Source organism: Bradyrhizobium sp. (assembly GCF_035570375.1).
In the GTDB taxonomy this organism is placed as follows: domain Bacteria; phylum Pseudomonadota; class Alphaproteobacteria; order Rhizobiales; family Xanthobacteraceae; genus Bradyrhizobium.
Genome location: NZ_DATMLW010000179.1, coordinates 1 through 57,671, shown reverse-complemented (window position 1 = coordinate 57,671; position 57,671 = coordinate 1). Strand labels below are relative to the sequence as shown.

Sequence of the window (57,671 nt, the reverse complement as noted above, 5' to 3'; positions counted from 1 at the left end):
AAGCGTAATACCACCGGCAAGCTCGATCTCGCGCCCAAGGTCGCGGGCAATCGTCACCGGCTTGAACAGGATCTTGTTATCGGACGTCACCGTCGCGACGCGCAGCCCCTTCTGATCAAAGACGAGTGCGCTGGAGGGGATGTGCAGCGGTGCATCCTCGCGTTGCAGGACCAACCGCACGTTCGCAAAGCCGCCCGGCATCAGCGCGCCCGAAATATTGTCGAGCCCAAGCTGCATCTGTGTGGTGCCCGAGTTGACATCGACCGCCTGGGACGAAGCCTCGACCGTCGCTTCAAACGTCCGGGTCGGATATTCAGGCACCGAAATCGTCCCCTTGGCCCCGATCTTCACCGCGGGCACGTAGGTCTGCGGCACGTTGACATAGACGCGCAGTTTCTTGATGTCGGACACGATGAACATCGGCGGGCTGCTGGTGCCGCCCGCATTAATCAGCGCTCCAACGTCGGTGTTGCGCGCCGTCACAATGCCATCGAACGGCACGGTAATCTTCTTGTAACCGGCGAGAGCTTCGAGCCGTTCAACGTTGGCCTGGCTGGAGTTGACGGCCGCGTTCTTGTTGGAGAGGTCGGCGGTGCGTTCGTCGATCTCCTGCATCGAAACGAAATTCGACGCTATCAGCGTCTTGCGGCGGGCCAGTGTGACTTCGGAAAGCTTCGCGCTCGCCTGCTGGTTCGTCAGATCGGCGCGCGCCTGGAGCAATTGCTGATCGAGATCGGGCGCATCGATTTCGGCGATCACCTCGCCGGCCTTCACCCGAGCGCCGATGTCGGCGCTCCAGCTCTTCACGTAGCCGTTGACGCGAGCGAAGATCGGCGCCCGGTAATAAGCCTCAAGCCGGCCCGGCAGGTCGATCGTCCCGGTCAGCGTGCCTGGATTGGGGTAGATCACCGCAACCGACGGTACAGATTGATCGTCCGTCCATTCCTTCAACTTGACGTCGGCGTCTTCCCGCGCCCGGATACCGGTCACGACCAAGGTCAGCGCACCGGCGACTGCGACTACGCCTACGATGCCCAGTTTCCGGCGGGAACCAGCCGGCTTAGGTTCAGTGGACATTATCTCTCTCCGATAGGACGGCGGCTTTGGCGTCCTGCTTCTTGTGCAGCATACTAAATACCACGGGAACAAACATCAACGTCGCGACGGTTGAGAACATCAGGCCGCCGATCACGGCACGGCCCAGCGGCGCGTTGGCCTCGCCGCCCTCGCCCAGGCCGAGCGACATCGGAAGCATGCCGATGACCATCGCGAGTGCCGTCATGAGCACCGGACGGATACGCACAAAGCCAGCCTCGATAGCCGCAGCGATCGGGTCACCCAGTTCCTCATAACGCTCGCGGGCAAAGCTGATCACCAGCACGCTGTTGGCGGTAGCAACGCCCATGCACATGATGGCGCCGGTCAATGCCGGGACGGATATGGTCGTATGGGTCAGGAACAGCATCCAGACGATGCCCGCCAGCGCAGCCGGCAGTGCGGTGATGATCACAAATGGATCGGACCACGACTGGAAGTTCACGACGATCAGGAAATAAACCAGAACGATCGCCCCCAACAGACCGAAGAGCAGACCGGAGAACGAACTATTCATCGTCGACACTTGGCCGGACAGCACGACGGTCGAGCCCTTCGGCACATCCTTGGCAGTGTCCGCAACGATCTTCTTGACGTCCTTGGCGAGGCCACCCAGATCGCGTCCTTGGGTCGCCGCGAAGATCTGCAGCGTGGGTTGAATGTCATATTGCGAAACAATCGCGCTCGACGTCGTGCGCGTCAGATTGGCAACACCTCCGAGAATCGGCGCGTTGGGGCGCCCGGTCGCCGTGATCGGCAACGTTTCCAGCGCGCTCAACGAATCGAGCTGATATTGCGGCGTCTGCATCACGATCGAGTACGACACGCCGTTATCCGGATTGAGGTAGTAAGTCGGAGCAACCTGCCCGCTACCGGAGAGGTTCACGGTAAGGCTGTTGACGACGTCGCGCTCGGTCAGACCGACATATTGCGCTCGCGTCCGGTCGACGTCGATGTTGAATGTCGGCTCGCTTGTCGACTGCTGGATGCGAACGTCAGCAGCGCCCGGGACCTGGCGAATGCGCTTCATCAACTGGGTAGCGTAGACAATATTTGCGTTCAAGTTGTTGCCCCGGACCTGCAGATCGATCGGCGCGGGTGAGCCGAAGTTCAGGATCTGGTTGACGATATCCGCGGGCAGAAAAGCAAAACTCGTTCCAGGAAACAGGCGCGGAAGCTGCTCGCGCATCGCCTTCACATAGTTTGCGGTCGGAGGATGATCCTCCTTGAGCTTGATCTGGATATCGCCGTCCTGCGGACCCATCACGCCGGTATTGTTGTACGTCAGGTTGATGCCCGAAATCGGCAGCCCGACGTTGTCGGTCATCGTCTCGATCTGGTCAGGCGGAATGATCTTGCGGATCGCCTTTTGAATGTCGGCAAACTGATTGGCGCTTTCCTCAAGCCGCGTGCCTACCTGAACGCGCACATGCATCAGGATCTGGCCGGCATCGACCGCGGGGAAGAAGTTCTCCCCGAGATAGGGCACCATCACGAACGAGGCTCCGACGAAGCCCAGAAAACCGATCACAAAGGTCGGCCGGTGGTGCAGCGCCAGCGTCAGCAGGTCGCGATGTCCGCTGCGAAACTGCTCGAACCGGCGTTCGAAGCCGCGCTGAAACCAGACCAGCGGATTACGTGTCGGCGGCAGCGTTGCGCCATGCTCGTGCTGATGCGGCTTCAACAGATACATCGCCATCGTCGGCACCAGCGTACGCGACAGGATGAACGACCAGATCATCGCGAAGATCACCGCTTCGGCCATCGGCACAAACAGGAAGCGAGGAATGCCCTGCAGGAAGAACATCGGAATGAACACGATGCAGATGCAGAGTAGCGACACGAACGCCGGCACCACGATCTGCTGCGCCCCGTCGAGAATGGCCGGACGAACTTCCTTGCCCTGCTCCAGATGCCAGTTGATGTTCTCGATCGTCACGGTGGCTTCGTCGACGAGAATACCGACCGCGAGCGCCAGACCGCCCAGCGTCATGATGTTCAGCGTCTCGCCGATCGCTGCCAGCATGATGATCGAGCCGAACACGGCCAGTGGAATTGATGTCGCGATAATGATCGTCGAACGCCAGCTTCCGAGAAACAAGAGGATCATGACGCTGGTGAGCGCGGCCGCGATGATGCCTTCCCGCACCACGCCTTCGATGGAAGCCGCGACGAACACGCCCTGGTCGCCGACATAGCCGATTTTCAGCGCGTCCGGCAGTGAATCCTTGTAGGCAGCGGCCTTTGCCTTGATGCCCGCGATGATATCGAGCGTCGAGGTATAGCCCGACTTCAGCACCATCATCAGAACCGAGCGATTGCCGTTGACGTGGACGACGTTGGTTTGGGGCGGATTACCGTCACGCACAGCCGCAACGTCGCGCACGTAGATGGTTGCGCCATTGACGACCTTGATCGGAAGATCGCCGAGTTCGCCGGACTTCAGCGGCGAGTTGTTGACCTGAATGACATATTCGAAGGTGCCTATCTTCGACGTGCCGGCCGGCTGGATCAGGTTCTGCGCCGCCAACGCGTTGGCGACATCCTGCCCGGATAATCCCAGCGACTGCAGTTTCGACGGGTCGACGTCGATCTGTATCTGACGTTGCTTGCCACCATACGGATACGGGATCGCGGCGCCAGGCACCGTCACCAGCGGCGTACGCAACTGGTTGATCGCGATGTCGCCAAGGATCTGTTCTGTGAGCCCTTCGCCCGACAACGCGAGCTGAATGATCGGAACCGTCGAGGCACTGTAGTTGATGATCAGCGGCGGCGTCGCCCCCGGAGGCATCTGCTTGAGAACCGTCTGCGAGACGGCCGTGACCTGCGCATTGGCGGTGCGGATGTCCGCGTTCGGCTGGAAGAAGATCTTGACGATGCCGACACCGTTATAGGAGTTCGCGGTGATGTGCTCGATATCGTTGACGGTCGTGGTCAGGACCCGCTGATACGGCGTGATGATGCGCCCCGACATCTGGTCCGGCGGCAAGCCGGTATATTGCCAGACCACGCCGATCACCGGGATGCGAATCTCTGGAAAGATATCGGTCGGCGTGCGCAAGGCCGCGAGCGGCCCGATGATCAGGAGCAACAGCGCGAGCACGACGAATGTGTATGGCCGGTTGAGGGCGATACGAACAAGTTCAGTCATGTCACGCGCATTCCGCTTACCAAATTCGGGATGGAGGAATTGGGCCCGCGCCGATGTACCCGAAATGCGGCCAAATGGCTAACTTGCGCGCCTTCACTTCCGCGATACCGTTGCCGTTACGCGTTACCGCTTCGCGTTCGCCAAAGGCGCGGTGACACTTCAGCGCATCAGCTTGAGCGCATCGGAAAAAAATTCGGGCCCGCCGAAATTGCCCGATTTGAGTGCAAGCAGCATTTCGCCGTCCTTCGCGCCGACAGCGCGCAAAACCGGCACGCCTGCGGCAATTTCCGCACCTACCAGAAAACCGGGAATGCCCAAACGATCCACAACCGCGCCTGAAGTTTCACCACCTGCTACCACCAGGCGTCGCACCCCCGACTGCACCAGGCCTTCGGCGAGGTCGGCCATTGCCTGCTCAATGGCATGCCCGGTTGCATTGCGGCCATGACGTGCTTGCAGAGCTGCGACCTGGTCCGGTGTCGAACTAGAGGCGATCAGGATCGGTCCCTCGTTCAGCCTCCCTTTGGCCCATGCCAGCGCACGACTTGCTTCGTCCCCGCCCGCGACCACTCGCTCCGGATCAAGATGCAGCACCGGCATCACCTGTTCGGCTTGTGCGATCTGTTGCAGCGTCGCGTGCGAACAGCTGCCGGCAAGGCACGCCGCCGGGCCGCCGACCGGCGCATCGGAAACCGCGTTTGAGGCGCCCGCCTTCAGCTTGCGTGATGCGACCAGCGCGCGGGCAAGGCCGAGGCCAACTCCGGATGCCCCGACGGACAGGCGATGCTCCAGCGCGACCTCGCCAATCGTTTCCAGATCATGGTCAAAGACGGCGTCGACAATCGCCGCACCAAAACCCCTGGCCGACAATTCGGATAAGCGCGCCCGCACGGCATCCGCTCCGCGAGTCACGGTCTTGAGATCAACGAGATCAACCTTGGTCTTGCTCTGGCGCGCGAGCACCCGCACGAGATTGGAATCGTGCATCGGATTGAGCGGGTGATCCCTAAGCGGGCTTTCGTTCAGCGGCACCGAGCCCACGAACAAATTGCCCTGGTAGACAGTGCGGCCGGTCTCGGGAAAGGCAGGCGTCACCAACACGATCCTGTCACCGCAGTCGTGGCGCAACGCGTCCATCACCGGACCGATATTGCCGGCGTCGGTGGAATCGAAAGTCGAACAGATCTTGAACAGCACATGGGCCGCACCGCGTCCGCGCAGCCATTTGTCCGCGGCGCGCGAGCGCGACACGGCGATAGCTGCTTCGATCGACCGGCTTTTCAGCGACACGACGACCGCGTCGACCTCGGGGAGCTTCAGTTCGTCGGCGGGAACGCCGATCGTCTGCACCGTGCGCAAACCGCAGCGCGTCAGCGTGTTGGCGAGATCGGATGCGCCGGTGTAGTCGTCGGCGATGCAGCCAAGTGCGAGCGTCACGGCGTTCCTCCTAGCGTCCCGCACCAGCATATTGCTTGAACCAGCCGAGGCCGTCGGTGGTCTTGCCCCGCGGGTTATATTCGCAGCCGACGAAGCCGCCATAGCCGAGCCGGTCGAGCTCGGCGAAGATGAAGGGATAGTTCAACTCTTCGCCATCAGGCTCGTGACGCGACGGGATGCTGGCGATCTGGACATGACCAATCACCGGCATCATCTCGCGCAGCCGCATGGTGACATCGCCATGAATGATCTGACAGTGATAGATGTCGAATTGCAGCTTCAGGTTCGCAATCTTCAATTCGTTGATCAGCTCGTGCGCGAACACAAAATCGTTGAGAAAATAGCCGGGCACGTTGCGCGGATTGATCGGCTCGATCACCACATCGAGACCATGGGGCGCGAAGAATTCGCAACTCCACGCTACCGATTTGTAGAACGCCTCGACCGCCTTTGCATCGGTTCGACTGGCAATTCCCGCCATCAGGTGCACGCGCTTGACGCCGGTCGCTTCCGCGTAAGGCAGTGCCGTGTGCAGGCTCTGCTTGAGGTCGGCAAAACGCTCCGGCAGCGCGGCAAAACCCTTTTCGCCGGCATCCCAATTGCCGGGCGGCAGATTGAACAGCGCTTGCGTCAGACCGTTGGCGCGCAGGCGCTTGCCGATCTCTTCGGCGGGAAACGCATACGGAAACAGGAATTCGACCGCCGTAAAACCCGCTTTCGCCGCCGCCTCGAAGCGGTCGAGGAACGGCACTTCGTTGAACATCATGGTGAGATTGGCGGCAAAGCGGGGCATCGCTGTTCCCTTCTTTTTCGAAAATAGCTATTTCGGCTCGCCGGGCAGTTTCGTGCCCGTGACGCGGGCATAGATCCGCGCGACCGATGCATCGTCGTCGCGGCCCATGCCCGCAGCCGCCGTCATCAAAAACATCTGCAGCGCTGCCGCCGCGACCGGAACCGGGAATTTGGCATTGCGCGCCATATCCTGAATGATCCCCAGATCCTTGACGAAAATCTCGACCGCGCTGCGCGGCGCATAGTCGCCGTCGAGCACATGCGGCATGCGGTTTTCGAACATCCAGGAATTGCCGGCGGAAGCCGTGATCACCTCGTAAACCTTGCGGATATCGAGCCCTTGTCTCGCGGCAAAGGCGATGGCCTCGGAAGCCGCCGCGATATGAACGCCCGCCAGCAGCTGGTTGATCATCTTGAACGCGGCGCCCTGCCCCGCTGCATCGCCGAGTTCATAAAGTTTTGCCGCCATCGCATCGAGCGCGGGCCGCGCCCTTGCGAAAGCCGCTGGGCTTCCCGAGGCGAGGATGGTCAATTCGCCCTGGGCTGCGCGCTGCGCGCCGCCAGAAATCGGTGCGTCGAGATAAAGCCTTCCTGTCGCCTCCAGCTGTTGGGCGAGCCGCCGGGCGACGTCGGGGTCCATGGTCGCAGACGAGATAAACACGGCGTCCTTTGCCAGCGTTTCGGCCGCGCCGTGCTGGCCGAACAGAATGGTTTCGGTCTGGCTCGCGTTGACGACGACACTGACAACGATGTCGGCACCGCTTGCGGCCTCTGCCGGCGTCCTGGCGCCCTTGCCGCCTTCGGACACAAACCGGCCAACCGCGTCCACTGAGACGTCGCAACCGGTCACCTCGAAACCGGCGCGGCGGAGCGAGGTCGCCATGCCGAAGCCCATCGAACCGAGTCCGATGACGGCGATGCGGGGTTTTGCGATTGCAGGCTGGGACATGCGGCGTTTCCCTGAGTTCCTCTTTGACCGTCATGGCGGTGCGTTGCCCCCTGCGTATCACGGCTTGGCCGCGCTGCCAAAGCGTGAGACAAGGTTTGAAAAGGATAGGCCATGAGCGAAACAAAGATCCGCGAGGAAATCTGCCGGCTCGGCCGCTCCCTGTTCGAACGCGGGCTGACGCCGGGCTCCTCGGGCAACATTTCCGCAAAACTCGACGATGGCGGCTATATGGTGACGCCGACCAACGCCTCGCTCGGTTTACTCGACCCGGCGCGGCTGTCGCGGCTCGATGCTCTCGGACGGCTCCTCTCCGGCGATGCGCCGACCAAGGAGGTGCCGCTGCACACGGCATTGTACCAGACCCGTGCGGCGGCGCGCGCCGTGGTGCACCTGCACTCGACGCATTCGGTGGCGCTCTCGATGCTGCCGGAGATCGACCCGCGCGCGGCGCTGCCGCCGATGACGGCCTATTACCTGATGAAGTGCGGTGCCACCGCGCTCGTGCCTTACTACCGGCCCGGCGATCCGGCGGTCGCGGACGCGATCAAGGGCCTGGCGGGAAAATATTCGTCCGTGCTGCTCGCCAATCACGGCCCGGTAGTCTCCGGCGATACGCTGGAGGGTGCGGTGTTCGCGATCGAGGAGCTGGAAGAGACGGCACGGCTTTATCTTCTGCTGCGCGGGCTCAACCCGCGTTATCTTTCGCCTGCGCAGGTCGCCGATTTGTTGAAGACGTTCGGGCTGGTGTTGCCGGAGCACGAGCATTGACTCTACGCGTCATGCCCGGCCTTGTGCCGGGCATCCACGTCTTTGGCATGCATTACAAGGAAAGACGTGGATGGCCGGGACGAGCCCGGCCATGACGACAAGACCGATCACAGCCCGAGATACGCCTTGCGGACGTCGGGATTGTCCCTGATTTCGCTCGAGGTGCCCTGCATCTGCAGGCGGCCGGTCTGCAGGATGTAGGCGCGGTCGGCGATGTCGAGGCATTCGGCGATGCGCTGCTCGACGATCAGCACGGTCATGCCGGCGTCGCGGATCCGCTTGACCGACTGAAAGATCTCATCGACGAGTTTTGGCATGATGCCCTGCGAGGGCTCGTCCAGCATCAACAGCCGCGGCCTTGTCATCAGCGCGCGGCCGATCGCGAGCATCTGCTGCTCGCCGCCGGAGAGCGTTTCGGCGCGCTGGTCCAGCCGCTCCGACAGCCTCGGGAACAGCTTGAACACCAGCGACTGCGGTTCGTCGCGACCCGCTTCGCTGCGGTAAAGATAACTGCCGAGCCTCAAGTTGTCCCGCACGGAGAGACGCGGAAACAATCGCCGGTTTTCCGGCACGTAGGCGATGCCGCGCGCGGTGATCAGATGCTGCGCCAGCCCGTCGATGCGCCCTCCGTCGAAGGTGATGGTACCTGCGCGCGGCCGTTCTGCGCCGGCAATCGTCTTCAGGAGCGTCGACTTGCCGGCGCCATTGGCGCCCGCTACGCAGACGATCTCGCCCTTCTCGACCTCGATCGAGACCGAAGAGATCGCGACCAGTCCCTGATAGGCGGTGGTGACTTCATGCACCGACAGCATGACGATCCCCAAGATAGGCAGCGATGACTTTCGGGTCGCGAACGACGTCGGCAGGCTTGCCCTCCACCAGCACCTTGCCGAGATCGAGTACGATGGCGCGATCGACCAGCGGCATCACGATCTCCATGACGTGCTCGACCATCAAAACCGTCACGCCGGTGGCGCGAACTTTCCGCACCAGCTCGACACCTCGTTGCGCCTCGATCGGCGTGAGGCCGGTGAGCACCTCGTCGAGCAGTAAAAGCTTGGGTTCGGTGGCAAGCGCACGAGCGACTTCGAGCCGGCGTTTTTCGGACGGGATCAGCTGGCTTGCCGGCACGTCGGCGCGAGCGGCAAGGCCGCAGAAGTCCAGGACCTCGTGAGCCTTGCGGCGTGCCTCGCGCATCACGGTGGTACGGATCAACGCGCCGACGATGACGTTATCGATCACCGTCATGGTCTCGAAGCTTTTCACGACCTGGAAGGTGCGGGCGATGCCGCGCTGGCAGCGCTCCGCCGCCGGCAGTCGGGTGACATTTTCATCGTCGAAGATGATCGAGCCTTCGGTCGGCGGCAGTACGCCTGCGATCAGGTTGAACAAGGTCGACTTGCCGGCGCCATTGGGACCGATCAGCCCCACGATTTCGCCAGCCTGGACCGAAATCGACACGTCGCTGTTGGCGATCAGGCCGCCGAAGCGCTGCCAGACGCCTCTGGTTTCGAGCAACGCCGTCATCGCGTGGCTGCCTTGCGGTGCCGCGAGAACATTCCGACCAGCCCTTGCGGCCGCGCCAGCGAGATCAGCACGATCAGCGCGCCGTAGACGATCAGGTCGACGCCCCGACCGGAGCCGCCGATGAAGGAGCGCGTCAACTCGGTGAGCGGAATCAGGATCACGGCTCCGAGCATCGGTCCCCAAAGCGTGCCAATGCCGCCCAGCACGGCGGGCAGCGCCATCAGAAGCGAGAACTGAAAGCCCATGACGCTCTCGGGATCGATATAGGAGACGAACTGCGCGTAGAAACTGCCGCCGACGGCAGTGAGAAATGCCGATACCGCTGCCGCGCCCATCTTGGAGTTGAAGACCACCACACCCAGGCTTTCGGCGGCATCCGGATTGTCCTTCACGGCACGCCACCAGTATCCCCATTTGGAATCCTCAAGCCACCACGTCACGAACCAGGCGATGCAGGCAAGCACCAGCGCAAAATAAAAGTAAGGCAGCTTGCTGCGCGTGAACTGGAATTTGAGCCAGCTGTCGCCGCGCACGGGGATATCGATGCCGAGCGCCGCACCCGCCCATTCCCAGTTCTGGAACAGAAGCAGCGCGGTCTCGGCGATGACGATGGTGGCGATGACGAAATAGTGGCCGCGCAGGCGGAAGCAGGGATAGCCGAGAGCGAGCGCAATCGCCGCCGATATCAAGCCGCCGCCGAGCATGCCGAACCAGGGCAGCACGCCGAACTTGGTGAACAAGAGTGCCGTGGTATAGGCGCCGAGCCCGAAATAAAGCGCGTGTCCGAGCGAGATCTGCCCGCAATAGCCGGACAAAATGTTCCAGCTCTGCGACAGCGCCGCATACATTAAGCTCAGCACCATGATGTTCTGGACGTAGACGTCCTTGACGAACAGCGGCACCAGCGCCGCGATCGCGGCAAGGCAGGCGGCGACGATCAGGTTGCGGCGGCGGCGTTCTGCGAAAGCCGTATCCATCACAGCGACCCGAACAGGCCGCGCGGCCTGATGAAAACGACCAGCAGATAAACCGCGTAGATGCCGACCGATTTCAGCGATGGCGGCAGGATCAATGCAGTGGTCGCTTCGACCAGACCGACGAGGAGGCCGCCGGCGAAGGCGCCGAACACACTGCCGAAGCCGCCAAGCGCCACCGTGACATAGGCGATCAGCGCAAACGAGGCGCCGACGTCGGGATAGATGTAGAAGAAGATCGCCATGATCGCGCCGGCAAGCCCGACCAGCGCGGCACCCAGACCCCAGCCGAGCGCAAACACCCGGTTCTTGTCGATGCCGACCAACGCCACCGCGCCGGCATCCTCGCGGGTTGCCTCAAGGGCGCGGCCGAAATCGGTGCGGTTGATGAAGAACCACAGCGCGCCAAAGGCTGCGATCGCGACCAGCGCGCCGAACAATTGCGGGACGGGGAGAAAGATTCCGGCGATCGACACGGTTTTGCCGCCGAGCCATGAATGCGTGATGCTGCGGTAATCCGGCGTGAAGAAAAACTGCGCCAGCCCGCGCATGACGATCGCAAGCCCGAAGGTGGAGAAAATCTGCACCATGCCGGCATTGGCTTTCGCCCGCATCGCAAAGCGCACGACCAGGAGATAGACCACCGCCCCGAACACGAACAGCGCCGCCGCAACCAGCGGCGCCGACAGCAGGGGATCGACGGCAAAGAACGCGAACAGGAAGAAGGTCGCGTACATCGCGATCATCAGGAATTCGCCGTGGGCGAAGTTCACGACGTCCATGAGGCCGAAGATCAGCGCCAATCCCACCGCGATCAGGCCGTAGAGCAGCCCCATCAAAAGACCGCTGGCGAGACTTTGGATGATGGTCTCGGCGGTCATGATATGCACCCCGAGCGCCGCCTGATTGGTAACCCAGTCATTCCGGGATGGTCCGAAGGACCAGACCCGGAATCTCGAGATTCCGGGTTCGGTGCTGCGCACCGCCCCGGAATGACCACGCGCGAAATATCGATCTGCGCTGTCATCGCCCCGCCCCCTCTTGCGGCTCTCGCCTACTTCATCGGCCAGACGGCTTCGGCAACGGCGGCTTGCGCCGGGAAAATGGTGACGAATTTGCTGCCGACATATTGCAGCAACACCGGGTCGGCGTCGTTGTTCTGGCCCATCTCGTCGAACTTGACGCGCTTCCACGGCATGATGGTCTGTTCACCGCCCAAGTCGGTTGAGGCCAGCGCCTCGCGGATCTTTTCGCCATCGGTGGATTTGGCGCGGTTGATCGCGTCCGCCATGATGATGAGGGCCATGAACTGCCGCGACGAATAGTCGTTGAGGTCCTTGCCGGATTTTTGCTTGAACATGTCATTGATCTTTCCGACCATCGGCCGCTTGGCCGCAAGGTCGAGCGAGAAGGTGCCGCGCGAGATCACGCCTTCGAGCTTGTCGCCGACCGCGTCGTACAGCGCCTTTTCGGAGAAACCCGCATCCTGGGCCACGATCGCCGGCGGCTTGTAACCGAGCTCGCCCATGGTCTTCACCAGAAGGATGCCGTCGGTGGTGTAGCTCGAAGGCATCAGCACGTCCGCATTCGCCGCCTTGAGCTGTTGCACCTCGGCCGAGAGCGAGGGCGAATTCGCCCTGTACTTGATGTCGGAAACCACCTTGTAGCCGCGCTCATTGGCGAGCTTGGTCTGGGCATTGCCCGAATCGGTGCCGAAGATCGTGTCTTCGTGGAACAGCGACAGGGTGTCGATCTTGACGCCCTTCTTCCTCATGGCATCGAAGAAGTCGAACATCGCCTTGGAATACATCTCGTCGTGAGGGCTGGCTCGGAAATAGAACTTCAGGCCGCGCCGATGCAGGCTCGGCGAGGAGTTGTCGGCCGAGAGGAACGGAACCTGGTAGCGCTCGCAGATCTGGCTGACGGTGACCGCAACTGCGCTTTGATAGGTGCCGATGACCGCGCAAACCTTTTCCTGGGTAATCAGGCGCTCCGCCTCGGCACGCCCTTTCTGCGGATCGGCCTGGTGGTCGGCGAAAACGAGCCTGATCTTGCCGCCGTTAAGACCCGGCAATCCTTCGCCCCGCGCCAGCGGCAGATCGAAATCGAAGTTCTTGTTGATGATTTCCCCGGCAGTGTCGAAGGCTTTCTGCGCGTCGACGCCGATCTGGGCGCTGGCGCCCGACAGCGGATAGATCACGCCGATCACCACGTCGGAGGTCTGCGCGCGGAGCGGCATCGGCAACAGCGCGGCGCTCGCGGTGGCCCCGAGCAGGATGTTTCGGCGGGAAATGGTCATGGGATCTTCCTCTGATGTCGGCGGGCTATCGATGAAAACGATTGAAGACGACCGCAAAGCCTCAAAGAGCGGCAACAGCTGCCCGTTAAAGCGCAATCGTCCAATCGGATGCGATTAAGTGGAATGGCAGCATGATCTCATCTTTGAGCATGATCTCCGCGCAAACGCGTTCCGAGTTTGTCGCGAGGGAAAACCGGTTTCCACTTTGCACTAGCGTGGCCCTTCGGGTCCGGATCATGCTCTAGAGCACGGCCAGGTCTTTGTTGCGCAGATCGGTCACCAGCATCAAGCCCGGAGCATGCGTGATCGCAAACGGTACCTTGGCTGCCGCAATCACCGCCTGCGGTGTGACGCCGCAGGCCCAGAACACCGGGATCTCGTCCGCCCCGACCGGGACCGCATCGCCATAGTCGGGCCTTGCGATGTCGGAAATCCCGATCGACTGCGGATGGCCGAGGTGAACCGGCGCCCCATGCACCGAAGGAAAGCGCGAGGTGATCTGGATGGCGCGGATCGCTTGCGCCGGCCTGAACGGGCGCATCGACACCACCAACGGACCGGCAAACGGCCCCGAGGGGCTGCAGGCGATATTGGTGCGATACATCGGCACGCGGAGCTTGCCTTCGACGTGACGGAGCGGCAGGCCGCCTTCCATCAGGGCTTCTTCGAACGAATAGGAGCAGCCGAGCACGAACGCCACGAGGTCATCGCGCCAATGGGCCATGATGTCGGTGGGTTCATCGACCACCGCGCCGTCGCGCCACACGCGATAGCGCGGCAAATCGGTGCGGATGTCGAGATCGATCCCGAGCGAAGGAATTCTGGGATCGCCTGGGTCGGACATGCCGATGATGGGACAGGGTTTTGGATTGAGCTGGCAGAAACGGTGAAAGGAGCCTGCGAGCTTTTCCGGCAGGATAGCGAGATTGCCCTGAACAAATCCGCCTGCGACGCCTGCCGTCGTCGTGGCCATTCCGGCGCGGCACGCCAGCCGCGCCTGCCGGCTCACAAGGGAGTCCTGGTCTTCGCAAAACTGCCCTGCCGCCAGAATGGTCATGTCCCGCCCATCAACTCGACAGAAGTGAAGCGCATGCGTACTATAAAGTCTAATCTTGCTTTATAATCAAGTTGAATAAGCCAGATTTATTGCGTGGGGGCACCTTCCGTGGTGGACTTCAAGTCGATCGAGACATTCCTGTGGGTGGTGACGCTCGGCAGTTTTCGCGGGGCCGGCCAGCGACTCAACACCACCCAGCCGGCGATTTCGCAACGGATCGCGCAACTCGAGCGCGAGCTGGGCGTGAAACTTTTGAACCGCGATCACCGCGTCGTGTCGCCAACGCCGAGCGGCCGGCAGCTGATGGTCTATGCGGAAAAGCTGATCGGCCTGCGCGCGGAGATGATGGCGGAGGTCGGCGAGCGCTCGGCGATGCGAGGGGTATTGCGGCTTGGCGTCGCTGAGACCATCGTGCACACCTGGTTGCCGCGGCTGATCAAGAGCGTCAACACGGCCCATCCCAATCTGTCCCTCGAAATCGAGGTCGATATCACGCCGAACCTGACCGCGCGTTTGCTGGAACAGGAGATCGAACTCGCTTTTCTGGTTGGGCCGCTATCGGCCGCGGGCGTCCGCAACCGCGTCCTGTGCGACTATCCGGTCGGCGTGCTCGCCAGTCCCTCGCTCGGCCTCGGCAATGGCGCCCTGAAGATCCAGGATCTCGCCAAATTTCCGATCATCACCTTTCCGCGCAAGTCGCAGCCTTACGAGATCGTGCGCTCGCTGTTCAACCGGCCCGATCTGCCGCCGATCCGGCTGCATGCCAGCGCCTCGCTCGCAACCGTCATCCACATGGCAGTCGAGGGGCTTGGAATCGCCGTGATCCCGACATCGATCGTGGAGAATGAACTGGCGGACGGCCGGCTGCAGCTCTTGGCGACCGAACTGAAAATCCCGCCGCTGACATTTTCCGCAAGCTGGCTGGCTTCACCCGATACGCTCGCTGTCGAGCTGGTCGCCGATCTCGCTGCCCGCATCGCGCAGCAGTCATCCGCCGTTGTTGACGTGCCGCGACGGGCGCGTCATTGAAGCGGCAGCCATTATCCGCCTGGAGTCCCGAATCCGAAGTTCGCCACATTTCGCTGGCGGCCTCTTTCGCGAACTCGGATTCGAAAGGACACTAGAAACCTATGATTCTAGTGTGGTTTCGGTTCAGAAGTTCTCTTGACGGACTCGCGGCGATAATGAAGAGAACTTCTGAACCACCACACCAGCGGGAAAAGGTTCATGACCCAGGTCGCATCCAATCTGCAAATCGATTCCGCAAGGCTTTGGGGCACCATCCACGAAACCGCGAAATTCGGCGCCACGCCGAAGGGAGGCGTTCGGCGGCTGACGCTCGGCGCCGAAGACAAGCAGGTCCGCGACTGGTTCAAAACCGCCTGCGAGGCGGCCGGCCTCGAGGTGCATGTCGACACCCTCGGCTCGATGTTCGCGCTTCGCAGGGGTCGCGACATGTCAAAACCCCCGGTCGGGCTCGGTTCGCATCTGGACACCCAGCCGACCGGCGGCAAGTTCGATGGCGTGCTCGGTACGCTCGCGGCGCTTGAGGTCGTTCGTACGCTGAACGACGCCGGCATCGAGACCGAAATTCCGCTCTGCATCGTCAACTGGACCAACGAGGAAGGTTCGCGCTTTGCGCCTGCGATGATGGCGTCCGCAGCCTATGTCGGCGATTTCACCGTCGACGATATCCTGTCGCGCAAGGATGCCGATGGCGTCACCGTCGCCGACGCACTGGAGATCATCGGCTATCGCGGCGACAGCGCGGTGGGAGCGCAGAAATTTTCAAGCTTCATCGAATTGCACATCGAGCAGGGTCCGATCCTCGAAGCCGAAGGCAAGACCATCGGCGTGGTCGATTCCGGCCAGGGCCTATTGTGGTACGACGGCAGGATCACGGGCTTCGAGAGCCACGCAGGTTCCACACCGATGCGGCTGCGCCGCGATGCGCTCGCAACCCTATCGGAAATCGTGCTCGCGATGGAGACGATCGCAAAAAAACATGGTCCCAACGCGGTCGGCACCATCGGCGAGGCCGTCATCGCAAAGCCGTCGCGCAACGTCATTCCCGGCGAAATCGCCTTCACCGTCGATTGCCGCAGCGCCGACGCCGCGATCATGGATGCGCTCGATGCGGATCTGCGTGCGGCGACTGCCGAAATCTCGGCGCGGCGCAAGGTCGAGGTTGCGCTCGACCTCATCTGGCGCAAGGCGCCCACCCGTTTCGATCCAAAACTGGTCGATGCAGTGGAGGCCGCGGCGAAAAAGCTCGGCTTTTCCCATCGCCGCATCACCTCCGGCGCCGGCCACGATGCCTGTAACCTCAACACCAGGATTCCCGCCGCGATGGTGTTCGTGCCCTGCAAGGACGGCGTCAGCCACAACGAGCTCGAGGATGCCACCCAAGCCGATTGCACGGCCGGTGCCAACGTCCTGATGCACACGGTGCTGGCGCTCGCAGGCGTCGCTTCATGAACACTTAGGGAGATTTCGGTGCGCGGAGTTTTTATCGATGCCAACAAATCGCTGGCGGATATTTTCGATCGGCAGAACAAGCCCGGCGATCCCACCGTGCGCGTCAACCGCGATCCTGACATCACCTCCGACCAGATCCCGGCCCTGCTCGATGGCGCCGAGATCGTCGTCGTCGATCACACCGCATTGCCGACCGACGTCGCGCGGCGCTGCGGTGGCCTGAAACACGTCGTGTTTCTGGGGACCGGTGCGCGCAGCTACATGAACCCGGAGGAACTCTCCGAACTCGGCATAGCGGTTCACCTGATCAAGGGCTATGGCGACACGGCGGTCGCAGAATGCGCGATCGCGCTGATGTGGGCGGCAGCGCGCGGGATTGCGCAAATGGACCGCGAGATGCGCGCCGGCAACTGGCTGCGAGAGGACGGCATGCAGCTTACCGGCAAGATGCTCGGCCTGATCGGCTTTGGCGGCATCGCCGCTGAAGTGGCCCGCATCGCGCTTGGGACCGGCATGAAAGTGATCGCCTGGAATCGCTCGCCGAAGAAATTTGCAGGCGTGGATTTCGTCCCACTCGAGGCGCTGCTGGCACAGAGTGACGTGGTTTCGCTGCATCTGTTGCTCAATGACGAGACCCGCGGCTTCCTTTCACGCGGACGCATCGCCGCAATGAAGCGCGGCGTGATCCTGGTCAACACCGCGCGCGGGGCGATCGTGGACGAGGGCGCGATGATCGAGGCGTTGAAATCGGGCCACATTCGCCATGCCGGGCTCGACGTCTTCAATATCGAGCCGCTGCCTGCGGATCACCCGCTGACCCAATTGCCAAACGTGACCCTTTCGGCACATTCCGCATTCCGCACACCGGAGGCGAGCGAAAATCTGATCCACGCGGCGTGGGAGCACTGCCGAAGGGTGGCGAGGGGCGGGTAATGTTGCACCCTCTCCCCCTGCGGGAGAGGGTGGCGAGATGAGCGAAGCGAAATTGAGCCGGGTGAGGGGTTGAAATCCATCGAGCGCGTGAACCCTCACCCGGTTTCTCGCTTGCGCTCGAAACCACCCTCTCCCGCAAGGGGAGAGGGTAAGAGAGCTACTCCACCATCTCCGCGACCGCCTTGCCGCAGGCAACCGTGTCGGCATTGCCGCCGAGATCGCGGGTGCGCAACGTGCGTTCGCCGAGCGTGCGCTCGATCGCCGTGACGATGGCAGCGGCAGCCTGCCTCTCGCCGAGATGGTCCAGCATCATCGCGCCGGACCAGATCATGCCGATCGGGTTGGCGATCCCCTGCCCTGCGATATCGGGCGCCGAGCCATGTACCGGCTCGAACACGGACGGGAAATCGCCTTCCGGATTGATGTTGCCGGATGGCGCAATGCCGATGGTGCCGGTGCAGGCCGGCCCCAGATCGGAGAGGATGTCGCCGAACAGGTTCGAGCCGACCACGACGTCGAACCAGTCCGGATGCAGCACGAAATTCGCGGTCAGAATATCGATGTGGAACTTGTCCCACTTCACCTTTGGGTAGTTTTTCGCCATCGCCTCCACGCGCTCGTCCCAATAGGGCATGGTGATCGAGATGCCGTTGGATTTGGTCGCCGAGGTCAGATGCTTCTTGGGCCGCGACTGCGCGAGGTCGAAGGCGAATTTCAGGATGCGGTCGACGCCGATGCGCGTCATCACGGTCTGCTGGGTGACGAATTCGCGCTCGGTACCCGGAAACATGCGGCCGCCCACCGAGGAATATTCGCCTTCGGTATTTTCCCGCACCACCCAGAAATCGATATCGCCGGGCTTGCGGTTGGCGAGCGGCGACGGCACGCCCGGCATCAATCGCACCGGGCGAAGGTTGACATACTGATCGAACTCCCTGCGGAATTTGATGAGCGATCCCCACAGGGAGACGTGGTCGGGGATTTTGGCGGGCCAGCCAACGGCGCCGAAATAGATCGCGTCGTGCTTGCCGATCTTCTCCTTCCAGTCGTCTGGCATCATCTCGCCGTGCTTCTCGTAATAGTCGCAGGAAGCAAAGTCGAAATGATCGAAACGCACGGCCACGCCGTGCTTTTTCGCCGCCGCTTCAAGCACGCGAAGCCCTTCCGGCATCACTTCCTTGCCGATGCCGTCGCCGGGAATGACCGCGACCCGATATTGCTCTTTTCCGTTGCTCATCGATCAAATTCCTTGAGTGGCCCTGCTCCCGCTGGGTAAACCCATTTTATGACCGGATTGCAAGAGACCAAGCGCAGTGCCGCCTCTGCAACGCTGCACTGCAATGTTGACCGCCCGGCTGGCCGCGGCCTAACAGTTGAAATCCGCTTTTTTCCCCTCCGGCATTTCCCATCAAGCGAGGTGTTCCATGGATCTTCATCTGCGCGGCAAACGCGTCCTGATCACCGGCGCCTCGAAGGGCATTGGGGCTGCGGCCGCCGAAGCCTTTGCCGAAGAAGGCTGCCACTTGCGCCTTGCGGCCCGCAGCGGCGATCAGCTCAAGGCCGTTGCCGAGCGGCTGCGATCGGCCCACCAGATCGATGCCGCGACCCATGTCGTCGACCTGCGCAAGCCCGACGACATCGCGCGGCTCGTGAAAGAGGCCAACGACATCGACATCCTCGTCAACAATGCCGGCGACATTCCGGGCGGCTCGATCGACAAGATCGAGGAGCCGACATGGCGCCACGCCTGGGAATTGAAGGTGTTCGGCTATATCAACATCACCCGCGCCATCTACGCGCAGATGAAGGCGCGCGGCGGCGGTGTGATCATCAACGATATCGGTGTGGCCGGAGAAAAATTCGACACCAACTACATCTGCGGCTCTACCGGCAATGCCGCGTTGATGTCGTTCACCCGAACGCTCGGCAGCAAGAGCCTTGCCGACAACATCCGCGTGGTCGGGATCAACCCCGGTCCGGTTGGCACCGATCGCCACATCACGCTCCTGAAAACGCGAGCCAGAAACCAGTTCGGTGACGAAAACCGCTACAAGGAATTCCAGAAAGGCCTGCCGCTCGGCCGTCCGGCCCATGCACGCGAGATCGGCGACCTGATGGCATTCCTCGCTTCCGACCGATCGGCCTATACCTCGGGCGTGATCTTCACCGTCGATGGCGGCATCGCGGCGGGTTGGGGGTAGGCTGTCGTTCGGGGATGGTCCGAAGGACCAGACCCGGAACATCGAGATTCCGGGTTCGATGCTTCGCATCGCCCTGACGGCGCGCTCTATATCCGCTCCAACAACTGGCGGATCATCAACGTGATCCGCCCCGTCGGCGCGAGCATCTCGTCCATGATGCTAAAATGGTTGGCGCCTGGAATCTCCTCATAGCTGACGGGAAGCCCGAACCTGGCGCGGTGGCCCGCAAAATCCGCGGTCTGCTTGCGCAATAGCGGCAGCTCGGCGGCTCCGACCGTCAGCGCCATCGGCTTGATCGCGCTTTCGGTCTGCCTGATCGGCGAGTTGCGGTGAGACATCGCCTCATCGAGGCCGAGCTTGACGTTGAGATAGCTGCGGCGGATCGGCTCGAGATCGTAGATGCCGCTGATCCCGACGCCACCCTTGATGCGCCGGTGCGACATCGCCATCGCCGTCAGGTGGCCGCCGGCCGACCAGCCGGAGGCGACGATCCGTTCCGGATCGCCGCCGAGCTCGGGCAGGCGACGGGCGAGAAAATCGATGCCGGCGTGAATCTCGGCGACAATCCCGTCAAGCGTCGCTTCGGGTGCCAGTGTATAGCCGATCAGGGCGACATTGATGCCGTGGGTCATCGGGCCGCCGGCAAACAGCGAGAAGGCTTCCTTGGCCCGCATCTGCCAATAGCCGCCATGAATAAATAAAACCGTCGGCGCATTCGCACCCGCCTTGAAGAAGTCGATGCGATTACGGCCGGCTGCGCCATATCTGAGGTCGAGGTGATCGGATTGGGCCGCGCGGAATTCGGCCGAACGCCGTTCCCAGCCGCCGACCATGTCGCCACTTCCGGCCACGGCCGTGGAGTTGTTCAGGCCGCTGTCGAGGTCTGGCTTGCTCATACTGCGCCAGTCGGGCGCGTCGAACGGCGTCGTCATGCTCGCATCTCCGTGATCGCGTTTCCACTTTGTCGTAAAATGTTTTACTTCGCTGCGCAATCCGCTATCTAGAGCTCCGATTCCGAAGTTCGCAAGCTATCGCGGCGACCTCTGATGCGAACTTCGGAATCAAAGGAGCTCTAGCAGCTTGTTTATTCCAGTGCGGCTTTGAATTTGAAGTTCCTATAACGATCTTGCCGCGATACCGTAGGAACTTCAAATTCGCCGCACTAGTGGAGTGGATTTGACATTCGCTACCCAGCTAGCCGCGTACCGTCGAAGCGAATGTCAAATCCCAAACTCCACTAAAATTTTATCTTGCTAGTGGTCCTTTGATTCTAACATTCGCAAACGTGTCTGCTGCAACGGGAGCGAATGTTAGAATCGGACCACCAGAAGCCAGGATGTGATGGGAGTAAACCGATGTCGTCCGATCAGGCACTGATACGGTCAACGGCATGTGCCGTCGTCGACAAGCTCAACTCCGGCGAAGTCACGCCGCTCGACCTGCTCGACGTGCTGGAGCGGCGGATCGCCGAGGTCGATCGCCAGGTGAACGCCCTGCCGATCCTGTGTTTCGATCGCGCCCGGAAGCAGGCGCAGGCATTGATGCAGAAACCTAAAGGCCATCGCGGCCTGCTCGCCGGCATGCCGATCCCGATCAAGGACCTCACCAATGTCGAAGGCGTGCGGACCACGCAGGGTTCGCCGATTTTCAGGGATACGCTGGCAGCGAACTCCGACATTGTCGTCGAACGTCTCGAGGACAATGGCGCGGTGATCTATGCCAAATCGAACACCCCGGAATTCGGCGCCGGCGCCAACACCTTCAACGAGGTTTTTGGCGCCACGCGCAACCCATGGGACACCTCGCGGTCTGCGTCCGGCTCCTCGGGTGGCGCCGCCGTGTCCCTTGCGACCGGCATGGCCTGGCTCGCGCACGGCACCGACATGGGCGGCTCGCTGCGCAACCCCGCAAGCTTTTGCGGCGTGGTCGGTCTTCGGCCGAGCATCGGCCGGGTCGCGCACACCCCGGCGTTCAAGATCGATCGCAATCTGACCGTGCACGGGCCGATGGCGCGCAATGTCGAGGATCTGGCATTGCTGCTCGATGCCATGAGCGGCGAGCATCCTGCCGACCCGCTCTCCCTCCCCGTGCTGCCATCCTCCTTCCTCTCCACCGCACGCTCGGGCAAAAAGCCCAGGCGTATCGCCTACTCGAGCGATCTCGGCATCACCCCGGTCGATCCGCAAGTTGCCGCCATTACCCGCAAGGCGGCATTTCAGTTCGCCGAGGCTGGCGCCATCGTCGAGGAAGCCCATCCCGATCTGAATGAGGCCCACGAATGTTTCCACGTGCTGCGCGCGTTCGACTTCGCGGTCAGCAAGGTGGCTTTGCTTCGCAAGCACCGCGATCAGCTCAAGCCGGAAGTGATCTGGAACATCGAGGAAGGCCTGAAACTTTCGGTCGAACAGATCGAGCGCGCGGAAGCGCAGCGCCTGGCGATGACTCAGCGCGCGCTCGAGTTCTTCAAGACCTACGATCTGCTGCTTTCGCCCGCGACCATCGTTGCGCCGTTTCCGGTCGAGAACCGCTATGTCGCCGAATGCGCGGGTAAGAAATTCGACAACTACGTCCAGTGGCTCGGCATTGTCTATGCCATCACACTGGCCTGCTGTCCGGCGCTTTCGTTGCCGTGCGGATTTACCACTTCCGGCCTGCCGGTCGGGCTGCAGATGGTAGCCCGGCCCCGCGGCGAGGCACCGCTTCTCGCCGGCGCAAAGGTGCTGGAGGATATTCTGGGCCTGCGCGGCACTATTCCGATCGAGCCAAAATCGGCGCCTTAGCTGTCGACAGAGGCGGCAAGCACCAGCAGCCTTTCGAGCCTTCGATTTGGGCGCTGGTGAATGCTGACTGCCTCGCTATAATTGCGGCGGGAAACATAGACGCAGCGCGCCACCAGCGCTACTAGTGCGGCGAATTTGAAGTTCCTATCGGTATAGCGGCAAGTTCGTGATAGGAACTTCAAATTCAAGGCCGCACTAGAATCAAGAAGTTGCTAGAGCTCCTTTGATTCCGAAGTTCGCATCAGAGGTGCCGCGATAGCTTGCGAACTTCGGAATCGGAGCTCTAATAAGGGTGCCCAAGGATGTCCGGAAAGCTCAAAGTTCATGTCGACCAGGATAGATGCCAGGGACACGCCCGCTGCAAGTCGCTGGCTCCCGAACTGTTCGAACTCGATCGGTTCGGCAACGCGCATGAGATCGGCGACGGCACCGTTCCGGCGGGGCTTGAAGACAAGGCCTGGCTTGCGCAAGCCAACTGCCCTGAAATTGCGATCGAAGTCACGGAGGAATGAGCTCGCTTGCCCCTCTGTTTCAGTAAAGTCGATCCAGATTCGCCTGTGCGAGCCGAACCAAGAGGAAATTGCCTGATGTCCGACCATGCCCCTGTCACCGATTGGGTTCACGATTTCGACCATACCGATCCGCGCTGGACAGAAAACCCCTATCCGATCTGGGACGAACTACGCGCCACGAGCCCGCTAATTCATACCGAACGCTACCTCGGTTGCTACATGCCGACGACCTATGAGGCCGTGAAGCAGATCTCCTACGACACCGAGCATTTCTCCTCGCGGCGCGTCGTGGTGCGCGACGTCAGGCCCGAAGTCTTACCGTCACCACCGATCACGTCCGATCCGCCGGAGCACAAACCGGCAAAGCAGTTGCTGTTGCCGCCGTTCACGCCCGACGCGGTCAAGAAGCTGGAACCTCGCGTTCGTGCCATCTGCAACGAGCTGATCGACGAGTTCATCGAGGATCGGGGATGCGACATCGCCGGCAGCTACAGCAAGCACATTCCGGTCCGCACCATTGCGAACATGCTCGGCATTCCGGAAGCCGACAGCGACCGGTTCATCAAATGGATTCACCAGATACTCGAGCTGGGCATCAAGGACCAGGCCATCCTGATGCAGGCGGTTCAGGAGATGACCCTCTATTTCGTCGACCAAATCGAACATCGCAGGCAGCATCCGACCGACGATCTGATCTCGACGCTGATGAACGCGCGGGACAAGAACGGTCAGCCGTTGTCGGACGCGCATGTGCAAGGCTCGTTGCGGCTTTTGCTGATCGCGGGCATCGACACCACCTGGAGCGCGATCGGCGCCTCCCTGTGGCATCTGGCGAAGACGCCCGAGGACCGCGAACGCCTGGTCGCAGAGCCTGAGCTGCTGCCGACCGCGGTCGAGGAATTCCTGCGTGCCTATTCGCCGGTGACGATGGCGCGCGAGGTCATGAAGGAGACGGCGATCAGCGGCTGCCCGGTCAAGCCCGGCAACATGGTGCTGCTGTCATTTCCTGCTGCAAACCGCGATCCCGCCGTCTTCCCCGACGCTGACAAGGTCGTGATCGACCGCAAGCAAAATCCGCACGCCGCCTTTGGCCTTGGCATTCACCGCTGCGTCGGCTCCAACCTCGCGCGGATGGAGATGACGGTGGCGATCGAGGAATGGCTGAAGCGCATTCCGCATTTCAGGCTGGATCCCGCCGGCAAGGTCATTTGGTCGGAAGGCACGGTACGCGGGCCGCGGCTGCTTCCGGTCCTGTTCGGAAAGCCGAGCTGAATTGTTTATCCATTCGTCCTCCTGCAACGACAAGACCTGAAAAATCGGCGAGGAAACCAATGTGATTGATCATGCTGCAAGCCTGACCGAAGACCGCCTCGATGTCCGTGACGTGCAGCGGCGCATCAAGGCGATCTTTATTGGCTCGGTCGGAAATCTCGTCGAATGGTACGATTTTTACGCCTACACGGCGTTCGCCTTGTATTTCGCGCCAGCTTTCTTTCCGAACAGCAACCCGGTGGTGCAGCAACTCAACGCCGCCGTGATCTTCGCCGCGACCTTCCTGGTGCGGCCGCTCGGCGGCTGGCTGTTCGGCTACATCGCCGACCACCACGGCCGCCGGCTTTCGCTGACGCTGTCGGTGGTCTGCATGTGCTTCGGATCGCTGATCATCGCCGTCACGCCGACCTATGCCTCGATCGGTTTCGCCGCCCCGGCGATCCTGGCGCTGGCGCGTGTCATCGAGGGCTTGAGCCTTGGCGGCGAATATGGTGCCAGCGCGACCTATCTGAGCGAGGTCGCCGACGCCAGGCATCGCGGCTTCTACTCCAGCTTCCAATACGTCACCCTGATCGGCGGCCAGCTCACCGCGATCATCGTGCTGTTGTTGCTGCAAAACCTGTTTTTGACACCCGAGGAGCTGAAATCCTGGGGCTGGCGGATTCCGTTCGTCATCGGCGCCCTGCTGGCGATTTTCGCGGCCGTGATGCGGCGCACGCTGCACGAGACCGAGGCGTTCGTGGAAGCCAAGAAGGCGGTCAATCCGACCGGATCGATTGCCGGCCTCCTGAACTATCCGCGCGAATTGGCTCTTGTCGTCGGCCTTACCGCCGGCGGTACCGCCGCCTTCTACACGTTCACGACCTATATGCAGACCTTCGTCAGGCAGTCGGTCGGCTTCACCGAAAACCAGACCACGTTCATCATTTTCGGCTCACTGGTTTTCGCAACCCTGCTGCAACCGATTTACGGTGCGATATCGGATCGAATCGGCCGCAAGCCGGTGCTGATGTTCTTCGGAATCATGGGGACCATTGCGACGATACCGATCCTGACCACGCTCAAGGAGACGAAGTCGCCGTTCATCGCCTTCCTGTTGATTTGCGCGGCCTGGATTTTCGTCGCCGGATACACCTCGATCAACGCCATCGTGAAGGCCGAATTGTTCCCCACCAAAATTCGCGCGCTCGGGGTCGGCCTGCCCTACGCCATCACGGTCTCCCTGTTCGGCGGCACCGCGCCTGCGGTTGCGCTCTATTTCAAGACGCTCGGCCATGAGGACTGGTTTTACTATTACCTCAGTGGCATGATCTTCCTCTCGCTGATCATCTACACGACCATGCGCGACACCAAGCACGAATCGGCGATGCATCGCCACGAGTAGAAAAGTCGGGGGTGAGCGATGGCTGACGACAGCAACGAGCCCGCAACATCGAAACTCACCCGCACCAAACAGCGCTGGGCACGCGAAGGCCGCTTCCTCACCGGAAAAATCTCGCGCTCCGAGGACCAGCGGCTCCCGCCCGGACAGCATCTGACCAGGGATTGGCCGGTGCTCGATCTCGGGCTGACTCCCCATATTTCCCGCGAGCGCTGGCGGCTCGACGTCTACGGCGCCGTCGAAGCGCCCATCTTCTGGGATTTTGCACAATTCACGGGCAAGCCGCAGACCAGATCCGTCTCCGACATCCATTGCGTGACCACCTGGTCGCGATACGACAACCAATGGGAAGGATTGGCGGTTCGCGATCTCCTGATGGCCTGCCGGCCACGCGAGGACGCACGCTACCTGGTGCTGCATTCTTATGATGGATACACCACAAACCTGGCAATCGAGGATTTTGCCGCCGAGGACGCCCTGCTTGCGCATAGCTGGTCGGAAGCTCCGCTGACGCAAGATCACGGCGGCCCGGTGCGGCTCGTCGTTCCCCATCTTTATTTCTGGAAGAGCGCAAAATGGCTGCAAGCCATCGAATTCCGCACTGAAGATGCGCCCGGCTACTGGGAAGTTCGCGGTTATCACAACCGCGGCGATCCCTGGGCCGAACAGCGTTATTCCGCCGACTAACTTCGTGCCAGCTCTCTTCCCGACCGGAGAGGGAGCGCCAAACGTTATGGAGGATCTCACCATGCCTACCGAACGTTTCCAATTCGAAGGCGAAGGCGGCATCCACCTCGCCGCCACGCTCGATACGCCTGAGGCGCAAATTCGCGCCTACGCGTTGTTTGCGCATTGCTTTACCTGCGGCAAGGATGTGCTGGCGGCAAAACGGATCGCGGTGGCGCTGGCCGCCAAGGGCATCGCGGTGCTGCGTTTCGACTTCACCGGCCTTGGCTCCAGCGAGGGCGATTTCGCCAATTCGACATTTGCTTCCAACGTGGCTGATCTGGTGCGCGCCGCCAACCATCTGCGCGAGACCAAACAAGCGCCGGCACTTCTGATCGGCCACAGCCTCGGCGGCGCCGCGATTTTGGCGGCGGCAGAAAGCATTCCGGAAGCGAGGGCCGTCGTCACCATCGCCGCGCCCTCCGACCCCGCGCATGTCACCGGGCTTTTCGCCGATCGCATCGAGGACATCCGCAAATTGGGCAAGGCCGAAGTCTCGCTCGCGGGTCGGCCGTTCACAGTCAGTCGAGAATTCCTCGACGATATCGCCGAGCACAGCCTGATAGATCGTGTCGCCAGGCTGCACCGGGCGCTCCTGATCATGCACGCCCCGACCGACGATACGGTCGGCATCGACAACGCGACGCGCATTTTTGTAGCGGCCAAGCATCCCAAGAGTTTCGTGTCGCTTGCCGACGCCGATCACCTTTTGAGCAACCGTCGCGATTCCGGCTATGCTGCCGACGTCATCGCCGCCTGGGCCTCGCGCTATATCGAGCCCGCGGTGGCAGAAGCAGCCGTCGATCTCGGCCAATCGCCGCGCCGTGTCGTGGTTCGCGAAACCCGCGACAGCAAGTTTCAGCAAAGCATTTCAGTTGGTCCGCATCGCCTGGTCGCCGACGAGCCAGTCGCGGCGGGCGGCGAAGACACCGGGCCCGGACCTTATGATTTCCTGCTCGCCGGGCTTGGCGCCTGCACCTCGATGACCATGCGGCTTTATGCCGATCGCAAATCGCTGCCGCTCGAGCGCACCACCGTCACGCTGAGGCACAGCAAGATCCACGCACAGGACTGCGCCGAATGCGAAACCAAGGAAGGGATGCTCGACCAGATCGAGCGGGTGATTGCCATGGAGGGTGAGCTCGATGCCGAACAGCGCAAGAAGCTCATGGAGATCGCCGACAAGTGTCCGGTACACCGTACCCTGACCTCGGAGATCCGCATTGTGACCCGCGCGGCGGATTGACGAACCGCCACGCGAGCGTATGATTCAGGTGGAGGAGCGCTCATGCCGGCCGTGTCGCGCATCGATCCCAGATCAGTCTTCTCGCCCGAGGAGTGGAATTGTCTGACCTCGCGCAGTTCGCTGCGGAGCCTGTGGCTGGTGGCGCATGCCCGGGGCACGATCGCTGCGGCCATCGCGCTCGCGACGTTGTGGCCCAATCCCCTGACATGGCTGGTCGCGGTGATGATCGTCGGCACGCGCCAGCTTGGACTTGCGATCCTGATGCATGAGGCCGCTCATGGCGGGCTTCATCCGAACCGGGCGATCAACGAATGGATCGGACAATGGCTTTGCGCGGTGCCCATCGGGGCCGATCTAGCCAGCTACCGCTCGTACCATCTGCAGCATCACAGATACACGCAACAGATGGAGGATCCCGATCTGTCGCTCTCGGCGCCGTTCCCGATCACGAAAGAGAGTTTTACCCGCAAGGCGATCCGCGATCTCACCGGCCAGACCTTTGTCAAACAGCGGCTTCCGCTGTTTCTGTCGCTGTTCAGGCCGAATTCCGGCGATGAAGAAGTGACGCACGAGAGCTTCGTCTCGAGCGGCGCCGACAAGATGGCGCGTTTTCTTTTCGTCAATGCGCTGATTTTCGGCCTGTTCTGGCTCTTCGGCGCCGGCATCTGGTTTTGCGGCGTGTGGGTTATTGCGATGGCGACCTGGTTGTCGCTGGTGACGCGGATCCGCAACATCGCCGAGCACGCCTGCACCTCGACTGGCGAGGACCCGTTCAGCCATGCCCGCACCACCCTTGCCAATCCGTTCGAGCGGCTCCTGATCGCACCCTATTGGGTCAACTATCACGCCGAGCATCATCTCTTTATGTACTTGCCGTGCTACCGGCTGCCCGAGGCCCACCGGCTTCTGGTCGAAAAGGGATTGATCAAGCGGATGGAAGTCCGTCCCGGCTATCTCGACGTGATGCGGCTGGCGACCTCACGCTAGCGTGGCGGTTCAGAAGTCCGCATCATTGAACGATCCGCCATGGCGCTTGCGTCTTTTGCTTGCAATGGCGCGACGCGGAACGGGCCGCGCAAGCCTGCGGCCGAACCCAAAAGGATTCCGCCTGCCGCCACGAACGATGCCAGCGCCAGCGTCGAAACCCCCGTCAGGCCCTGCCCGATCGAGCAGCCGAGCGCCATCGCGCCGCCCGATCCCATCAGCGCCGCGCCGCCGATCGAGCGAAGCATGTGGCGGGGCGATGTGTAACCCTCCAGGCGGAAGCCGCGCGTGGCGAGCGCGGTCACAAGGCTCCCGGTGAAAACGCCAGCCACCATGGCGATGCCAAAGTTGAGCGTCAGCCCAGTCGACAGCATCACGTATTGCACCGTATCCGCGACCGGGGCGATAAAGGTGAGAGAGGTGACGGGCGCCGGATCGAAATCGTCGGCGCCAAGATAGCCGGTCGCAAACCAGCCCGCGCTCACCAGGAGACCGACCGCAATGCCCGCCGCGATCTGCCCCCTCGCGCGCCGGAACGAGGCATGGGCGAGGGCAAAGATGACCAGCACCGCCGCGATCGCCGATGCTGCAATGACGCGCGCAAGAATTTCGCTGCCGACCAACGCCGAGAGCAGCGCCGGCAACGAAAGGTAAGCCGGTTTGACCTGCGATGCCTGCAAGAGCGCGACCCGTAGAGGCGCGATCAATCCCCGGATCGTCATCTGCGCGGCGATGCCGAGCACGATCACCACGACAAAAGAGCGCAGATTGCCGCGGCCGAGCAGTACCAGGGCGCGCGAGCCGCAACCGTTTGCCAGCACCATGCCGTAACCGAACAGGAGGCCGCCGACAAACATCAGCGGCGCCGAAATCGAGGTGAGAAGATAGACCGACTTGCCGAGATCGACGGCGCCGTATCCGGCCAGAAGCTGGGTCGCCGCGACCGCTACGCCAAGCGCCAGCGCAAACGTCCGGATCAAACGGCTGTCGCCTTCAACCCACCAGCCGCGCAGGCTGCTCGTCAGGCAAAAGCCGCTCAACAGACCGACCGCGCCATAGGCGAGCCCGATCAGCAGTCCGGCGAAGACGACGATGTTGGCGCCTGATGGCACGCGCTGTCCTTACTCAGGATGGCCGCAGGATGACGCGGTCACGCGAAGAACCGGCCACTGCCAGAAAGGCCGTCTTTGCTTGCTCGAGAGAAAAGATCGCATGAGGCAGAATCGGAAACGGCTTGAGATGCCCGCTGGCAAAGCCCGGGCCGAGTTCTGCGAGCACGGCTCCCGTCGCACTGGACGACAGACCGAGTGTATCGATGCCGACATAGCTGTGCTGGCCGCGATAAAATTCGAGAATGTTGAAGGGCACGACCGGGTTGATCGCCGCGATCAGGATCTGCCGCCCGCGGAGCGCGAGCGATTGGTTCGCGGTGAGGAAATAGGGATCGCCGACGGTGTTGAATACGATGTCGGCGCCCTTTCCGCCCGTAAGCTCGCGCACACGCGTCGCTACATCGGTTGTCGATGCATCGACGATCTCGACGGGAGAATTGCTATGGCCCGCGTAAGACTCGCTCCTGCGCACCACGCCGATCACGCGCGCGCCAGCCCATGTGGCGATCTGCACCACGGCTTGGCCGACCTTGCCGTTGACGCCCATCACCAGCACCGTCTCGCCGCTCTTGGGCATGCCGGCACGCCGAAAGCCTTCGATCGCGGTGACAAAGGGAACGCCTATGCCTGCGGCCTCCTCAAAGGAAATGTTTTTGGGCTTCTCGACGATCGCCTCGGCTTCGACGGCGAGATGGGTGGCGTGCGTGCCGTCCCGGCGGATACCGAGATCGCCGGATGAGCCGAATACTTCGCGCCCCACCGTGCCCGGTGGCCCGTCGATCACGATCCCGGCGTAGTCGCGGCCGGGGGTCCGCGGAAACACCGCGTAGGCCATCAGCCCGGTCGCGGCCTTGACGTCGGACGGGTTTACCGCCGCGGCCCTGACCTCGATCAGCACCTGGTTTTCGTTGCGCGCCAGCGGTCGCCGCTCGATGTCAGGTGCAAGCGAGGCCGGCGTCTCGGCTTTCGCCGACAGCCGCACGCAGCGCGCCTCGACCCCAACCGATCGACCAACTCTTTCAACTTCGCCCGGCATCAGACCTTCCCGATTTTCTTGCCCGATTTTCTTGCGGCCCCATCACGGTCGGAATCGTTGACAGCGCCGTCGCCTAGTGCTCCGATTCCGAAGTTCGCAAATATTCGCGGCGACCTCTGATGCGAACTTCGGAATCAAAGGAGCACTAGCAAGTTAATGTTTCCAGTGCGGTTTTTGAATTTGAAGTTCCTGTGATGAGATTGCAGCAACACTGATAGGAACTTCAAATTCACCGCACTAGTGCTCCGATTCCGACGTTCGCAAATATTCGCGGCGACCTCTGATGCGAACTTCGGAATCAAAGGAGCATTAGCAAGTTAATGTTTCCAGTGCGGTTTTTGAATTTGAAGTTCCTGTGATGCAGCAACACTGATAGGAACTTCAAATTCACCGCGCTAGTGCTCCGATTCCGAAGTTCGCAAATATTCGCGGCGACCTCTGATGCGAACTTCGGAATCAAAGGAGCACTAGCAAGTTAATGTTTCCAGTGCGGTTTTTGAATTTGAAGTTCCTGTGATGAGATGGCAGCAACACTGATAGGAACTTCAAATTCACCGCGCTAGTCCCATGACTAACCGACTGACGCCGCTATACAAGAGACTTGTTACAATGGCCCGGCGCGACCGGGGAGGTAAAAGGTGAATTTCAAGGCCGCACTTTCGCCCAACGAGCTGGCGCGGGCCTGCGCGGAAGCGATGTGGAAGGAAGACGGCGCCAGCCAGGGCCTCGGCATGGAGATGGTGGAGGTGAAAGCGGGTCAGGCCGTGCTGGCAATGACCATCCAGCCGCACATGGTCAACGGGCATGGTATCGCCCATGGCGGCTTCATTTTCACGCTCGCGGATTCGGCGTTTGCTTTCGCCTGCAACTCCCACAACCAGCGCACGGTCGCCGCGCAATGCAACATATCCTTCATCCGGCCGGGTAAGCTCGGCGACCACCTGGTGGCCAGCGCGCGGGAAATCTCGCGGACGGGCCGTTCCGGGATTTACGACGTACGCGTCACGGTGAATGATACGGTCATCGCCGAGTTGCGCGGTCATTCGCGGACCATCGGCGGCGCCTTGGTGCCGATGGCCGAGGCCGCCGCCGGACGGAAATGACGGGACATTAGAGGAAACGCGCGATGGCTTCGACCGGCAAGAAAATCAGCACCCGCAACTATCGCGCCGAGATCGATGAGATCGAAAAAGCGTCGCGGGACGAGATCATCGCGCTGCAGGAAAAGCGTCTCGCCTGGTCGCTCGCCCATGCCTACGACCATGTCACGCATTACAGGAAAGCCTTCGATCAGGCCGGAGTCCATCCGAAGGACTTCAAACAGCTTTCCGATCTCGCCGAATTCCCGTTCACGACAAAAGTCGATTTGCGCGACAACTATCCGTTCAACATGTTCGCGGTGCCGCGCGAAAGACTGGTCCGCGTCCACGCTTCCTCCGGCACCACCGGCAAACCGATCGTGGTCGGATATACCAGGGCCGACATCGAGACCTGGTCGGAAGTGATGGCGCGCTCGCTCCGTGCCGCCGGCGGCCGCACCGGCATGATCATCCATAACGCCTATGGTTATGGTCTTTTCACCGGGGGTCTGGGCGTGCATTACGGCGCCGAAAAGCTCGGCTGCACCGTGGTGCCGGTTTCCGGCGGCATGACCGAGCGGCAGGTGCAGCTTATCAACGATTTCAAGCCTGACATCATCACGGTGACGCCGAGCTACATGCTGGCGATCCTCGACGAGTTCAAGCGCCAGCGCCTCGATCCGCGCCGATCCTCGCTGAAAATCGGCATCTTCGGCGCCGAGCCCTGGACCAACGCGATGCGCGGTGAAATCGAGGCGGCCTTCGACATGGACGCCACCGACATCTATGGCCTGTCGGAGGTGATCGGTCCGGGCGTCGCGCAGGAGTGCATCGAGACCAAGGACGGGCTGCACATCTGGGAGGATCATTTCTACCCCGAGGTGATCGATCCCGATACCGGCGCGGTGCTGCCGGACGGCGAAAAGGGCGAGCTGGTCTTTACCTCGCTGACCAAGGAAGCCTTCCCGGTGATTCGCTATCGCACGCGCGACCTCACGCGACTGTTGCCAGGCACGGCGCGAGTGGGCATGCGGCGGATGGAGAAGGTCACCGGCCGTTCCGATGACATGATCATCCTGCGTGGCGTCAATGTGTTTCCGACCCAGATCGAGGAAGCGCTGCTGGCGACCGATTGGTGCGGCGGCCATTTCGTCATTGAACTGACGCGCGAGGGCAGGATGGACGAGATGACGGTGCTGGCCGAAGCGCGGGCCGAGCACTGGGACGGTCAGGGGCTTTTCGAGCACGCCGAGCGCATCACCCATCACATCAAGAGCACCATTGGAATTACGGCGCGGATCAGGGCGGTGGCGCCGGAAACGCTGGAGCGGTCGCTCGGCAAGGCCAAGCGCGTGATCGACAAGCGACCGAAGGGGTAGCTGTCGTCATTCCGGGGTAGCCCGTCAGGGCTGAACCCGGAATCTCGCGCATGCTTCTTGTGGATTCCGGGTTCGCGCTGACGCCCGCCCCAGAATGACGGCCGCCGACGACGCCCTCGCACCTCACACGTGATCGTAATCTACCACGACCCTGTCGGTCACAGGCCGGGCCTGGCAGGTGAGAATGAAACCCTTCTCCAACTCCCACGGCTCGAGCGAGTAGTTCACTTCCATTTGCGCCTTGCCCTCGACGAGCCTGGCACGGCAGGTCGAACACATGCCGCCCTTGCAGGCGAAGGGCAGATCGACGCCGGCACGCAAGGCCGCATCGAGAATGGCTTCGCCTTCGGCGATCGGCACTTCGCGGCGCTTGCCGTCAATGATGAGGGCCGCAAACGCCTTTGGCGGCGCGGTCGGCGGAACCACCATCTTCGGGCGCGGCTTGCCGCCGAATTCGGAGACGAAGCGCTCGACGTGAATCCGGTTCTCCGCGATCCCGATCGCGCGACAGGTCGCCTCGATATCCTCGCTCATGCCCGAAGGGCCGCAGATGAAAACATGATCGACGACTTGCCAGCTCACCAGCGATCGCAGCAGCACCCTCACCTTCTCGCCATCAAGCCGGCCGTGCAGGATCGGAATGTCCTGCTCTTCGCCCGAAATGACGTGAAACACCGACAGCCGTTCGATGAAGCGGTCCTTGAGTTCTTCGAGCGCTTCGCGAAACAGCATACCGCTGGCCGAGCGGTTGCCGTAGAACAGGAAGAAGCGGCTGTCCGGCTGCCGCACCAACACGGCTTTGACGATCGACAGGATCGGCGTGATGCCGGAGCCGGCAGCGAAGCCGACATAAACCCGTGCCTGGTCCGGCGCCGCCGTCACCCCGAAGCGGCCGGTCGGCGTCATGACGTCGAGTTCGTCGCCGCATTTCAGTTCGTCGGCGGCCCAGTTCGAGAACGCGCCGCCATCGATCTTCTTCACCGCAATTCGCAATTCGCCGTCGTCCGGACCGGAGCAGATCGAATAGGAGCGGCGAACCTCCTCGCCATCCATCATGGTTCGCAAGGTCAGATATTGGCCGGGAGAAAAGCGATAGTCTTCGGCAAGCTCTTTCGGGATCGCAAAGGTCAGCGACACCGCATCTGCGGTCTCCCGGCGCAGGTCGCTGACGGCAAGGCGGTGGAAACGTGGTGCCGACATTTTCTAATGACACTTGAAATAGTCGAACGGCTCGCGGCATGTCTTGCAGCGCCACAGCGCCTTGCAGGCGGTCGAGCCGAATTCGGAAATTACCTCGGTATCGAGCGATCCGCATTGCGGGCATGCCACATGGTCCTTGCCGAACAGACCTCGGCGGGAGTTCGCGGCTTGCGGCGGAGCGATACCGTATTCCCGGAGTTTGCGGTGACCCTCTTCGCTCATCCAGTCGGTGGTCCAGGCCGGCGCCAGCACGGTGCGCACCCTTGCGTCGCGAAACCCCTCGCGCTCCAGCGCCAGCTCGATCTCAAGCGTGATCATGTTCATTGCGGGACAACCCGAATAGGTCGGCGTGATCGTCACCTCGACGCGCCCTTCCTCGACCGTGACCTCGCGCAACACGCCGAGGTCGGCGATGGTCAGAACCGGAATCTCGGGATCGACGACGCTCGCCGCGACATCCCAGGCGTGCCGCCGCAACCCGGCATCATCGAACATGGCGATCACCATTTGCTCCCCGGAAACGTTCGCTGCATCGATTGCAATTCACTGAGCAGATGCCCGAGATGTTCGCTGTGCCGCCCGCTGCGGCCTCCCTGCTGCATCCAGTCGCTCCTGGGCAAAGCAAGCGTCGCTTCGCCCACGACATCGGAAACGGTCTTGAGCCATTTCACCTGCAACGCCGTTGCATCGATGGCGATACCGGCATCGATCAGAGCGCGCTCGCTGTCGTCGGTCTCGAACATCTCGCCGGTAAAGGCCCAGAGATCGTCGATCGCGGTTTGTACGCGAGCGTGGCTCTCCTCGGTGCCATCGCCAAGCCGGACGATCCATTCCGAGCAATGGCGAAGGTGATAAGCGCTTTCCTTCTCCGACTTCGCCGCGATCGCCGCCAGCGTCGCGTCCTTCGACTTCATCATTGCGCGCCAATAGAGGTCGGCGAATGCGGCATAGAAAAACTGCCGCACCATGGTGCGCGCGAAATCGCCATTGGGCTGTTCGACGAGGAGAAGATTGCGGTATTGCCGCACATCGCGAAGATAGGCGAACTTGTCTTCGTCGTTGCCGCAGCCTTCGACCTCCCCTGCATAAGCATAAAGCTCGCGCGCCTGGCCGAGCAGGTCGAGCCCCATATTGGCAAGCGCCATGTCTTCTTCGAGCATCGGCGCGTGTCCACACCATTCCGACAACCGATGGCCGAGAACAAGCGCGTCGTCAGCCCGGCGCAGCGTGTACAGCACCAGCGGGGTTTCGGAGATTTTGATCGACGGCGTGGCCATGGCAACAAGCCTGTTGTCTAACTCGTCATTGCGAGCCAACGGGTCGCGCGAATGCGCGCCCGATGACAAGCTCCGCGAAGCAATCCAGACTGTTCCTTGACAAAACCATGATGGATTGCTTGGTCGCTTTGCCCCTCGCAATGACGTTCGGAAGTTCGTCTCTTCCTCACATATGCCCGACTTCTTCGGGCACGTCGTAAAAGGTCGGATGGCGGTAAATCTTGGATTCCGCGGGTTCGAACATCATGCCCTTTTCAGCCGGTTCCGAGGCGGTGATCGCGCTCGACGGCACGACCCAGATCGACAGGCCTTCGCCGCGGCGGGTGTAGACGTCGCGTGCGGCCTGCAGCGCAAGCGTGGCATCGGGTGCGTGCAGCGAGCCGACATGCTTGTGCGCAAGCCCGTTGCGGCTGCGAATGAAGACTTCCCACAGCGGCGTGTTGGGTGTGGCCATGTGACCTCCTTTACGCAGCGCGCGCCGCGGCGCGTTGCCGGCGCTTCTCCGCATAGGCCGCGGCAGCCTCGCGCACCCAGGCGCCCTCATCATGCGCCTTGCGCCGCGCCGCCAAGCGGTCGCGATTGCAGGGGCCGTTGCCGGCCAGCACCTGCTTGAATTCTTCCCAGTCGATTGCGCTGTATTCCCAATGCCCGGTCGTCGCATTCAGTCTCATGCCGGGATCGGGAATCGTCAGCCCGAGATAGTGAGCCTGCGGCACCGTCGCATCGACGAATTTCTGGCGCAGCTCATCATTGGAAAAACGCTTGATCTTCCATTTGGTGGAAGTGTCGCTGTGCTGGCTTGCCTGGTCCGGCGGCCCGAACATCATCAGCACCGGCCACCACCAGCGATTCAAGGCATCCTGCGCCATCGCCTTCTGCTCTTGCGAGCCGCGCGAAAGCGTCAGCGTGATCTCGTAGCCTTGCCGCTGATGAAACGATTCCTCCTTGCACACCCGGATCATCGCGCGCGCATAAGGGCCATAGGAACAGCGGCACAACGGGATCTGGTTCATGATCGCCGCGCCATCGACCAGCCAGCCGATCACGCCGATATCGGCCCAGGTCAACGTCGGGTAATTGAAGATCGAGGAATATTTTGCCTTCCCCGCCAGCATCTGGTCGACGAGTTCTTCCCGGGAAGAGCCGAGCGTCTCGGCGGCGGCGTAGAGGTAAAGACCGTGGCCGCATTCGTCCTGCACTTTCGCCAGAAGTGCCACCTTGCGGCGCAGCGTCGGCGCGCGGGTGATCCAGTTGCCTTCCGGCAGCATGCCGACGATCTCGGAGTGCGCGTGTTGCGAAATCTGCCGCACCAGCGTCTTTCGATAGGCCGCCGGCATCCAGTCATTCGGCTCGATGCGTTCCTCGGCGTCGATGCGCGCCTGGAACTGCGCAGCACGCGCCGCATCTTCGAGGTTGCGATCTTCGGCTTCCGACGTATTGAGCGCCTGGGTGTACATGCGCCGACCTTTCCGCAATCATTGCCGGCAATATATAACAAAAACTTCAATATGCAATATAATTCTGTAACATATTAATCGACCAAACCTAATCGCCGAAACGCCGCTCCAGTTCCACACCTGCGGGCGGCAATGGCCCGCTTTCGTTCGACCCGTGCCGGTCGAGCCATTGCTCGGATGCCGGTAGCAGCCCGCGGTAGATTTCCCCGCACAGGCCCCGGGCGGCCCGCCCCGGCCAATCCGCAGGCAGCAACACAGCAGGCAACAGCGGATCGCGCAGGACGACGCGACGGTAATGATGGATCAGCAGGACTCGCGCGGTGAAGGCGTCCTCATCGCTGAGCCGGCCGCGGCGGCCGATCCAACCGCGCAATGGCTCGAAACTCCGCATGAATTTCAGATAGGCTTCCGCCGTGCGATCGAGCGGCCAGCTCTCGCGCAAGAGACGACGACCGCTGTCGTCTTCGGCCGATACTTCGAGACGGATCGCGGATGCGGCTTCCTCGGGGATCGGAACACCTGACGGTGCGACCCACACGCCCGGCAACGGGCTTCCGAAGCCTGCGTTCTTGAGCGCATCGCGCGAGATGTCGCGATCCTCGGCTCTGCCGATCAGCAAGAGCTCAAAGCGGCCGGTCCAGTCGGACGGGGGCGAATCGTAGATATGCGTGGTGGCGGCCGCAAACGTGTGCCGGCCGTTGTCGGTCAGACGGTAAAAACTGTTGCGCCCGACCTTCTCGCGTTCGAGCCAGCCATCGGATGCCAAGCGCGACATCGCGGTGCGCACCACGCCGCTGTCGATATCGATCGCCTCGAAGAATTTCAGCAGCGTTCCGAGCCAGACCGAGCCGCCGCGCGGCACGATCGCATCGCCGAATACGGTGATGACGATCGAGCCGGTGCGCGAGGGTTCGCGCTTGAGCTCGTCGATGATGCGTCCAAGCGGCTGCGGCATGACAGACGCATAGCGCGTTTTCCGCCTCTGCGACAATGACGTAACGGTTCTGGGCGCGGCGTTGCGACGCTCGAACTAAATTAATGCTTTCGGAAATCTCGTCATGCCCGGGCTTGTCGGGCATCCACGACAAAACGTTGCCGGCGGAAAAGACGTTGATGGCCGGGACATCTAGCGCGAAGCGCGCTTCGCGCTTTTGCCCGGCCATGACGAACAATGCGAGTCCAACGCGCCAGCGCGCTAATCTTACCGGCTCGGATCGGGATAAACGAGGCTGCGCCAGCCGCTCCGGTCGAACGGCTTCCATTGCCCCTCGGGTTGGGCGAGGCGATCGGCGACCGCGTAGACGACCGCCGGATGATGACCCATGCCGCAATGGCTGCTTTCGACCTCGATGCTTTCCGACATCGCAGAGGTCCTTTCCATGCAGCCTTGCCACGCACAGATGCCGTCCGTGCGGCTGAAGATTGCGGTGGTCGGCACCGGCGGTGCTTCCGACAGCCGTCCGCCAAACCGCGGGTCCTGCTCGTCGGCGCGGCGCCCGCTCGCCATCTCATAGACGCGCCAGGCGTTGGTTGCCCTTGGGTGGCTCGCGAACGGACTGCCAAGCGTGATCACCGAGCGCACGCGATCGGGCAACATCTTGGCGAGCTGGCGCGCATAAAGACCGCCGAGGCTCCAGCCGACCATGCTGATCTTGCGTTTATGGCTGTCGGCGAGTTCGCGCACGAGATCGATCATCGCATGCTGCACGCCCTGGCGCAGGCCGAGATTGCGACCCTGCCGCCAGCCGGTCACCGCATAGCCGCGGTTTTCCAGGAAGCTGCGCAGCGGCCGTGTCGAAACGTCGGATGCGACGAGGCCGGGCAGCACCAGCACCGGATGCCCATCGCCGCCAGGCGCCAGGCTCAATAGCGGCAGCGCGCCGAGAAACGCGCCAAACTCGGAAATCGCGCGTCCTTCCAGAAACATCAGGGTTCTCGACGGCGGGCGCAGCGTCTGGGCGGTGGCGGACATCGTATTCCTCTCCATGACCCGCTTTAAAAAAAGCGGCCAATCAGTCGTTTTCGGAAAACGCGGTTCTCACACGGTCGTTCTGCAGTGCAACAACGTCGATAGAGCTATGATACTGATTCCAACATTCAAGCGGCCGCCAGCCGGCCGGACAATGGCTCCGGGCAGCTTAAATCGCAGCAGTGATCTAAAAGTCACAACAAGCGAAGCAGGAATTCACAGGTGTAGAGCGCAAGCCCTGCCAACCCGCCGATCAACGAGCCGTTGAATCGGATGTATTGCAGGTCGCGGCCGACATTGATCTCGATCAGCGAAATCAATTGTCCCATGTCCCACGCCTTGACCTGATCGGCGATGAAAGTGGATACGCCGCTTTTCTGATCGGCGATGAAACTGCGCAGCACAGTGACGAATCCCTCGTTGATTTCACCGCGCAATTCGGAATCGGCTGCAAGCGCCTCGCCTGCTTTCACGAACATGCCGGCAAGATGCTGTTGCAATACCTGGCTCTCGCCGCTGGCGCTGCGCTCGATGAACGAGCGCGCATTCGCCCACATGGTTCGCGCAAGTTCGCCGAGTTCGGGGCGCGCAAGGAGGTCGCGCTTCAAGCCGTCGATGCGATCGCCATAGCTCTTGTCATTGGAAAGCCGGTCGACGAAGGACAGCACCATGCGGTCGAATTCACCGCGGAACGGATGGTCGGGATCCTTGCGTACCTCCTCGAGGAAGGCCGTTGCCGAGGCGACGATCTTGTTCACCAGAAACTTGTCAGCGCGATAGAGCTTCAAAAGCGTCGGCAGTTCGGCGCGGACTTTCTCGCGGATCATAGCCATGGTCTCGGCCTGCGTTAGCATCTCGTGCACGCCGCGCAGGAAGTCATCAAGCAAGCCCTGATGCCTCCGCTCTGCCACGAACGCCCGCAGCGTTCCGGCGGCGAGCGGCGCAAGATCGATATCCTGCAATTGGCTGGCGATGCGGCGGCTGATGAAATTCATCAACCCGGAAGTTTCGGTCGCGCTCACCGCCTCGGGCAAAAGGCGGAGCGCGAAGCGGGCGAGATCGGCGCTGCGCTTGCGGTCGCGGAGCCAGTCGGCGATGAAGGAGCCGAAATCGATCTGGCGCAACTTGGCCTCGACAGGTCCGGGTTCGAGAAAATGCACTTCGATGAATTCGCCGAGTTTTTCGGCGATCCGGTTCTGATTGGCCTGAATAATCGCCGTATGCGGGATCGGCAGGCCGAGCGGCCGCTTGAACAGCGCCACTACCGCATACCAGTCGGCGAGGCCACCGATGGTCGCAGCTTCCGCAAAGGCGGCGACAAAGCCGAACACGGGGTGGAGGGGCAATAGCAGCTTTGCCGCGACGAAAAGCGCGAGCGTGCCGGTCAGAACGAGCGTCGCCAGCGCCTTGATCCGCCGCAGTTCGGCGGCGCGTGCGGCGTCAGTGGGAGTGTCGAACGAGAATGTCGTGGGAAGGATCATGAGGGTTTCATCGAGGACGAACCAGCTTCGATCCTAGCGCGACGGCCCACCTTCGTCATGGCCGGGCTTGTCCCGGCCATCCACGTCTTGATCGACACAGGAAGGTAAGGCGTGGATGCCCGGGGCAAGCCCGGGCATGACGTGGAGAGCCAAAAAAGAAGGCCCGCGTGAAGCGAGCCTTCGAACTGACGCAACTGATACTTAAGGCAATCAAGCCGTCTTGTTGTAGACCTTGGCAAAGTTGTCCTGAGCGGTCTTCGCACTCTCGGTCACGAGCTTGCTCAGATATTCGCTCGAGGCCTTGGCCCTCGACACGAGCGTTTCACCGCGCGTGCGCAGGAGGTCGGACTGGATCTGCACCGCCTCGTTCAGCGACTTGGCCGACGCCAGCTTGTCGATGCCGGCGAAAAACGCCTCGGCGTCCTGGTACAACGCCTGCTGGATATTGCGGCTGATCTTGGCGGCTTCGCTGACCGAACCGGCAACGGCGGACTCGATCGCATCAGTGGCCTTTTCCGAACCGGCGTAGAAGTCGGCGGTGCGCTCCTTGGCAGTCTCGGCCTGCTTCTTCACGAACTCGCGGGCGGCCTCGGGAACTTCCATGTTCTGGAAATTCTTGAAGGCTTCGGTGACGGGCGCGAAGGCTTCCTTGACGCTGTTCAGCATGGGATTCTCGGTGCTCATTGGGGTCTCTCCATCCTCAGGTTTGAGCTATGGGCTCACCCCGTCCGAATGGCCCGGGGCGTGGCTTATATGGCATCGCCGTTGTTGCAACGCAATATACATGCTGCGTCGCGATATCACAAGTTCGTGATTGTCGGAATTTTGGGCGATTTGCCTCGGGAACCGGGGGATCTAGCCCTCTTCAGCCTTGCGCCACGGCCCCGGGAACCCCGTAGGCCTCCAGCTGTGCCCGAACCTGCGCCACGTTGTGCCCGAGCACGACAATGTCGTGCTTCTTGCCGTCGACGTCGCGGACGTGGTCGTGCAGCAGCGCCTCCGCCTTGAAGCCGAGGCTCTCGAACAGCGCGATCGCCGCCTGCTGGTCGACCGTCATCTGCACCGAAAGCTTTTCCAGCCCCGCGCCAATCGCGATGGCGAATGTCTCCTGCGACAGCGCCCGGCCCACGCCCTGACCGCGGACCTCCAGCGACACCACCATCCGGATTTCGCCGACATGGGGCGACCATGAGTGCGGATCGCGCACCAGCGTGCCGCAGCCGACGACGACGCCCTGCCTGATGGCGAGCAGGCTTGTGATGTCGCCGCGCTCGATCTCGTTGATCCAGGCCGAAAGCACCTTGGACTGGCTGATATTGCGCGGCAGGAACAACAGATCATGGGTCGGCAGTTGTTGCGCGAAGGCAAGCACGGCGGCCTCGTCGGCGCGCGACATCAGGCGGAATTCGATCTCGCCGGCATCGGTTTTGACATGCCGCGGGTAGGTGCGTTTCTCACTCATGTCGATCTCTCGCATAGCCATGAATCGAGTTTGGGCCACAGCCGCCGGATGGCGTTGGCGCCGGCAACCAGGCTGACATGGCCGCCCTTGAGCATCACCTCTTCCTTGTCGGCCGAGCCGACCTTCTGGATCAGGGGCCGGGCGGCATCATAGGGAACGATGTGGTCGTGCTCGGCCACCGCATGCAGGATCGGGACCTTGATGTCGGCGATGTCAGCCTTGCGCCCGCCCACCGTCATGGTGTCGTTATAGAGCTTGTTGTCCCACATCAGGTCCTTGGTGATGGTGCGGAAATATTCGCCTGCCAGCGGCAGCGTATCGGTCGCCCAGCGATCGAACATCCGGTAGGATTTCACGAACTCGTCGTTCCAGATGTTTTCCCAAAGCTGCACCTGGCTTGCGGCGCGCGAGGCCGGCCGCAGCATCTCGAACGAGGACAGGATCATTTCCGGCGGCACGTTGCCGACGCTGTCGATCAGATGATCGACGTCGAAATAGCGGCGGTCGGCGAAACTCTGAAACAGCTTCATTTCACGGAAGTCGATCGGCGTGGTGAAGCAGATCAGGTTCTTCATCGGCCCGTCGGCAAAGATCGAGCCGTAAAGCAGCGACAAGACGCCGCCGAAGCAATAGCCGATCACGGTAACGTCGTTCTCGCCGGAATCCTGTTGCACCCGCCGCACGCAATCCGGAATGAAATCGAGGACGTAATCCTCCATCCGCAGCCGCTTTTCCTCCGGCTTCGGCGCGGTCCAGTCCAGCATGTAGACGTCGTAACCGCGTTTGAGGAGAAACTCGATGAAGCTCTGGCCGGGAACCATGTCGAGGATGTAGCCGCGATTGGTGGTCGCCATCACGATCAGGATCGGCACGCGGTAGATCTCGTCGGCGAGGGGGCGGTAATGATAGAGATTCATCGTGCCGCGAACACTCAATATGTCCTTGGGCGTGGAACCGAGCGACGGTCCCGTGGACGAGATATATTCGACCCCCTTGATGCTGCGTTGAATCGCGCGCTGGACCTCGCTCTGAATCCGCTCCGGGATCGAGGCCAGGTCGAGGCCGAGCGGATTGAGGCCGGCGTCGGCGTTCATTTTTGCTCTCCGCCTTCGCCCGAGGGCGGCGAAGGCGGGCGCTTGGTGCGCGGCGGCCGCGGCGCTGCCGGCGCGTTCGACGTGCCGGCCTGCCCGTGCACTTGCTGCAGGAGCGTCTTGATCTCGTTCAGCTGCCCCTCGATCGAGGCCAGCCGCTCCGCCATGCTGACCATCTGCTCCCGGCTCGGCAGGTTCAGGGATACCAGGTATTTTTCCATGAGGTCGGCAAGCTGCTTTTGCGCTCCCGCCGTGGTGCCGCCTACCTGGTTCATGACCTTGCTGAATTGCGGCGACGCCATGGCCTGATTGGCGAAGGCGTTAAACCCCTTCTCCATCTCGCCGATCATGTTTTGCCACAACGCGACTGGATCGTTGCTCTTGTCTGCCATCGGCGTCCTCCGGCATGATTGCGAAAGTCGAGGCTTGTCGCGGCGTCAAGTGCCCGCGCGGCCGACTTCGGTTATTTCATTCCACACCGTTGTGCTTAGTGGAGTGGATTTGACATTCGCTCCCCACCTGGCCGCGCACTGGCAAAGCGAATGTCAAATCCTAAACTCCACTAAAATCCTATACTTGCTAGTGGTCCTTTGATTCCAACATTCGCAAAAGGTGTCCGCAGCAATGGGATGCGAATGTTAGAATCGGACCACTAGCCGGTCAACCTGAAGAGCCTTCTGTGCCGCGAAAAACCGTGTCATAGAAATCTTTGCAAAGCCATTTCACGAAGGAATGCCCAATTGAACCCGTCACCTCATCAGCCGCCACAGCTCGCTCGCGCCAACGGCATCGACCTTTGTTACGAGATCTTCGGCGATCCGGCCGCCGAGCCCATGCTTTTGATCATGGGGCTCGGTGCCCAGATGATCCATTGGGACGACGATTTTTGCCGCCAGCTCGCCGCGCGCGGCTTTCGCGTCATCCGCTTCGACAATCGCGACATCGGCAAGTCCAGCCGCCTCTCTGGCGGCAAGCGCCTGACCGCGATGGAACTGCTCAAGCTGCGGTTCCTCAGGATCCCGGTCCAGGCGCCTTACAAATTGCGCGACATGGCGGAGGATACGGTTGGCCTGATGGACGCGCTCCGCATCAAGTCGGCGCATCTCGTCGGCGCCTCGATGGGCGGCATGATCGCGCAGGAAATCGCGATCTCGTTTCCGGAGCGCGTGCGCTCGCTCACTTCGATCATGTCGAGCACCGGCAATCCCAAACTGCCGCAGGCGAGCCGTGAAGCGATGGCGATCCTGATGGCGCCGCCGCCCGCCACGAGAGAGGAATACCTCGATCGCTTCGTCAAGACCTGGAAGGTCCTGCGCGTCGGCAGCTTCCCGGAGGACGAGGAACTTGATATCGCGCGGGGGAAACGAACCTATGAACGCGGCCTCAATCCGGCCGGTGTCGGACGCCAGCTTCGCGCCATTCTCGCTTCCGGCAGCCGCAAGGAGCGGCTATCCGCCGTCAAGGCGCCAACGCTGGTGATCCACGGCACGGTCGATCCGCTGGTACGGCCCGAAGGCGGCATGGACACCGCCGCTTCGATTCCCGGCGCAAAACTCCTGATGATCCCGGGCATGGGCCACGCACTGCCGATTCCGTTCTGGCCGCAAATCATCGACGGCATCGCCAGGCATGCGAAGGAAGCATCCGGAAAAGCGGCACATCAGTCAAAAGAGAGGGTCTCATGAAACTGGAAGGCGGCTGCTATTGCGGCAAGGTGCGCTATGTCGCCGAGGGCGAGCCGATGATGAAAGCGCAATGCCACTGCCGGGAATGCCAATATATCAGCGGCGGCTCGCCGAACATGTTCATGCTGATGCCACTCGACGGCTTCAGCTTCACCAAGGGCACGCCCAGGAAGTTTACCCGCAGCGACCTCGAGCGCGCGGTGACGCGGGAATTCTGCGGCGAGTGCGGCACTCATCTTCTTACCCGGCGGCCCGGATTGGCGGCTGCCATTGTCAAAGTCGGCACGCTCGATGATCCCGCGGTGTTCGGCAGTCCGCAAATGGCGATCTACACCTGCGACAAGCAGCCGTTTCATGCAATCCCTGAGGGGACGCCGAGCTTCGAGCGCTTGCCACCGCGGCGGTAAAGCCTACCCGCCCGCCCAGACGTCGAGCACGTAGCGATTTCCGGCGCCGAGATCATCGATCCAGCGCTGAGCGGCGTCCCTGTCGGCGCCGGTGCGCTCGCGGTAGATCGCAACCAGCGCGGCCTTGACGTCCGGCTCCATCTTGCCGCCGTCGCCACAGACATAGATGATTGCGCCGTCCTCGATCAGCTTCCACACGCGATCCTGCTCGGCTGCGACCAGATCCTGCACATAGGTTTTCGGACCCTCGCCACGCGAGAACGCGGTGTAGAGTTCGGTGATGCCGCCTGCGGCATGGGCCTTCAGTTCATCGGCGTAAAGATAGTCCTGCTCGGGATGGCGGCAGCCGAAGAACAGCATCGCCGGGCCGAGGGTCGCTCCGCCTGCTTTCGAGGCGGCGCGCTGCTGCAGGAAGCCACGGAACGGCGCAAGGCCCGTGCCAGGACCGATCATGATGATCGGCACGGCGGGATCATCGGGCAGGCGGAAACCGGCCTTGGTTTCACGCACGGTAGCCTGGATGGTTTCGCCGACACGGCGGCCGGCGAGATAGTTCGAACAAATGCCTTTGTAGATGCCGCGGCCCGAGGCGGCGGGTCCCTCGACGACAGCGACGGTGACGCTACAACGCGACGGATCGACCGAGGGCGAGGACGAAATCGAATAATAGCGCGGCGCGAGCAGCGACAGCATTTCCAGGTAGGCATGCAACGGCAATTCGCAGGCCGGATATTCCTCCAGAAGGTCGAACACCGATTTGCGCCTGGCATGGATCTCCGCGCGATAACGCTCGGCGGAGGCGGCATCATCTCCGACAAAGGCGAGCAGCTTCGGCTTGGTGACCGGGCAGTTGGTGTGCTCGGACATGATCTGGATCTGCTTGCGGGTCGCGACCTGTTGCAATTCGACAAAATCCGCCAGAAGCCTGCCCACCGACACCGCTTCACCGACGGGCAACTGCGCGCGCCGGCCTTCCGCGACCTGCAGGCGAATCTGGTCGGAGGGAAGAAACCCGAACCGGCGGGCAACCGCATCGACCAGCGCCGGATCGTTACGCGGTACGACGCTGAGGTGATCGCCGACCCGGTAGCTGAGGCCGGCGGGCAATTGCACCTCGATGTGCCGGGTCGACCTCTCCGAGGCGTTGGCGCCAGCCTTGTTCTGCAACTCGTTGTTGGTCAGCAGCTTCATGGGCGAAGGGCCGCCGAGCGCGACCACGGCGTTGACCACTGACGGCGCAACCGGCTCGACGCTGTACAGCGGTTCGTCCTCGGCGCTGCGGGCGAAACTGGATTCGATGCCGAATTCCCGGGTCGCAAGCGGGGCGAGCCTGGTAAACCAGCTCTCGAAGTCGCTGTCGAGATCGCCGCGCGCATCGCCCTCGCCGCGCGTAAAGACGCCGCGGCCGCCATGCGCGGCCAATTTCTCGTCGATGAAGCGCGGTACGGCCTGATAGGTCGCGGCCCAGTCGCTGTTGCCGCAGCCGAACACGGCGTAGCGCAGCCTTGCGAACGCATCCTTGCGCAAATCGCCGCCCAGCCATTTGACGAATTGCGTGGCGTTGTCCGGCGGCGCGCCGTTATAGGACGCACAAAAGATCAATGCGCCGCCCTCTTCCGGCAACTTGCCGACGAAATCGTCGAGCGGCGCCAGCCGCGTTGCAAAGCCGTTGACCTCGGCGAGATCGGCCACGCGCGTTGCGAGTTCTTCCGCGGTGCCGAGATTCGATCCGTACAGCACAAGCAGCGGCGTATTGTGTCCGGGACGGGTCCGCCCGCGGGGCGCCGTCGCCGCGCCGGAAACCGCCGCCGTCGCCGACGGGCCTGCATAGGCGCCGCGCTCCTTGTCCTCGCGCGGCCGTACCTTGATCCTGAAACCCTCCGGCTTGATCGTCAGCGTCTCCTTCAGATGCATCTGGTAGCGATGGACGTCGATCAACCTGAAGCGTTGCAGGATCATGCCGATCGCAAGCGCCGCCTCATGCATCGCAAAGCCGCGGCCGATGCAGGCGCGCTGGCCGTTACCGAACGGTTTCCAGGCGTTGACCGGACGCGCAGCTTCCGCCTCGCGGGAAAAATTCTCCGGATCGAACGCATCCGGATTGGGGCCCCACACCGAGGGATCGCGATGCAGCGCCAACACGAGCACGGTGATGAAGATGTTCTTCTTGAGCCTGTAATCGCCGCCGATAACTTCATCGGCAAACGGCGCGATGCCGTAGGCGGGTGCGGGCGGCCACAGCCGCAGCGCTTCCTTCAACACCTGGGTGATGTAGGTAAGTTGCGTCACCTGCTGAAAGGTCGGCTTGGCGTTGACATCGGGCCCGAACACCCGGTCGACCTCCTCGTAAGCCTTTTTCAGAACCTCGGGATGTTTCAACAACGCGTAAAGCGTGCACGACAGCAGTCCGCTGGTCGTTTCGTGGCCCGCGATCAAAAACGTGTTGATCTGGTAGCGGATGTTGACATCGTCGAGTTGCTCGCCGGTGACGCGGTCGACACCCGTCATCATGGCGGCAAGCAAATCCTTCCTGTCATCGCTGCCCGCGGCGCTTCTGCGGCGCTCGGCAACGATTTCGTCGACCATCTTGTTCATGAAAGCGACGTCGGCAGCAAGATCGCGCCGCCGCTTCTGCATCCAGAGATTTTCCAGCGGCAGGCCGCGGATCATCATGATGGTCTCAAGCGAGCGCACCAGCGACTCGACAAAGGGATGGTAGTCGCGCCGGTAGAACGAATTGAAGCGGTAGTCGAACCCGCACAGCCCGATGGTATCCAGCGTCAGCGCAGTCATGTCGTGCACGACGTCGATTTCGTCATCGGCGTTCAACCGCTCCCACTTCTTCACAAGCTGCTCGGCGATGTCGACCATGCTCGGGTGATAGGACTGCATGGCGCGGTTGCCGAACGGCTGCAGCAGGATGTTGTGGGCCTTGCCCCAGTTCGGCTCGGTCGTATCGGCGGTGAACAGACCGTCGCCCGCGATCGCGCGCACCCGCCGCAACGGCCCGCGCACCGCCTTGTCGAACCGCTTCTCGTCGCTGAGTTCATCGACAAGATCGTGGCCGGAGACGATGACGATCGGCGCGCCCATCATATCGAGCCAGAAGATCGGCCCGAGTTCCCTGGCGAGCCGCGCCAGGTTCTGCACCGGTGCGGTCGAATCCAGCGACAGCATGTTGCCGACCACCGGCTTGGTCGGCGGATGCGGGATCGGGCTTAGTCGGTTTGACGACGCCATAACGGTAACATTCCCTGCCTTCTTAGAATTCGTCATTCCGGGATAGTCCGAAGGACCAGATCCGGAATGACGAGATTCCGGGCTCGATGCTACGCATCGCCCCGGAATGACAATTCAAGTCGCTTCGCTCGCAATGACGATACCTAACCAAACCGTTTCCGCCGCCATTCGATCAGCTTGGCGCTGACTTCCTCGGGCTTTTCCTGCTGCGTCCAGTGTCCGCTGTCGCGAACCAGATATTTTTCCAGATCGGGAACAAGTCTTTCCATGCCGTCGGCGGCCGAGGGCGGCAGCACCGCATCGTTCTCCGCCATGATCATCAACGCCGGGACCTTGACCGTGTGATCAAGCTCGACCGCGCGCCGCCAGTTGCGCGACATGTTGCGGTACCAGTTGATGCCACCGGTGAAGCCGGTTCTGGAAAAGGTGCCGACGAAGACCTTCATCTCCTCGCCCGAGAGGATCGGCTTGCGCGGATCGTATTTGGCATCATAGCCGGCGACCATTTGTGGAAACGCCAGATTGAGCTTTGACGACGCACCGACCCCCGCCGTTGCGGGCTCCGCCGGCAAGGCCTCCTTGCGCGGCATCGGCTCGCGCATCAGGAAATCAAAGGTCTGCCCCACACGGCTATCGAAGATCTTGTCGGCCGCGCGCGCGGGGTCCTGAAATTGCACGATATACATGCTGTCGCCGAACCGCTTGCGCAGCAGTTCGATCGGGTCGGCCGGTGCGCGGTCGAAGTGCGGCGTATTGACACCGACGACGCCCGCGACACGGTCGCGATGCGCAAGCGCCATCCGCCAGACAACAAAGCCGCCCCAGTCGTGGCCGACGAAGATCGCCTTGTCGATCTTCAAATGATCGAGCAGCCCGACGAGGTCGCCGGTCAAATGCTCCAAATCGTAGGCCTCGACCGCTTCGGGCCGCTCGGTTGCGCCATAACCGCGCTGGTCCGGCGCGATCACCCGGGTGCCGGCTTCGCCCAGCGCCTTGATCTGGTGACGCCAGGAGAACGCAAGTTCCGGCCAGCCGTGGCAGAGGATGAGCGGCGGCACGTCGGTTTTCGGACCCGCTTCGTAAAAGCCCATCCGAATCCCGTTGACTTGCGCAAATTGCAGCGGCGGCATGTCGATCATCGGCGAAAACCCTTATTCGGCCGCACCCTTCACGTCGGTTTGCGGCGGCGCAAAGGCCGCCTCCAACGCGGCGAATTCCGAAGGCACCAAGTCGCACAGCACCTCGACATGCGGAATGATATTGGCGCCGGCGATGAAGCCGAAGTCGAGCTGATCGCGGTAGCTCTGCACGGTGATGTTGAGGGCCAACCCATGGGTTGAGATCGACACCGGGAAAATGTGCAGGAGTTCGGCGCCGGCTGCATATAGAGTTTGGCGCGGCCCCGGCACGTTCGACACCGTGATATTGGCCGCGGGCGGCAATACGTCCGACAGGCTGGAGCGGCTATAGAGCAGCGCAAGAATCTGGATCAGGATCGGCGCGCCCAGCATCGAGACGTTCGATATTTGCGGCATCAGCGCGCGGAGCGGATGCGACATTTCCTTGGATTTGGTCGATTGCGCAATGATCGTCTCAAGCCGCGTCTTCGGGTCCTCGACATTGGTCGCGATCGAACAGATCATCCCGAACACCTGATTGTTGGCATCCGTATTGCCTTCTTCGCGCAGCGAGATCGGCACTCCCGCGGTCATCGATTTCGAAGGCAGCGCGCCGCGCTCCAGCAGATAGCGGCGAACCACGCCGCTTGAGACCGCCAAGACGACATCGTTGAGTTTGCCGCCAGCCGCCTTCGCAACGGCCTTGGCGCGGGACAACGGAATCGAGACGCCGGCAAAGGAGCGCTCGGACGATATCTGTTTGTTGAGGATGGTCGGCGGCGACATCATGCCGGCAATGCTGTCGCGCGATTTCGGATCGGCGATCTTTGCGACCACGTCGGAGACGCCCTTGAGCATGGCCGGGACGTTGCCGGCGAACTTCACCGCGTTCTCGATCTGGAACATCGCATTGTCGAACAGGATCGATCCGAGATCGCTCTTGCCGGAGCGCGGCAGTTCGATGCCCTTGGCGGCGGCGGAAGCATCGAACGGCTGGCGCCAAAGCTGCTGATAGGAATCAAGAAGGGTGGCGGCGATGTCGCGCGGCTCCTGGTCGACCTTGGCAGGCGCTGTGGGCGGCTCGATTTCCCTGGGGGTCGGCGTCACATCATAGATCATGTTGGTCAGCGCTGCGCCCGCGCCGCCGTCGATGCAGGCATGGTGCATCTTGGAATAGAGCCCGATCTCGTTGTCCTTCATGCCCTCGAAGACGTAGAACTCCCAGAGCGGACGGGCGCGGTTAAGCAGCTTGGCATGCATCCAGCCGACGAGGCGCTCGAGCGTGGCGCGGTCGTGCGGCGCCGGAAGGCTGCCGCGGAAGATATGACGATCGATATCGAATTGATCGTCCTCGACCCAGGACGGATGGTCGATGTCGAGCGGCGCCTTTTCCAGGCGGGCTTTGAGGATCGGCGCAACGTGCAGCCGCGAGGCGATCATCGCCTTGAAGTCTTCGAAGAAGTCTCCCTTGTAGTTCTCAGGCAGACGGAAGATCGCCATGCTCCCGACATGCATCGGCATTTCCGGCGTTTCCAGATACAGAAACGACGCGTCCATGGCGGACAGTTTCCTGGCGTCGCTCATAGGTTCCTCCCGCGAACAGTTACGCTGCACCTTTGGCGGTGCTTTTCAATTTTAATTCTGGCGTTCAGACAGTCCCTTTATTCGGGGATTGTGCCCGTTCTGGCGGCGCATATGCAATGGCAAAGGGCCCCGATCGGTCAAATTGGATGAATTGACCTTCCCGCTGGGCCAGACGGTCGGCGACCGCCCACAATGCCGCCGGATTGACGCCAAGCCCGACATGGCTGGCGAGGTATACTTCGAGGTTCTCGGCCGTAGCGGAAGGCCGCAGCAAGCAGGTCCGCCAGTTTACGACGCCGTCCGCGCGCGAGTAGATCGACGTTGTGGGAACCGGCAGATCGCCCGAGAGCGCCTCGAGAAGCTCGGGGTCGTTGTCGATCGTCTCGCCGGACAGCGCTTCGTAAAGCCGGGTCGCATTCGTCGCCCGCACGTCGTTTGCAAAGGGACTGCCGAGCGTCACCACATAGCGCACCATATGCGGCGCATGCAGCGCGAGATCGCGCGCATAGACGCCGCCCAGACTCCAGCCGACGATACTGACCTTGCGGCCGGTGCTTTCGTGAATTTCGGCAAGGCGCTGCCGCAACGCCGCGCGCACGCGCGAAAGGCCGCCAAGATTGCGGCCCATCTGCCAGGCGTGGGCATCGTATCCGAGTTCCGCCAGATAGCGGCGCATCGGCGACATCGAAAGGTCGCTGGCGAGGAATCCCGGCAATGCCAGCACAGGGTGGCCGTCGCCTCTCGGCGCGCGCAAGAGCAGCGGCGACATCATCAGGCTGGCGTTGAATTCGAAGATGCCCCGCATCTCGGCGAGCAACAGGCCGAGGCCTGGCGGGCGAAGCGGGTGTCTCGCCGGCTTTTCGCTCTCGTCAGGCGGCGTCATTTTTTGTCAGGCGCGCGCGCACCGCCAAGACCGGCACCAAGACCGGTACCAAGCCCTGTCATCGCCGCGAACATGTCGCTAAATCGCTCGGCAAACTTCGGGTCGAACGAGAGCCAGCTTTGCATGAGCGCTTCAGGCGAGACCTTCTGGATATTTTCCATCATCTGATTCTGGAGCTTTTCCATCACGGCCGTCTGCATCGGCTGCACATCCGGAAGCCCGAAAAACTGCCGCGCCTCCAGCGGCGTGCAGTCGATTTCAACGTTAACCTTCATGTGCGCTCCTGGGTGCATTGACCGGACCACTAGTATCGCCGCTACCGCCTGCTGGAAGCAAGCCGTCCAAAGGGCGAAAGCGGAACGCGATCAACCGAAGCGATCGGCGGCAAACGGCAGCGGGTCGGCAAAGGGCGTCACGCCGGTCATCATTTCCGCGAGCAGGCGGCCGGTCACAGGCCCGAGCGTCAGACCGTGATGCTGGTGGCCAAAATCGAACCAGAGCCCGGGGTGGCGAGGCGCCCGGCCTATGACCGGCAGCATATCCGGCAAGCATGGCCGCCTGCCCATCCAGGGCTTCGCCTCGATCGCCTCTCCCAGCGGAAACAAGCTTCGCGCCCGCGGCAATGCCCGATCGATCTGGATCGGCGAAGGTGCCGCATCGCGGCGGGCGAATTCGACGCCGGTAGTCAGACGAATGCCCTGGTTCATCGGCGCCAGCAGAAAACCGAGATCCGAATCCAGAACCGGGTGGTTGAGCACGGCATTGCCGCCCGGCTTCAAATGCAAGTGATAGCCGCGCTTGAAGCCAAGCGGGATCGCGTATCCGAGCGGCCGATACACCAGATCGGACCATGGCCCCAGCGCCACCACGGCCTCGCGCGCGGCCACTCTATCGACCCGCCATCCGCCGGCCTCCTGCGTGAGCGATCGCGCGTCCGCCACGACGAAGCGTCCACCCTTGCGGACGAACAGCGCCGCATAGGCCCTGGCCAGCGCGGCCGGATCGGCAATGAATCCGGGTGCCGGCAAATGGACTGCGCCCGCAAAATCTCCGGTCAGATGGGGCTCGCGGGCGGCGATTGCCTTGCTATCGAGAATTTCGCTCGCGACGCCATATTGCCCGGCGCGTTCAGCCTCACGCACGGCCTTGGCAAGGCTCGTCTCGGAACGAAACAGCTTGAGCCAACCGGTGCGGCGCAACAGCTCCGGAACACCGGCTTCGTCGATCAGCGCCTCGTGTTCGACGAGGCTTTGCTGGATCAGCGGCAGCTCGGCCATCGCGCTGTGTAACGCACGTTGCGGCGAAGACGCGAAGTAATAGCGCACAAGCCACGGCAGAAAGTCGGGCAGATCGGAAATACTGTAGCGCACCTGCGGCGAACGGTTCAGCGCATATTGAAGGATCTGCTTGAAGTCGCGCGGAAACATGTAGGGAAATACCGAGGCGCATTCGATCAGCCCCGCGTTTCCGTAGCTCGTCTCTTCACCGGCGCGCTCGTGCCTGTCGACGAGGATGACATCGCGCCCGAGTTTTTGCAGGTGCAGGGCCGCGCTGACGCCGACCATGCCCGCTCCCAGCACAAGGACGTCCGCCTTCAGTTGCACCATCCAGCACTCCCGTCAGCTTGGCGCGATACACGAAGCCGCCCGCGTTGAACTTAGGTAGGGCACGATGCCCGCAAACCATTGCAGCCGGAGGAAATCGCCTTTGCGTGGCGGCCAAACTCTGGCAACATGGATTGGGTATTCCTCTACACCATCGCGGAGAGCTTCCACCAATGCCGTTACGTCAGATCTTGCTTGCAATGGCCACTGCTTCGATTGTCGCCTTTGCCGCGATGCCGGCCTCAAGCCAGACCTTGCGCTACGCCAACCAGGGAGAGCTCAAATCGCTCGATCCCTATACGCTGAAGGAAACCACGACCATCGCGCATCATGCCCATGTTTATGAGGGCCTGGTCACCCGCGACAAGGAGCTGAAGATCGCTCCGGCGCTCGCCGAGAGCTGGGAAATTCTGGAGCCGACGCACTGGCGTTTCCATCTGCGCAAAGGCGTCAAGTTCCACAACGGCGACCCCTTCACCGCGGACGACGTGCTGTTTTCCGCCGATCGCGTGCGCGCCAAGGGCTCGAACTTCCTGACCAACGTTCCCGCCGACGCCAAATTCGTCAAGGTCGACGACTACACCGTCGATGTGAAACTTGACTCGCCCAACCCCATTCTGATTTCGCAATGGGACGGCTGGTTCATCATGGACAAGAAATGGTGTGAGGAAAATAACTCTGTCGCACCGACGCCGGCTTCCGCGACGACGCCGAGTTATGCCGCGTTGCACGAAAACGGCACCGGCCCGTTCATGATCGAGACCCATCAGCCCGGCGTGAAGACCGTGTTCAAGGTCAATCCGAACTGGTGGGGCAAGCCGGAGCACAATCTCAAGGAAATCGTCTTCACGTCGATCGGATCGGCCGCCACCCGCGTGGCCGCGCTATTGTCAGGCGACGTCGACGTGATCGAGCCGGTTCCGACCCAGGATATCCAACGCGTCAATGCCGGTGGCAACGCCGCAGTTCTGACCGGACCGGAGGTCCGCACCCTCTTCCTCGGCATGGACCAGGAGCGCGACGAACTCCTGTATTCCAACATCAAGGGCAAGAACCCGTTCAAGGATATCCGCGTTCGCGAAGCCTTCTATAAAGCGATCGACGTCGATTTGATCAAGAACCGCGTGATGCGCGGCCTTTCGACACCGTCGGCGCTGATGGTTGCACCACAACTATTCCCTCTCGCGAAAGACTTCACCCGGCCGAAAGCCGATCCCGACGCGGCCAAGAAGCTCATGGTCGAGGCTGGCTATCCCGACGGCTTCGAAGTCACGATGGATTGCCCCAACGACCGCTACGTCAACGACGCGGATATTTGCCAGGCGGTGGTGGGCATGCTCGCGCGGATCGCCGTCAAGGTGAACCTGCTGGCGCAGCCCAAGGCGCAATATTTCGGCAAGGTGCTCAAGCCGGGCGGCTACCAGACCTCGTTCTATCTGTTGGGCTGGACGCCGGCATCGATGGATTCCCACAACGTGCTGTACGATATCATGGGTTGCCACAATCCCAAGGAGTCCACCCGCGGCGAGGCCAATCTCGGCGGCTATTGCAGCAAGGAACTCGATGCGTTGGCCGACAAGGTTCTGGTCGAGCCGGACATTGCCAAGCGCGACCAGATGATCAAGCAGGCCTTCGAAATCGGGATCAAGGATTACGGCTACATCCCAGTGCATCAGCAGGCGCTGGCATGGGGTGTCTCGAAAAAGGTGAAGTTGACCCAGCGCGCGGACAATCAGGTCCTGTTTTATTGGGCAACCAAACAGGAATAGCGTTATACGCTGGCATGCGGTCCCGGAACTTTCCGGGACTTGTCGTTTAAGCGTAGTGATCCGATACGCACCCTTTGGGTAGCCGATGACAACGAAGTAAAAAGATGCTCGCATTCACGCTTCGCCGGGCAATCCAGGCGATCGGTGTCATGATCGCTGTCGGCATCATCGCGTTCTCGATGTTCCGATTTGCCGGCGATCCGGTGAGCCAGATCGTCTCCATCGACACCTCGGCGGCTGAACGGGCCGAGATCAGAAAATCGCTCGGCCTCGACGATCCCGTCCCGCTGCAGTTCGCCCGCTATTTCGCCGATGCCGTGCGATTCAAGTTCGGCGTCTCCTATCAGTTTCGCCTGCCGGTCGCCGATCTCCTGAAGGAGCGGCTTCCGGCGACGCTGGAACTGGCGACCTGCGCCACCATTCTGGCGATGGTCTTCGGCATCCTGATGGGAGTTTATTCGGCGCTGCGACGCGACACGCTGCTCGCCAGGATTTTCCAGGCGGTTTCACTGATCGGCATTTCGTTGCCGACGTTTCTGATCGGCATTCTCCTGATCTACCTGTTCTCGGTGACGCTCGGCTGGCTACCCTCGTTCGGCCGCGGCGAGGTCGTGCGATTCGGCTGGTGGACCACTGGGCTACTGACGGTCTCGGGCCTCAAAGCGCTGATCATGCCCGCGATCACGTTGGGTCTGTTCCAGATGACGCTGATCATGCGGCTGGTGCGGGCCGAGATGCTCGAGGTCCTGCGCACCGACTATATCCGTTTTGCCCGCGCGCGCGGATTGACCACCCGCGCCATCCATTTCGGCCATGCCCTCAAAAATACACTGGTGCCCGTCATCACCGTGGCGGGCCTGCAATTTGGCTCGGTTATTGCATTTGCGATCATCACCGAGACGGTTTTCCAGTGGCCCGGCATGGGGCTTCTGTTTGTGCAGGCCGTACAAAATGTTGATATCCCGATCATGGCGGCCTATTTGCTGATGGTTTCGCTGATCTTCGTCACCATCAACCTCGTGGTGGACATCCTCTATACCGTGGTCGACCCGCGCTTGCGCGCGACCATCGATCGCCCGGCGTGAAGCTTGCGAGGTTTGCAATGTCCGACGCCGCCCTCACCCGCAAGGCCAATTCGAACACCGCGCTGACCCGCGCGCATGCGGCCGGCTGGCTCAAACGCGCCATCGAAAGCGACATCCTCTATTCGTTTCGCCGCTCCAAGCTCACCATGGTGGCCGCCGCGGTGACGCTGCTTTTCTTTCTGCTTGCGATTGCCGCACCGCTTCTAGCGGTCCAAAATCCATTCGATCCGGCGCAGCTCCAGCTGATGAACTCGCGGATCGCGCCGCTTTGGACGGCCGATGGCCAGAGCCCATTTCTGCTGGGCACCGACGAGCAAGGCCGCGATGTCTTTTCCGCCATCCTCTACGGCCTTCGCATTTCGCTTGTTGTCGGCATCCTCGGCGTGCTGTTTTCCGGAGCGCTTGGCATAGCCTTGGGGCTGATCGCCGGTTATTTCGGCGGCGCGATCGACGGTCTGATCATGCGCATCGCCGACGTTCAACTCACCTTCCCCGCCATCCTGATCGCATTATTGGTCAACGGGGTCGCCAAGTCGTTGTTCGGCAACCGGCTGGACGCGATGAGCACGCTCGCGGTGTTAGTCTTCGCGATCGGCCTGAGCTTCTGGGTGCAATATGCGCGCACCGTGCGCAGCTCCGTGATGGTGGAAAAGAGTAAGGATTACGTCGCGGCGGCGCAGCTGATCGGCCTGCCCGCGCCCGTGATCATGCTCCGGCACGTTTTGCCCAATGCGATGGGGCCGATTCTGGTGATTGCGACGATCAATCTCGCGCTTGCGATCATCACGGAAGCGACCCTGTCGTTTCTGGGTGCCGGCATGCCCGACACCATGCCGTCGCTCGGCACCTTGATCCGGATCGGCAACAACTACCTGTTCGCCGGCGAGTGGTGGATCGTGGCCTTCCCCGGCCTTGCGCTCGCGGCGCTGATCCTGTCCATCAACTTGCTCGGCGACTGGCTGCGCGACGCGCTGAACCCGAAACTTCGATGAGCGAACCTGTTCTCTCCGTGCGTAACTTGCGGGTCGAATTTGCCACCCGCCATCAGGCGCTGCGCGCGATCGACGACGTCTCCTTCGATATCGCCAAGGGCGAGGTACTGGGCGTGGTCGGCGAATCCGGCGCGGGAAAATCCGTGACGGGGCTCGCCGTGATCGGCCTGATCGACCGGCCCGGCCGCATCGCGGG

The 57,671-nt window shown here is 61.9% G+C and carries 53 protein-coding genes (1 of these 53 running past the window's edge); 20 read left to right on the top strand and 33 right to left on the bottom strand.

The genetic code is table 11. The features are described from left to right. The 5 genes from VNX23_RS19575 to ltnD form a co-directional block, all read right to left on the bottom strand. Window positions 1-1,077 carry the 5' portion of an efflux RND transporter periplasmic adaptor subunit gene (locus VNX23_RS19575; protein WP_414643034.1) on the bottom strand. It extends 117 nt beyond the left edge of the window, so only the first 1,077 of its 1,194 coding nucleotides appear in the window; the start codon lies at window positions 1,075-1,077; its stop codon lies beyond the left edge, outside the window. Beyond that, a complete protein-coding gene (locus tag VNX23_RS19570) occupies window positions 1,067-4,249 on the bottom strand; it encodes an efflux RND transporter permease subunit (protein WP_325632673.1) in 3,183 nt (1,060 codons plus the stop codon). Before VNX23_RS19570 ends, VNX23_RS19575 begins: the two co-directional genes overlap by 11 nt. Window positions 4,250-4,408: 159 nt before the next feature. Continuing rightward, window positions 4,409-5,686, bottom strand: a complete 1,278-nt coding sequence (gene otnK, locus VNX23_RS19565) for a 3-oxo-tetronate kinase (RefSeq protein WP_325632671.1) — start codon at window positions 5,684-5,686, stop codon at window positions 4,409-4,411. Between the two features lie 10 nt (window positions 5,687-5,696). After that, window positions 5,697-6,479, bottom strand: a complete 783-nt coding sequence (gene otnI / locus VNX23_RS19560) for a 2-oxo-tetronate isomerase (protein WP_325632670.1) — start codon at window positions 6,477-6,479, stop codon at window positions 5,697-5,699. 27 nt (window positions 6,480-6,506) lie between these two features. Beyond that, on the bottom strand, window positions 6,507-7,427 hold the full coding sequence (ltnD, locus tag VNX23_RS19555; protein WP_325632668.1) for an L-threonate dehydrogenase: 921 nt from the start codon (window positions 7,425-7,427) through the stop codon (window positions 6,507-6,509). A gap of 111 nt (window positions 7,428-7,538) precedes the next feature. Between ltnD and VNX23_RS19550 the strand changes: the two genes are divergently transcribed. Further along, entirely contained in the window at window positions 7,539-8,195 is a 657-nt protein-coding gene (locus VNX23_RS19550) for an aldolase (RefSeq protein ID WP_325632667.1), read from the top strand. A gap of 107 nt (window positions 8,196-8,302) precedes the next feature. Here VNX23_RS19550 and VNX23_RS19545 read toward each other — a convergent pair whose 3' ends face one another. The 6 genes from VNX23_RS19545 to VNX23_RS19520 all read right to left on the bottom strand — a co-directional run bounded on the left by VNX23_RS19545 (window position 8,303) and on the right by VNX23_RS19520 (window position 14,052). Then, entirely contained in the window at window positions 8,303-9,007 is a 705-nt protein-coding gene (locus VNX23_RS19545; RefSeq protein WP_325632666.1) for an ABC transporter ATP-binding protein, read from the bottom strand. After that, window positions 8,991-9,722, bottom strand: coding sequence for an ABC transporter ATP-binding protein (locus VNX23_RS19540; protein WP_325632664.1), 732 nt, complete (start codon window positions 9,720-9,722; stop codon window positions 8,991-8,993). Before VNX23_RS19540 ends, VNX23_RS19545 begins: the two co-directional genes overlap by 17 nt. After that, entirely contained in the window at window positions 9,719-10,699 is a 981-nt protein-coding gene (locus VNX23_RS19535; RefSeq protein WP_325632663.1) for a branched-chain amino acid ABC transporter permease, read from the bottom strand. The genes VNX23_RS19540 and VNX23_RS19535 overlap by 4 nt, the downstream gene beginning before the upstream one ends. Next, window positions 10,699-11,577, bottom strand: a complete 879-nt coding sequence (locus VNX23_RS19530; protein WP_325632661.1) for a branched-chain amino acid ABC transporter permease — start codon at window positions 11,575-11,577, stop codon at window positions 10,699-10,701. The genes VNX23_RS19535 and VNX23_RS19530 overlap by 1 nt, the downstream gene beginning before the upstream one ends. A gap of 173 nt (window positions 11,578-11,750) precedes the next feature. Continuing rightward, window positions 11,751-12,995: an ABC transporter substrate-binding protein gene (locus tag VNX23_RS19525; protein WP_325632660.1), complete on the bottom strand. Its 1,245-nt coding sequence runs from the start codon at window positions 12,993-12,995 to the stop codon at window positions 11,751-11,753. Between the two features lie 241 nt (window positions 12,996-13,236). Then, entirely contained in the window at window positions 13,237-14,052 is an 816-nt protein-coding gene (locus VNX23_RS19520; protein ID WP_325632658.1) for a putative hydro-lyase, read from the bottom strand. Between the two features lie 108 nt (window positions 14,053-14,160). Here VNX23_RS19520 and VNX23_RS19515 point away from each other — a divergent pair, with 108 nt between their 5' ends. The 3 genes from VNX23_RS19515 (at window position 14,161) to VNX23_RS19505 (ending at window position 17,463) form a co-directional block, all read left to right on the top strand. Beyond that, window positions 14,161-15,081 (top strand): LysR family transcriptional regulator, encoded by a 921-nt coding sequence (locus VNX23_RS19515; RefSeq protein ID WP_325632657.1) that lies wholly within the window; start codon window positions 14,161-14,163, stop codon window positions 15,079-15,081. Window positions 15,082-15,279: 198 nt separating this feature from the next. Continuing rightward, entirely contained in the window at window positions 15,280-16,530 is a 1,251-nt protein-coding gene (locus VNX23_RS19510) for a Zn-dependent hydrolase (protein WP_325632656.1), read from the top strand. Window positions 16,531-16,548: 18 nt separating this feature from the next. Continuing rightward, window positions 16,549-17,463, top strand: coding sequence for an NAD(P)-dependent oxidoreductase (locus VNX23_RS19505; protein WP_325632655.1), 915 nt, complete (start codon window positions 16,549-16,551; stop codon window positions 17,461-17,463). 157 nt (window positions 17,464-17,620) lie between these two features. On the opposite strand, the gene VNX23_RS19500 is transcribed toward VNX23_RS19505, so the two are convergent. After that, the gene (locus VNX23_RS19500; protein ID WP_325632654.1) at window positions 17,621-18,700 is read right to left on the bottom strand and encodes a tartrate dehydrogenase; all 1,080 of its coding nucleotides are present in this window, start codon (window positions 18,698-18,700) and stop codon (window positions 17,621-17,623) included. A 187-nt stretch (window positions 18,701-18,887) separates the two neighbouring features. On the opposite strand from VNX23_RS19500, the gene VNX23_RS19495 reads away from it, so the two are divergent. Further along, the gene (locus VNX23_RS19495) at window positions 18,888-19,664 is read left to right on the top strand and encodes an SDR family oxidoreductase (RefSeq protein WP_325632652.1); all 777 of its coding nucleotides are present in this window, start codon (window positions 18,888-18,890) and stop codon (window positions 19,662-19,664) included. Between the two features lie 86 nt (window positions 19,665-19,750). Here VNX23_RS19495 and VNX23_RS19490 read toward each other — a convergent pair whose 3' ends face one another. Beyond that, entirely contained in the window at window positions 19,751-20,596 is an 846-nt protein-coding gene (locus tag VNX23_RS19490) for an alpha/beta hydrolase (protein WP_325632650.1), read from the bottom strand. A gap of 423 nt (window positions 20,597-21,019) precedes the next feature. On the opposite strand from VNX23_RS19490, the gene VNX23_RS19485 reads away from it, so the two are divergent. The 7 genes from VNX23_RS19485 (at window position 21,020) to VNX23_RS19455 (ending at window position 28,568) form a co-directional block, all read left to right on the top strand. Beyond that, entirely contained in the window at window positions 21,020-22,444 is a 1,425-nt protein-coding gene (locus VNX23_RS19485; protein ID WP_325632648.1) for an amidase, read from the top strand. A 302-nt stretch (window positions 22,445-22,746) separates the two neighbouring features. Next, complete coding sequence (locus VNX23_RS19480; protein WP_325632647.1) at window positions 22,747-22,956, top strand: ferredoxin; 210 nt, start codon at window positions 22,747-22,749, stop codon at window positions 22,954-22,956. Between the two features lie 75 nt (window positions 22,957-23,031). After that, window positions 23,032-24,228, top strand: a complete 1,197-nt coding sequence (locus VNX23_RS19475; RefSeq protein WP_325632645.1) for a cytochrome P450 — start codon at window positions 23,032-23,034, stop codon at window positions 24,226-24,228. A 61-nt stretch (window positions 24,229-24,289) separates the two neighbouring features. Continuing rightward, window positions 24,290-25,612, top strand: coding sequence for an MFS transporter (locus tag VNX23_RS19470; protein ID WP_325632643.1), 1,323 nt, complete (start codon window positions 24,290-24,292; stop codon window positions 25,610-25,612). A gap of 18 nt (window positions 25,613-25,630) precedes the next feature. Next, window positions 25,631-26,296: a sulfite oxidase-like oxidoreductase gene (locus VNX23_RS19465; RefSeq protein WP_325632642.1), complete on the top strand. Its 666-nt coding sequence runs from the start codon at window positions 25,631-25,633 to the stop codon at window positions 26,294-26,296. Between the two features lie 61 nt (window positions 26,297-26,357). Next, on the top strand, window positions 26,358-27,581 hold the full coding sequence (locus VNX23_RS19460; protein ID WP_325632640.1) for a bifunctional alpha/beta hydrolase/OsmC family protein: 1,224 nt from the start codon (window positions 26,358-26,360) through the stop codon (window positions 27,579-27,581). A 42-nt stretch (window positions 27,582-27,623) separates the two neighbouring features. Further along, window positions 27,624-28,568 (top strand): fatty acid desaturase family protein, encoded by a 945-nt coding sequence (locus VNX23_RS19455; protein WP_325632639.1) that lies wholly within the window; start codon window positions 27,624-27,626, stop codon window positions 28,566-28,568. Here the strand turns inward: VNX23_RS19455 and VNX23_RS19450 are convergent. Continuing rightward, window positions 28,565-29,677: a YeeE/YedE family protein gene (locus tag VNX23_RS19450; RefSeq protein WP_325632638.1), complete on the bottom strand. Its 1,113-nt coding sequence runs from the start codon at window positions 29,675-29,677 to the stop codon at window positions 28,565-28,567. The genes VNX23_RS19455 and VNX23_RS19450 overlap by 4 nt on opposite strands. A 13-nt stretch (window positions 29,678-29,690) precedes the next feature. Beyond that, entirely contained in the window at window positions 29,691-30,713 is a 1,023-nt protein-coding gene (locus VNX23_RS19445; RefSeq protein WP_325632637.1) for a zinc-binding alcohol dehydrogenase family protein, read from the bottom strand. A gap of 638 nt (window positions 30,714-31,351) precedes the next feature. Between VNX23_RS19445 and paaI the strand changes: the two genes are divergently transcribed. Together paaI and paaK are read left to right on the top strand one after the other, a co-directional pair. After that, on the top strand, window positions 31,352-31,816 hold the full coding sequence (paaI, locus tag VNX23_RS19440; protein WP_325632636.1) for a hydroxyphenylacetyl-CoA thioesterase PaaI: 465 nt from the start codon (window positions 31,352-31,354) through the stop codon (window positions 31,814-31,816). Window positions 31,817-31,839: 23 nt separating this feature from the next. After that, window positions 31,840-33,171 (top strand): phenylacetate--CoA ligase PaaK, encoded by a 1,332-nt coding sequence (paaK, locus tag VNX23_RS19435; protein WP_325632635.1) that lies wholly within the window; start codon window positions 31,840-31,842, stop codon window positions 33,169-33,171. Between the two features lie 123 nt (window positions 33,172-33,294). On the opposite strand, the gene paaE is transcribed toward paaK, so the two are convergent. The 12 genes from paaE to VNX23_RS19375 all read right to left on the bottom strand — a co-directional run bounded on the left by paaE (window position 33,295) and on the right by VNX23_RS19375 (window position 43,500). After that, complete coding sequence (gene paaE, locus VNX23_RS19430) at window positions 33,295-34,371, bottom strand: 1,2-phenylacetyl-CoA epoxidase subunit PaaE (RefSeq protein ID WP_325632633.1); 1,077 nt, start codon at window positions 34,369-34,371, stop codon at window positions 33,295-33,297. A 3-nt stretch (window positions 34,372-34,374) separates the two neighbouring features. Continuing rightward, the gene (gene paaD, locus VNX23_RS19425; protein WP_414643033.1) at window positions 34,375-34,866 is read right to left on the bottom strand and encodes a 1,2-phenylacetyl-CoA epoxidase subunit PaaD; all 492 of its coding nucleotides are present in this window, start codon (window positions 34,864-34,866) and stop codon (window positions 34,375-34,377) included. A 5-nt stretch (window positions 34,867-34,871) separates the two neighbouring features. After that, window positions 34,872-35,648, bottom strand: a complete 777-nt coding sequence (gene paaC / locus VNX23_RS19420) for a 1,2-phenylacetyl-CoA epoxidase subunit PaaC (RefSeq protein WP_325632630.1) — start codon at window positions 35,646-35,648, stop codon at window positions 34,872-34,874. Window positions 35,649-35,814: 166 nt separating this feature from the next. Continuing rightward, window positions 35,815-36,102, bottom strand: a complete 288-nt coding sequence (gene paaB, locus VNX23_RS19415) for a 1,2-phenylacetyl-CoA epoxidase subunit PaaB (RefSeq protein WP_325632628.1) — start codon at window positions 36,100-36,102, stop codon at window positions 35,815-35,817. A gap of 10 nt (window positions 36,103-36,112) precedes the next feature. Further along, the gene (gene paaA / locus VNX23_RS19410) at window positions 36,113-37,105 is read right to left on the bottom strand and encodes a 1,2-phenylacetyl-CoA epoxidase subunit PaaA (protein WP_325632626.1); all 993 of its coding nucleotides are present in this window, start codon (window positions 37,103-37,105) and stop codon (window positions 36,113-36,115) included. A gap of 88 nt (window positions 37,106-37,193) precedes the next feature. After that, entirely contained in the window at window positions 37,194-38,060 is an 867-nt protein-coding gene (paaX, locus tag VNX23_RS19405; protein WP_325632625.1) for a phenylacetic acid degradation operon negative regulatory protein PaaX, read from the bottom strand. A 246-nt stretch (window positions 38,061-38,306) separates the two neighbouring features. Further along, window positions 38,307-39,077, bottom strand: a complete 771-nt coding sequence (locus tag VNX23_RS19400; protein ID WP_325632624.1) for an alpha/beta hydrolase — start codon at window positions 39,075-39,077, stop codon at window positions 38,307-38,309. Between the two features lie 191 nt (window positions 39,078-39,268). Then, window positions 39,269-40,555: a DUF445 domain-containing protein gene (locus tag VNX23_RS19395; protein WP_325632622.1), complete on the bottom strand. Its 1,287-nt coding sequence runs from the start codon at window positions 40,553-40,555 to the stop codon at window positions 39,269-39,271. 210 nt (window positions 40,556-40,765) lie between these two features. Continuing rightward, window positions 40,766-41,239 (bottom strand): phasin, encoded by a 474-nt coding sequence (locus VNX23_RS19390; protein ID WP_325632621.1) that lies wholly within the window; start codon window positions 41,237-41,239, stop codon window positions 40,766-40,768. Between the two features lie 181 nt (window positions 41,240-41,420). Then, the gene (locus tag VNX23_RS19385) at window positions 41,421-42,017 is read right to left on the bottom strand and encodes a GNAT family N-acetyltransferase (protein WP_325632619.1); all 597 of its coding nucleotides are present in this window, start codon (window positions 42,015-42,017) and stop codon (window positions 41,421-41,423) included. Next, a complete protein-coding gene (locus tag VNX23_RS19380) occupies window positions 42,014-43,111 on the bottom strand; it encodes an alpha/beta fold hydrolase (protein ID WP_325632617.1) in 1,098 nt (365 codons plus the stop codon). The genes VNX23_RS19385 and VNX23_RS19380 overlap by 4 nt, the downstream gene beginning before the upstream one ends. After that, on the bottom strand, window positions 43,108-43,500 hold the full coding sequence (locus tag VNX23_RS19375; protein ID WP_325632616.1) for a hypothetical protein: 393 nt from the start codon (window positions 43,498-43,500) through the stop codon (window positions 43,108-43,110). Before VNX23_RS19375 ends, VNX23_RS19380 begins: the two co-directional genes overlap by 4 nt. Window positions 43,501-43,848: 348 nt before the next feature. Between VNX23_RS19375 and VNX23_RS19370 the strand changes: the two genes are divergently transcribed. Continuing rightward, on the top strand, window positions 43,849-44,793 hold the full coding sequence (locus VNX23_RS19370) for an alpha/beta hydrolase (protein WP_325632614.1): 945 nt from the start codon (window positions 43,849-43,851) through the stop codon (window positions 44,791-44,793). Then, a complete protein-coding gene (locus VNX23_RS19365; RefSeq protein ID WP_325632613.1) occupies window positions 44,790-45,200 on the top strand; it encodes a GFA family protein in 411 nt (136 codons plus the stop codon). The genes VNX23_RS19370 and VNX23_RS19365 overlap by 4 nt, the downstream gene beginning before the upstream one ends. Window positions 45,201-45,203: 3 nt before the next feature. Here VNX23_RS19365 and VNX23_RS19360 read toward each other — a convergent pair whose 3' ends face one another. From VNX23_RS19360 to VNX23_RS19335, 6 genes are all read right to left on the bottom strand, one after another. Continuing rightward, a complete protein-coding gene (locus tag VNX23_RS19360) occupies window positions 45,204-48,440 on the bottom strand; it encodes a bifunctional cytochrome P450/NADPH--P450 reductase (RefSeq protein ID WP_325632611.1) in 3,237 nt (1,078 codons plus the stop codon). Between the two features lie 143 nt (window positions 48,441-48,583). Next, entirely contained in the window at window positions 48,584-49,579 is a 996-nt protein-coding gene (locus VNX23_RS19355; protein WP_325632610.1) for an alpha/beta hydrolase, read from the bottom strand. Between the two features lie 12 nt (window positions 49,580-49,591). After that, the gene (locus tag VNX23_RS19350) at window positions 49,592-51,142 is read right to left on the bottom strand and encodes a wax ester/triacylglycerol synthase family O-acyltransferase (RefSeq protein ID WP_325632608.1); all 1,551 of its coding nucleotides are present in this window, start codon (window positions 51,140-51,142) and stop codon (window positions 49,592-49,594) included. A 64-nt stretch (window positions 51,143-51,206) separates the two neighbouring features. Continuing rightward, window positions 51,207-52,025: an alpha/beta hydrolase gene (locus VNX23_RS19345; RefSeq protein ID WP_325632607.1), complete on the bottom strand. Its 819-nt coding sequence runs from the start codon at window positions 52,023-52,025 to the stop codon at window positions 51,207-51,209. Further along, on the bottom strand, window positions 52,022-52,300 hold the full coding sequence (locus tag VNX23_RS19340) for a DUF6489 family protein (RefSeq protein ID WP_325632606.1): 279 nt from the start codon (window positions 52,298-52,300) through the stop codon (window positions 52,022-52,024). The genes VNX23_RS19345 and VNX23_RS19340 overlap by 4 nt, the downstream gene beginning before the upstream one ends. Before the next feature lie 90 nt (window positions 52,301-52,390). Next, entirely contained in the window at window positions 52,391-53,632 is a 1,242-nt protein-coding gene (locus tag VNX23_RS19335) for an FAD-dependent oxidoreductase (protein ID WP_325632605.1), read from the bottom strand. A 170-nt stretch (window positions 53,633-53,802) separates the two neighbouring features. Here VNX23_RS19335 and VNX23_RS19330 point away from each other — a divergent pair, with 170 nt between their 5' ends. The 4 genes from VNX23_RS19330 to VNX23_RS19315 all read left to right on the top strand — a co-directional run. Next, window positions 53,803-55,398: an ABC transporter substrate-binding protein gene (locus VNX23_RS19330; protein ID WP_325632603.1), complete on the top strand. Its 1,596-nt coding sequence runs from the start codon at window positions 53,803-53,805 to the stop codon at window positions 55,396-55,398. Between the two features lie 104 nt (window positions 55,399-55,502). Further along, entirely contained in the window at window positions 55,503-56,483 is a 981-nt protein-coding gene (locus VNX23_RS19325) for an ABC transporter permease (protein WP_325632601.1), read from the top strand. Between the two features lie 17 nt (window positions 56,484-56,500). Then, window positions 56,501-57,475 (top strand): ABC transporter permease, encoded by a 975-nt coding sequence (locus tag VNX23_RS19320; protein WP_325632599.1) that lies wholly within the window; start codon window positions 56,501-56,503, stop codon window positions 57,473-57,475. Then, window positions 57,472-57,671 (top strand): ATP-binding cassette domain-containing protein (locus VNX23_RS19315; protein ID WP_325632598.1); only part of this gene is annotated, 200 nt, incomplete at its 3' end. The genes VNX23_RS19320 and VNX23_RS19315, both read left to right, overlap by 4 nt.

Bases quoted from the DNA above. Each gene is read 5' to 3' on its own strand.
- VNX23_RS19570 (WP_325632673.1), bottom strand. From the start codon at position 4,249: ATGACTGAACTTGTTCGTATCGCCCTCAACCGGCCATACACATTCGTC.
- otnI (WP_325632670.1), bottom strand. From the start codon at position 6,479: ATGCCCCGCTTTGCCGCCAATCTCACCATGATGTTCAACGAAGTGCCG.
- ltnD (WP_325632668.1), bottom strand. From the start codon at position 7,427: ATGTCCCAGCCTGCAATCGCAAAACCCCGCATCGCCGTCATCGGACTC.
- VNX23_RS19550 (WP_325632667.1), top strand. From the start codon at position 7,539: ATGAGCGAAACAAAGATCCGCGAGGAAATCTGCCGGCTCGGCCGCTCC.
- VNX23_RS19545 (WP_325632666.1), bottom strand. From the start codon at position 9,007: ATGCTGTCGGTGCATGAAGTCACCACCGCCTATCAGGGACTGGTCGCG.
- VNX23_RS19540 (WP_325632664.1), bottom strand. From the start codon at position 9,722: ATGACGGCGTTGCTCGAAACCAGAGGCGTCTGGCAGCGCTTCGGCGGC.
- VNX23_RS19535 (WP_325632663.1), bottom strand. From the start codon at position 10,699: ATGGATACGGCTTTCGCAGAACGCCGCCGCCGCAACCTGATCGTCGCC.
- VNX23_RS19530 (WP_325632661.1), bottom strand. From the start codon at position 11,577: ATGACCGCCGAGACCATCATCCAAAGTCTCGCCAGCGGTCTTTTGATG.
- VNX23_RS19525 (WP_325632660.1), bottom strand. From the start codon at position 12,995: ATGACCATTTCCCGCCGAAACATCCTGCTCGGGGCCACCGCGAGCGCC.
- VNX23_RS19520 (WP_325632658.1), bottom strand. From the start codon at position 14,052: ATGACCATTCTGGCGGCAGGGCAGTTTTGCGAAGACCAGGACTCCCTT.
- VNX23_RS19510 (WP_325632656.1), top strand. From the start codon at position 15,280: ATGACCCAGGTCGCATCCAATCTGCAAATCGATTCCGCAAGGCTTTGG.
- VNX23_RS19500 (WP_325632654.1), bottom strand. From the start codon at position 18,700: ATGAGCAACGGAAAAGAGCAATATCGGGTCGCGGTCATTCCCGGCGAC.
- VNX23_RS19495 (WP_325632652.1), top strand. From the start codon at position 18,888: ATGGATCTTCATCTGCGCGGCAAACGCGTCCTGATCACCGGCGCCTCG.
- VNX23_RS19490 (WP_325632650.1), bottom strand. From the start codon at position 20,596: ATGACGACGCCGTTCGACGCGCCCGACTGGCGCAGTATGAGCAAGCCA.
- VNX23_RS19485 (WP_325632648.1), top strand. From the start codon at position 21,020: ATGTCGTCCGATCAGGCACTGATACGGTCAACGGCATGTGCCGTCGTC.
- VNX23_RS19480 (WP_325632647.1), top strand. From the start codon at position 22,747: ATGTCCGGAAAGCTCAAAGTTCATGTCGACCAGGATAGATGCCAGGGA.
- VNX23_RS19475 (WP_325632645.1), top strand. From the start codon at position 23,032: ATGTCCGACCATGCCCCTGTCACCGATTGGGTTCACGATTTCGACCAT.
- VNX23_RS19465 (WP_325632642.1), top strand. From the start codon at position 25,631: ATGGCTGACGACAGCAACGAGCCCGCAACATCGAAACTCACCCGCACC.
- VNX23_RS19460 (WP_325632640.1), top strand. From the start codon at position 26,358: ATGCCTACCGAACGTTTCCAATTCGAAGGCGAAGGCGGCATCCACCTC.
- VNX23_RS19455 (WP_325632639.1), top strand. From the start codon at position 27,624: ATGCCGGCCGTGTCGCGCATCGATCCCAGATCAGTCTTCTCGCCCGAG.
- VNX23_RS19445 (WP_325632637.1), bottom strand. From the start codon at position 30,713: ATGCCGGGCGAAGTTGAAAGAGTTGGTCGATCGGTTGGGGTCGAGGCG.
- paaK (WP_325632635.1), top strand. From the start codon at position 31,840: ATGGCTTCGACCGGCAAGAAAATCAGCACCCGCAACTATCGCGCCGAG.
- paaE (WP_325632633.1), bottom strand. From the start codon at position 34,371: ATGTCGGCACCACGTTTCCACCGCCTTGCCGTCAGCGACCTGCGCCGG.
- paaD (WP_414643033.1), bottom strand. From the start codon at position 34,866: ATGTTCGATGATGCCGGGTTGCGGCGGCACGCCTGGGATGTCGCGGCG.
- paaC (WP_325632630.1), bottom strand. From the start codon at position 35,648: ATGGCCACGCCGTCGATCAAAATCTCCGAAACCCCGCTGGTGCTGTAC.
- paaB (WP_325632628.1), bottom strand. From the start codon at position 36,102: ATGGCCACACCCAACACGCCGCTGTGGGAAGTCTTCATTCGCAGCCGC.
- paaA (WP_325632626.1), bottom strand. From the start codon at position 37,105: ATGTACACCCAGGCGCTCAATACGTCGGAAGCCGAAGATCGCAACCTC.
- paaX (WP_325632625.1), bottom strand. From the start codon at position 38,060: ATGCCGCAGCCGCTTGGACGCATCATCGACGAGCTCAAGCGCGAACCC.
- VNX23_RS19400 (WP_325632624.1), bottom strand. From the start codon at position 39,077: ATGTCCGCCACCGCCCAGACGCTGCGCCCGCCGTCGAGAACCCTGATG.
- VNX23_RS19395 (WP_325632622.1), bottom strand. From the start codon at position 40,555: ATGATCCTTCCCACGACATTCTCGTTCGACACTCCCACTGACGCCGCA.
- VNX23_RS19390 (WP_325632621.1), bottom strand. From the start codon at position 41,239: ATGAGCACCGAGAATCCCATGCTGAACAGCGTCAAGGAAGCCTTCGCG.
- VNX23_RS19385 (WP_325632619.1), bottom strand. From the start codon at position 42,017: ATGAGTGAGAAACGCACCTACCCGCGGCATGTCAAAACCGATGCCGGC.
- VNX23_RS19380 (WP_325632617.1), bottom strand. From the start codon at position 43,111: ATGAACGCCGACGCCGGCCTCAATCCGCTCGGCCTCGACCTGGCCTCG.
- VNX23_RS19375 (WP_325632616.1), bottom strand. From the start codon at position 43,500: ATGGCAGACAAGAGCAACGATCCAGTCGCGTTGTGGCAAAACATGATC.
- VNX23_RS19365 (WP_325632613.1), top strand. From the start codon at position 44,790: ATGAAACTGGAAGGCGGCTGCTATTGCGGCAAGGTGCGCTATGTCGCC.
- VNX23_RS19360 (WP_325632611.1), bottom strand. From the start codon at position 48,440: ATGGCGTCGTCAAACCGACTAAGCCCGATCCCGCATCCGCCGACCAAG.
- VNX23_RS19355 (WP_325632610.1), bottom strand. From the start codon at position 49,579: ATGATCGACATGCCGCCGCTGCAATTTGCGCAAGTCAACGGGATTCGG.
- VNX23_RS19350 (WP_325632608.1), bottom strand. From the start codon at position 51,142: ATGAGCGACGCCAGGAAACTGTCCGCCATGGACGCGTCGTTTCTGTAT.
- VNX23_RS19345 (WP_325632607.1), bottom strand. From the start codon at position 52,025: ATGACGCCGCCTGACGAGAGCGAAAAGCCGGCGAGACACCCGCTTCGC.
- VNX23_RS19340 (WP_325632606.1), bottom strand. From the start codon at position 52,300: ATGAAGGTTAACGTTGAAATCGACTGCACGCCGCTGGAGGCGCGGCAG.
- VNX23_RS19335 (WP_325632605.1), bottom strand. From the start codon at position 53,632: ATGGTGCAACTGAAGGCGGACGTCCTTGTGCTGGGAGCGGGCATGGTC.
- VNX23_RS19330 (WP_325632603.1), top strand. From the start codon at position 53,803: ATGCCGTTACGTCAGATCTTGCTTGCAATGGCCACTGCTTCGATTGTC.
- VNX23_RS19325 (WP_325632601.1), top strand. From the start codon at position 55,503: ATGCTCGCATTCACGCTTCGCCGGGCAATCCAGGCGATCGGTGTCATG.
- VNX23_RS19320 (WP_325632599.1), top strand. From the start codon at position 56,501: ATGTCCGACGCCGCCCTCACCCGCAAGGCCAATTCGAACACCGCGCTG.